The organism is Amycolatopsis sp. NPDC089917 (assembly GCF_040684635.1).
Lineage (GTDB): Bacteria > Actinomycetota > Actinomycetes > Mycobacteriales > Pseudonocardiaceae > Amycolatopsis.
In genome coordinates this window covers 57541-113202 of sequence record NZ_JBFBGL010000024.1, presented here as the reverse complement: position 1 = coordinate 113202, position 55662 = coordinate 57541, and the positions used below count along the sequence as shown (strand labels likewise).

Annotated in this window: 55 protein-coding genes and 1 riboswitch (2 of these 56 cut by a window edge); of the genes, 30 read left to right on the top strand and 25 right to left on the bottom strand. The window is 69.3% G+C overall.

Annotation, left to right across the window (positions count from 1 at the left end; translation table 11 throughout):
- Both hrcA and AB0N89_RS19455 read right to left on the bottom strand, forming a co-directional pair.
- Positions 1-18, bottom strand: the 5' portion of a protein-coding gene (gene hrcA, locus AB0N89_RS19460; protein WP_364206230.1) for a heat-inducible transcriptional repressor HrcA. 1008 nt of this gene lie to the left of the window's left edge; the window shows 18 of its 1026 coding nt (coding positions 1-18); its start codon is at positions 16-18; the stop codon falls past the left edge of the window.
- A 137-nt stretch (positions 19-155) separates the two neighbouring features.
- A complete protein-coding gene (locus AB0N89_RS19455) occupies positions 156-1652 on the bottom strand; it encodes a CoA-acylating methylmalonate-semialdehyde dehydrogenase (protein WP_364206227.1) in 1497 nt (498 codons plus the stop codon).
- Between the two features lie 142 nt (positions 1653-1794).
- On the opposite strand from AB0N89_RS19455, the gene AB0N89_RS19450 reads away from it, so the two are divergent.
- Together AB0N89_RS19450 and AB0N89_RS19445 are read left to right on the top strand one after the other, a co-directional pair.
- Entirely contained in the window at positions 1795-3417 is a 1623-nt protein-coding gene (locus AB0N89_RS19450) for a PucR family transcriptional regulator (RefSeq protein ID WP_364206224.1), read from the top strand.
- Positions 3418-3476: 59 nt separating this feature from the next.
- Positions 3477-3842 (top strand): SSI family serine proteinase inhibitor, encoded by a 366-nt coding sequence (locus tag AB0N89_RS19445; RefSeq protein WP_364206221.1) that lies wholly within the window; start codon positions 3477-3479, stop codon positions 3840-3842.
- 129 nt (positions 3843-3971) lie between these two features.
- Here the strand turns inward: AB0N89_RS19445 and AB0N89_RS19440 are convergent, their stop codons facing one another.
- From AB0N89_RS19440 to AB0N89_RS19430, 3 genes are all read right to left on the bottom strand, one after another.
- The gene (locus tag AB0N89_RS19440; protein WP_364206218.1) at positions 3972-5525 is read right to left on the bottom strand and encodes a DUF4173 domain-containing protein; all 1554 of its coding nucleotides are present in this window, start codon (positions 5523-5525) and stop codon (positions 3972-3974) included.
- Between the two features lie 70 nt (positions 5526-5595).
- Entirely contained in the window at positions 5596-6633 is a 1038-nt protein-coding gene (locus tag AB0N89_RS19435) for an ATP-binding protein (protein ID WP_364206216.1), read from the bottom strand.
- Complete coding sequence (locus AB0N89_RS19430) at positions 6630-7313, bottom strand: response regulator transcription factor (protein WP_364206245.1); 684 nt, start codon at positions 7311-7313, stop codon at positions 6630-6632. Before AB0N89_RS19430 ends, AB0N89_RS19435 begins: the two co-directional genes overlap by 4 nt.
- Before the next feature lie 241 nt (positions 7314-7554).
- On the opposite strand from AB0N89_RS19430, the gene AB0N89_RS19425 reads away from it, so the two are divergent.
- The 4 genes from AB0N89_RS19425 to AB0N89_RS19410 are packed head-to-tail and all read left to right on the top strand — an operon-like array spanning position 7555 to position 12301.
- Positions 7555-9123 (top strand): NCS1 family nucleobase:cation symporter-1, encoded by a 1569-nt coding sequence (locus AB0N89_RS19425; RefSeq protein ID WP_364206213.1) that lies wholly within the window; start codon positions 7555-7557, stop codon positions 9121-9123.
- Complete coding sequence (locus AB0N89_RS19420; protein ID WP_034316377.1) at positions 9074-9916, top strand: nitrilase-related carbon-nitrogen hydrolase; 843 nt, start codon at positions 9074-9076, stop codon at positions 9914-9916. Before AB0N89_RS19425 ends, AB0N89_RS19420 begins: the two co-directional genes overlap by 50 nt.
- Positions 9916-11301 (top strand): dihydropyrimidinase, encoded by a 1386-nt coding sequence (hydA, locus tag AB0N89_RS19415; protein WP_364206210.1) that lies wholly within the window; start codon positions 9916-9918, stop codon positions 11299-11301. The genes AB0N89_RS19420 and hydA overlap by 1 nt, the downstream gene beginning before the upstream one ends.
- Before the next feature lie 10 nt (positions 11302-11311).
- Positions 11312-12301: a TIGR03842 family LLM class F420-dependent oxidoreductase gene (locus AB0N89_RS19410; protein ID WP_364206207.1), complete on the top strand. Its 990-nt coding sequence runs from the start codon at positions 11312-11314 to the stop codon at positions 12299-12301.
- Between the two features lie 75 nt (positions 12302-12376).
- Here AB0N89_RS19410 and AB0N89_RS19405 read toward each other — a convergent pair whose 3' ends face one another.
- Positions 12377-13870 carry an FAD-dependent monooxygenase gene (locus AB0N89_RS19405; RefSeq protein WP_364206204.1) on the bottom strand — a complete coding sequence of 498 codons (1494 nt, stop codon included), beginning with the start codon at positions 13868-13870 and terminating at the stop codon, positions 12377-12379.
- Between the two features lie 174 nt (positions 13871-14044).
- Between AB0N89_RS19405 and AB0N89_RS19400 the strand changes: the two genes are divergently transcribed.
- A complete protein-coding gene (locus AB0N89_RS19400; protein ID WP_364206201.1) occupies positions 14045-15514 on the top strand; it encodes an alpha/beta hydrolase in 1470 nt (489 codons plus the stop codon).
- Positions 15515-15990: 476 nt separating this feature from the next.
- On the opposite strand, the gene AB0N89_RS19395 is transcribed toward AB0N89_RS19400, so the two are convergent.
- Genes AB0N89_RS19395 through AB0N89_RS19385 form a run of 3 tightly spaced genes read right to left on the bottom strand, consistent with a single transcriptional unit; the run spans position 15991 to position 18513 of the window.
- Positions 15991-17229, bottom strand: a complete 1239-nt coding sequence (locus AB0N89_RS19395) for a serine hydrolase domain-containing protein (protein ID WP_364206198.1) — start codon at positions 17227-17229, stop codon at positions 15991-15993.
- A gap of 10 nt (positions 17230-17239) precedes the next feature.
- Positions 17240-18040 carry a siderophore-interacting protein gene (locus AB0N89_RS19390; protein ID WP_364206195.1) on the bottom strand — a complete coding sequence of 267 codons (801 nt, stop codon included), beginning with the start codon at positions 18038-18040 and terminating at the stop codon, positions 17240-17242.
- A gap of 29 nt (positions 18041-18069) precedes the next feature.
- Positions 18070-18513, bottom strand: a complete 444-nt coding sequence (locus AB0N89_RS19385; RefSeq protein ID WP_364206192.1) for an SgcJ/EcaC family oxidoreductase — start codon at positions 18511-18513, stop codon at positions 18070-18072.
- 113 nt (positions 18514-18626) lie between these two features.
- Between AB0N89_RS19385 and AB0N89_RS19380 the strand changes: the two genes are divergently transcribed.
- Entirely contained in the window at positions 18627-19307 is a 681-nt protein-coding gene (locus AB0N89_RS19380) for a TetR/AcrR family transcriptional regulator (protein ID WP_364206189.1), read from the top strand.
- Between the two features lie 96 nt (positions 19308-19403).
- On the opposite strand, the gene AB0N89_RS19375 is transcribed toward AB0N89_RS19380, so the two are convergent.
- From AB0N89_RS19375 to AB0N89_RS19355, 5 genes are read right to left on the bottom strand one after another with little or no spacing between them, the layout of a single operon-like run.
- A complete protein-coding gene (locus AB0N89_RS19375; RefSeq protein WP_364206187.1) occupies positions 19404-20426 on the bottom strand; it encodes a GNAT family N-acetyltransferase in 1023 nt (340 codons plus the stop codon).
- Positions 20420-21463, bottom strand: a complete 1044-nt coding sequence (locus AB0N89_RS19370; RefSeq protein WP_364206184.1) for a GNAT family N-acetyltransferase — start codon at positions 21461-21463, stop codon at positions 20420-20422. The genes AB0N89_RS19375 and AB0N89_RS19370 overlap by 7 nt, the downstream gene beginning before the upstream one ends.
- A complete protein-coding gene (locus AB0N89_RS19365; protein ID WP_364206181.1) occupies positions 21460-22563 on the bottom strand; it encodes a hypothetical protein in 1104 nt (367 codons plus the stop codon). Before AB0N89_RS19365 ends, AB0N89_RS19370 begins: the two co-directional genes overlap by 4 nt.
- Positions 22557-23594: a GNAT family N-acetyltransferase gene (locus AB0N89_RS19360; RefSeq protein ID WP_364206178.1), complete on the bottom strand. Its 1038-nt coding sequence runs from the start codon at positions 23592-23594 to the stop codon at positions 22557-22559. Before AB0N89_RS19360 ends, AB0N89_RS19365 begins: the two co-directional genes overlap by 7 nt.
- Positions 23591-24367 (bottom strand): hypothetical protein, encoded by a 777-nt coding sequence (locus AB0N89_RS19355; RefSeq protein WP_364206175.1) that lies wholly within the window; start codon positions 24365-24367, stop codon positions 23591-23593. Before AB0N89_RS19355 ends, AB0N89_RS19360 begins: the two co-directional genes overlap by 4 nt.
- 272 nt (positions 24368-24639) lie before the next feature.
- Between AB0N89_RS19355 and AB0N89_RS19350 the strand changes: the two genes are divergently transcribed.
- The 4 genes from AB0N89_RS19350 to AB0N89_RS19335 are packed head-to-tail and all read left to right on the top strand — an operon-like array spanning position 24640 to position 30709.
- Positions 24640-26874: a glycosyltransferase gene (locus AB0N89_RS19350; RefSeq protein WP_364206172.1), complete on the top strand. Its 2235-nt coding sequence runs from the start codon at positions 24640-24642 to the stop codon at positions 26872-26874.
- Positions 26871-28151, top strand: a complete 1281-nt coding sequence (locus tag AB0N89_RS19345) for a hypothetical protein (protein ID WP_364206169.1) — start codon at positions 26871-26873, stop codon at positions 28149-28151. Before AB0N89_RS19350 ends, AB0N89_RS19345 begins: the two co-directional genes overlap by 4 nt.
- A gap of 21 nt (positions 28152-28172) precedes the next feature.
- Positions 28173-29975 carry a carbamoyltransferase C-terminal domain-containing protein gene (locus tag AB0N89_RS19340; protein ID WP_364206166.1) on the top strand — a complete coding sequence of 601 codons (1803 nt, stop codon included), beginning with the start codon at positions 28173-28175 and terminating at the stop codon, positions 29973-29975.
- Positions 29972-30709, top strand: coding sequence for a hypothetical protein (locus AB0N89_RS19335; RefSeq protein WP_364206163.1), 738 nt, complete (start codon positions 29972-29974; stop codon positions 30707-30709). Before AB0N89_RS19340 ends, AB0N89_RS19335 begins: the two co-directional genes overlap by 4 nt.
- Here the strand turns inward: AB0N89_RS19335 and hemW are convergent.
- From hemW to AB0N89_RS19320, 3 genes are all read right to left on the bottom strand, one after another.
- Positions 30657-31871 carry a radical SAM family heme chaperone HemW gene (gene hemW / locus AB0N89_RS19330; protein WP_364206161.1) on the bottom strand — a complete coding sequence of 405 codons (1215 nt, stop codon included), beginning with the start codon at positions 31869-31871 and terminating at the stop codon, positions 30657-30659. The two genes, AB0N89_RS19335 and hemW, sit on opposite strands and share 53 nt — an antisense overlap.
- A gap of 64 nt (positions 31872-31935) precedes the next feature.
- Complete coding sequence (locus AB0N89_RS19325) at positions 31936-32292, bottom strand: hypothetical protein (protein WP_364206158.1); 357 nt, start codon at positions 32290-32292, stop codon at positions 31936-31938.
- 85 nt (positions 32293-32377) lie between these two features.
- Positions 32378-32791 carry a VOC family protein gene (locus AB0N89_RS19320; RefSeq protein ID WP_364206155.1) on the bottom strand — a complete coding sequence of 138 codons (414 nt, stop codon included), beginning with the start codon at positions 32789-32791 and terminating at the stop codon, positions 32378-32380.
- A gap of 82 nt (positions 32792-32873) precedes the next feature.
- Between AB0N89_RS19320 and AB0N89_RS19315 the strand changes: the two genes are divergently transcribed.
- From AB0N89_RS19315 to AB0N89_RS19270, 10 genes are all read left to right on the top strand, one after another.
- Complete coding sequence (locus AB0N89_RS19315) at positions 32874-33446, top strand: TetR family transcriptional regulator (RefSeq protein ID WP_364206152.1); 573 nt, start codon at positions 32874-32876, stop codon at positions 33444-33446.
- A 152-nt stretch (positions 33447-33598) separates the two neighbouring features.
- Complete coding sequence (locus tag AB0N89_RS19310; RefSeq protein WP_360907593.1) at positions 33599-33685, top strand: putative leader peptide; 87 nt, start codon at positions 33599-33601, stop codon at positions 33683-33685.
- A 36-nt stretch (positions 33686-33721) separates the two neighbouring features.
- A complete protein-coding gene (locus AB0N89_RS19305; RefSeq protein ID WP_364206149.1) occupies positions 33722-35416 on the top strand; it encodes a nitrite/sulfite reductase in 1695 nt (564 codons plus the stop codon).
- Positions 35413-35565: a hypothetical protein gene (locus tag AB0N89_RS19300; protein ID WP_034316341.1), complete on the top strand. Its 153-nt coding sequence runs from the start codon at positions 35413-35415 to the stop codon at positions 35563-35565. The genes AB0N89_RS19305 and AB0N89_RS19300 overlap by 4 nt, the downstream gene beginning before the upstream one ends.
- Positions 35562-36257, top strand: a complete 696-nt coding sequence (locus AB0N89_RS19295) for a phosphoadenylyl-sulfate reductase (RefSeq protein ID WP_364206146.1) — start codon at positions 35562-35564, stop codon at positions 36255-36257. The genes AB0N89_RS19300 and AB0N89_RS19295 overlap by 4 nt, the downstream gene beginning before the upstream one ends.
- An 11-nt stretch (positions 36258-36268) precedes the next feature.
- Positions 36269-37189, top strand: coding sequence for a sulfate adenylyltransferase subunit CysD (gene cysD, locus AB0N89_RS19290; RefSeq protein WP_364206143.1), 921 nt, complete (start codon positions 36269-36271; stop codon positions 37187-37189).
- On the top strand, positions 37189-38451 hold the full coding sequence (locus AB0N89_RS19285; protein WP_364206140.1) for a GTP-binding protein: 1263 nt from the start codon (positions 37189-37191) through the stop codon (positions 38449-38451). The genes cysD and AB0N89_RS19285 overlap by 1 nt, the downstream gene beginning before the upstream one ends.
- Positions 38448-39188 (top strand): sirohydrochlorin chelatase, encoded by a 741-nt coding sequence (locus tag AB0N89_RS19280; RefSeq protein WP_364206137.1) that lies wholly within the window; start codon positions 38448-38450, stop codon positions 39186-39188. Before AB0N89_RS19285 ends, AB0N89_RS19280 begins: the two co-directional genes overlap by 4 nt.
- 208 nt (positions 39189-39396) lie before the next feature.
- Complete coding sequence (locus AB0N89_RS19275) at positions 39397-40020, top strand: cyclase (protein WP_364206134.1); 624 nt, start codon at positions 39397-39399, stop codon at positions 40018-40020.
- 77 nt (positions 40021-40097) lie between these two features.
- Positions 40098-40871 carry an enoyl-CoA hydratase-related protein gene (locus AB0N89_RS19270; protein WP_364206131.1) on the top strand — a complete coding sequence of 258 codons (774 nt, stop codon included), beginning with the start codon at positions 40098-40100 and terminating at the stop codon, positions 40869-40871.
- On the opposite strand, the gene AB0N89_RS19265 is transcribed toward AB0N89_RS19270, so the two are convergent.
- From AB0N89_RS19265 to AB0N89_RS19255, 3 genes are read right to left on the bottom strand one after another with little or no spacing between them, the layout of a single operon-like run.
- Entirely contained in the window at positions 40868-41224 is a 357-nt protein-coding gene (locus AB0N89_RS19265) for a barstar family protein (RefSeq protein WP_364206128.1), read from the bottom strand. The two genes, AB0N89_RS19270 and AB0N89_RS19265, sit on opposite strands and share 4 nt — an antisense overlap.
- Positions 41221-41700, bottom strand: a complete 480-nt coding sequence (locus AB0N89_RS19260) for a ribonuclease domain-containing protein (protein WP_364206126.1) — start codon at positions 41698-41700, stop codon at positions 41221-41223. Before AB0N89_RS19260 ends, AB0N89_RS19265 begins: the two co-directional genes overlap by 4 nt.
- Before the next feature lie 11 nt (positions 41701-41711).
- A complete protein-coding gene (locus AB0N89_RS19255) occupies positions 41712-41915 on the bottom strand; it encodes a hypothetical protein (RefSeq protein ID WP_364206123.1) in 204 nt (67 codons plus the stop codon).
- 59 nt (positions 41916-41974) lie between these two features.
- Here AB0N89_RS19255 and AB0N89_RS19250 point away from each other — a divergent pair, with 59 nt between their 5' ends.
- The 3 genes from AB0N89_RS19250 to AB0N89_RS19240 all read left to right on the top strand — a co-directional run bounded on the left by AB0N89_RS19250 (position 41975) and on the right by AB0N89_RS19240 (position 45723).
- A complete protein-coding gene (locus AB0N89_RS19250; RefSeq protein ID WP_364206121.1) occupies positions 41975-42940 on the top strand; it encodes a zinc-binding dehydrogenase in 966 nt (321 codons plus the stop codon).
- 184 nt (positions 42941-43124) lie between these two features.
- Entirely contained in the window at positions 43125-44168 is a 1044-nt protein-coding gene (locus AB0N89_RS19245; RefSeq protein WP_364206118.1) for an alpha/beta hydrolase, read from the top strand.
- Between the two features lie 79 nt (positions 44169-44247).
- Positions 44248-45723: an amino acid permease gene (locus AB0N89_RS19240; protein ID WP_364206115.1), complete on the top strand. Its 1476-nt coding sequence runs from the start codon at positions 44248-44250 to the stop codon at positions 45721-45723.
- Here AB0N89_RS19240 and AB0N89_RS19235 read toward each other — a convergent pair.
- Positions 45698-46747 carry a nitronate monooxygenase gene (locus AB0N89_RS19235; RefSeq protein ID WP_364206112.1) on the bottom strand — a complete coding sequence of 350 codons (1050 nt, stop codon included), beginning with the start codon at positions 46745-46747 and terminating at the stop codon, positions 45698-45700. The genes AB0N89_RS19240 and AB0N89_RS19235 overlap by 26 nt on opposite strands.
- A gap of 151 nt (positions 46748-46898) precedes the next feature.
- Between AB0N89_RS19235 and AB0N89_RS19230 the strand changes: the two genes are divergently transcribed.
- Positions 46899-48662 (top strand): family 20 glycosylhydrolase, encoded by a 1764-nt coding sequence (locus AB0N89_RS19230; RefSeq protein WP_364206110.1) that lies wholly within the window; start codon positions 46899-46901, stop codon positions 48660-48662.
- A gap of 55 nt (positions 48663-48717) precedes the next feature.
- Complete coding sequence (locus AB0N89_RS19225; protein ID WP_364206107.1) at positions 48718-49164, top strand: pyridoxamine 5'-phosphate oxidase; 447 nt, start codon at positions 48718-48720, stop codon at positions 49162-49164.
- A gap of 52 nt (positions 49165-49216) precedes the next feature.
- Here the strand turns inward: AB0N89_RS19225 and lepA are convergent, their stop codons facing one another.
- Positions 49217-51058, bottom strand: coding sequence for a translation elongation factor 4 (lepA, locus tag AB0N89_RS19220; protein ID WP_364206104.1), 1842 nt, complete (start codon positions 51056-51058; stop codon positions 49217-49219).
- A gap of 113 nt (positions 51059-51171) precedes the next feature.
- Here lepA and AB0N89_RS19215 point away from each other — a divergent pair, with 113 nt between their 5' ends.
- Positions 51172-51759, top strand: coding sequence for a class I SAM-dependent methyltransferase (locus AB0N89_RS19215; protein WP_364206101.1), 588 nt, complete (start codon positions 51172-51174; stop codon positions 51757-51759).
- Here AB0N89_RS19215 and AB0N89_RS19210 read toward each other — a convergent pair.
- A complete protein-coding gene (locus tag AB0N89_RS19210; protein ID WP_101606023.1) occupies positions 51756-52130 on the bottom strand; it encodes a VOC family protein in 375 nt (124 codons plus the stop codon). The genes AB0N89_RS19215 and AB0N89_RS19210 overlap by 4 nt on opposite strands.
- Before the next feature lie 22 nt (positions 52131-52152).
- Positions 52153-53031 carry an EamA family transporter gene (locus tag AB0N89_RS19205; protein ID WP_364206097.1) on the bottom strand — a complete coding sequence of 293 codons (879 nt, stop codon included), beginning with the start codon at positions 53029-53031 and terminating at the stop codon, positions 52153-52155.
- Positions 53032-53388: 357 nt separating this feature from the next.
- On the opposite strand from AB0N89_RS19205, the gene rpsT reads away from it, so the two are divergent.
- Complete coding sequence (gene rpsT / locus AB0N89_RS19200) at positions 53389-53649, top strand: 30S ribosomal protein S20 (RefSeq protein ID WP_364206094.1); 261 nt, start codon at positions 53389-53391, stop codon at positions 53647-53649.
- Between the two features lie 204 nt (positions 53650-53853).
- Here rpsT and holA read toward each other — a convergent pair whose 3' ends face one another.
- On the bottom strand, positions 53854-54837 hold the full coding sequence (gene holA / locus AB0N89_RS19195; RefSeq protein WP_364206092.1) for a DNA polymerase III subunit delta: 984 nt from the start codon (positions 54835-54837) through the stop codon (positions 53854-53856).
- A gap of 135 nt (positions 54838-54972) precedes the next feature.
- Positions 54973-55105: riboswitch (SAM riboswitch) on the top strand.
- A gap of 13 nt (positions 55106-55118) precedes the next feature.
- Between holA and thrC the strand changes: the two genes are divergently transcribed.
- Positions 55119-55662, top strand: partial view of a threonine synthase gene (thrC, locus tag AB0N89_RS19190; RefSeq protein WP_364206089.1) — the 5' end (the start) only. It continues 722 nt past the right edge of the window; 544 of the gene's 1266 nt are visible here — the first part of the coding sequence; it begins with the start codon at positions 55119-55121; its stop codon lies off the right edge, out of view.

The window sequence follows — 55662 nt, the reverse complement described above, 5'->3', positions numbered from 1 at the left end:
CTCTTCCGCGTTGGCCACCTGCACCTCCTTCGGCTCGTCCTCACAACGAGTTTACGGAAGGCATAGTGCCCGGGGAGCCGAAGGACGCTTTCACCGCATGAGATGAGGTGAAAGCGCCCTTCGCCGCGTCCTGTGCGGGGATGGTCCCCTTCGGCTCAGCTGTTGCGGGGGAACCCGAGGTTGACTCCGCCCTGCGACGGGTCCGGCCACCGCGACGTGACGACCTTCGTCCGCGTGAAGAAGTGGAACCCCTCCGGCCCGTAGGCGTGGCTGTCGCCGAACAGCGAGTCCTTCCAGCCGCCGAACGAGTAGTAGCCGACCGGCACCGGGATCGGCACGTTCACGCCGACCATCCCGACCTCGACCTCGTTCTGGAACCGGCGCGCGGCCCGCCCGTCGTTGGTGAAGATCGCGGTGCCGTTGCCGTAGGCGTTGGCGTTGATCAGCTCCAGCGCCGCGTCGTAACCCTCGGCCCGCGCGACCGCCAGCACCGGGCCGAAGATCTCGTCGGTGTAGATCGACATGTCCGGCGTGACCTGGTCGAACAGCGTCGGGCCGAGCCAGAAGCCGCCGTCCTCGCCGTCGACCTCGATGCCGCGGCCGTCGACGACGAGCCGGGCGCCCGCTTGGACTCCCGCCTCCACATAGGACTCGACGCGTTCGTGGTGCGCCGCGGTCACCAGCGGGCCCATCTCCGACTCCGGCCGCATGCCGTCACCGACGCGCAGCCGCGAGATGCGCTCGGCGATCTTCGCGACCAGTTCGTCGCCGACCGGGTCGACCGCGACGACGACCGACACCGCCATGCACCGCTCCCCCGCCGAGCCGAAGCCCGCGGAGACGGCCGCGTCGGCGGCGAGGTCGAGGTCGGCGTCCGGGAGGACGACCATGTGGTTCTTCGCGCCGCCGAGCGCCTGCACGCGTTTCCCGTGCCTGGTCCCGGTTTCGTAGACGTACTTCGCGATCGGCGTCGACCCGACGAACGAGATCGCCTTGACGTCGCGGTGTTCCAGCAGCCCGTCGACGGCGACCTTGTCCCCGTGCAGGACGTTGAGGACGCCGTCGGGCAGGCCCGCCTCGGCGAACAGTTCCGCGATGAACACCGCCGCGGACGGGTCCTTCTCGCTCGGTTTGAGCACGACGGTGTTGCCGCAGGCGAGCGCGTTCGGCACGAACCACAGCGGGACCATCGCGGGGAAGTTGAACGGCGAGATCACGCCGACGACGCCCAGGGGCTGCGAGATCGAGTAGACGTCGACGCCGGTCGAGGCGTTCTCGCTGAACCCGCCCTTGAGCATCTGCGCGGCGCCGCAGGCGTACTCGACGTTCTCGATGGCGCGCGCGACCTCGCCCGCCGCGTCGGATTCGACCTTGCCGTGTTCGCCGGTGACGATCTTCGCCAGCTCGTGACGCCGCGCCGAAAGCAGCTCGCGGAAGGCGAACAGCACCCGCGTCCGCCCGGCCAGGGACGTCCCGCGCCAGCCCGGCAACGCCCGGGACGCGGCCGCTACGGCGGCGTCGACGTCTTCCTGCGCCGCGAAGGCGACCTTCGCCCGCACCTGCCCGGTGGCCGGGTCGAACACGTCACCGGATCGTTCGCTCACGCCTTCGTACGGTTTGCCGTCCATCCAGTGGTTGATCCGGTCGGTCACGGGGTCCGCCTTCCTGGTCCGGGTGCCTGCTCCCGGTCGAGTCTGGGTGCGCGCGCCACACCGACGCCATCGGCAACGTGTACGGACTCCCGGTCCCGGCCGTACAGTCTGTCTCTCTGCGTTCCGACCAGGTGGGAGGCCGATGTACCCGACCGTCGCCGAGGTGCTCGCGCTGCCGGTGCTGCGTCAGGGCAGGCCGCATGTGGTGGCGGGGGCGGCGGGGCTGGACGCGCCGGTCCGCTGGGCGCACGTCGCCGAGGTCGCGGACATCGCCCCGCTGCTGCGCGGCGGGGAGCTCGTGCTCACCACCGGGGTCGCGCTGCCCGACGACGGTCCCGCGCTCGCCCGGTACGTCGCCGACCTGGCGGGGGTCGGAGTGGCCGGGGTCGTCGTCGAACTGGTCCGGCATTGGAGCGAGAAGCTGCCGCCCGCGCTGGTCGAGGCCGCGGACCGGCACGGCGTCCCGCTGATCACCCTTTCGCGGGAGACGCGGTTCGTGTCGGTCACCGAGGCGGTGAACGGGCTGATCGTCGACGCCCAGGTCGACGAACTGCGCGCGGCGGAACGGGTCCACGAGACCTTCACCGCGCTGACGATCGCCGGCGCCGAACCGGGCGACATCCTGCGCGAGGTCGCGAGGCTCACCGAACATCCCGTCGTCCTGGAGACGCTGTCGCACGAGGTCCTCGCCTACGACACGGCGGGCGCCGACCCCGGCGAGCTGCTGCCCGGCTGGCCGTCGCGGTCGCGGCCGGTGCAGGTCGGCGAGCGGACCGGCTTCCACGCGGGCGCGGGCTGGCTGATCACCGTGGTCGGCGCGCGCGGGCACGACTGGGGACGGCTGGTCCTCGTCTGCGGGGATCCGCCGCCGCACCGGCACGTCGTGGTCGCCGAACGCGCCGCGTCCGCGCTCGCGGTGCACCGGCTGGTCGCCAAGGACACCGACAGCCTCGAACGCCAGGCGCACCGCGCGATCCTGACCGAACTGCTGGCGAACCCGGTGCCGCCCGCCGAACTGACCGCGCGGGCGTCCGCGCTGGGCGTCCCGCTGACGGGACGGCTGCTGGTCGGGGTCGCCGTGCGCCCCAGGATCACCGCGACCGCCAAGTCCGCCCAGTCGACCCCGGTGCTGCTGAGGGAACTCGCCGAGGCGACCGCGCTCGCCGCCCGCCGCGCCAAGGTGTCCGCGCTGGTGGCCACCGACGACACGCAGGTGCGCGCGCTGATCGCGCTCTCGCCGGAGGCCGGGGTCGACGCGGTCCTGCGGCGGCTGGCCACCGACGTCCACGAGGCCCGCTCCGGCGCGCCCGCCGTGGTCGCGGTCGGGACGACGGGCAGCGGACCGGCCGAGGCGCGACGGACGCTCGTCGAGGCCGCCCAGGTCGCGGCCGCGGCGCTCGCCGAGAACGCGGAGCGGGTGGTCCACCGCCTCGACGACGTCCGGTTGCGCGGGCTGCTGCACCTGCTGGCGGGCGACGAGCGGATCACCGCGTTCGCGGCGCGGGAGCTCGGCCCCTTGCTGAGCAGGGACGCCGCGCAGGGCAGCAGACTCGTTCAGGCGTTGAGGCATTACTGCGAGCACGGGGGCAACAAGTCGGCCGCCGCGGCGGCCGCGCACACCTCACGGACCGCGTACTACCAGCAGCTGGCCCGGATCGAGCAGGTCCTCGGGGTGCGGCTGGAAGATCCGGAGTCGATGCTCTCCCTTTATGTCGCCCTGCTCGCGCACGACATCCGAGAAGCCGGCGACCACACGTCCGGGTGAGTGAATCTCACCCGAGCGTGGAACACAGTGATCGGGTCACGTCAGCCGATAGGGTAAATATGGCTTTCTTCGAACCGATCGGCGCCTGTGTGCTCGCGCTGGCCTGCATGGCCCCGGCGCAACCCGCCGAATCCACGTTCCAGCTGACCAGCCACGACGCACGAGGCCGGGTCGGCACCGTCTCGCTCACCTGCGAGCCCACCGGGGGTTCACACCCGGGACGCGGCGGCGCCTGCGCCAAACTGTCCGAAGTGGACGGGAAGTTCGACAGGCTGCGCTCGGAACCGCGGGCCTGCACCCTGGAGTACAACCCGGTGGACGTCTCCGCGGTCGGCAAATGGCGCGGCGAACCGGTCACCTACCGCACCTCGTACGCCAACCGCTGCGTCGCCGACACCGAGTCGGCCGGCGTCTTCACTTTCTGACAAGACCGGAAATCGTTGCCGCGCAAGGCTTCCGCCGGGCCTCCCCCTCGGTGGCCCGGCGGGCGCGGTTCACCACCGCCTTGATCGCCCTCACCCCCAGGAGGGCGATCAAGGCCGTGGTGTCACGGCTCAAGAACGGATCGGGTACCGGCACCCGATCCCGTCCTTCGCGGCAACGGGGGTCTGACGCGCGAGGGACCGGCTCAGGTTCCATCCGCGCCAATCATCTTGCGAGATTCCGGTCACGACCGGTCCGAGCACGCAGGACCGCAGCGGTTCGGGGAGCCGATCGGCCGACGGCACGACGTCGGCCGAAAACCGTGACAGATAACCGGTGTCGAGCGACTTGCCGTCGGCCAGCCGGTCGATGTTGCGGTCGGCGATGAACCGTTCCGGGTCGAGGAGCGCCAGCCCCAGCAGCGCCACCACGGCGGCGCCGATGGCCGCGCGCGGCAGCCAGGACGACCGCAGCGGGACCAGGGATGCCAGTACCAGCAAAAAGATCAGGCCGATCCACAGTTCGCAGACCTCCACCAGCAGCCTCAGCACGGTGAACCCGTACGCCTGCTGGTATGTCCACATGCGACTCAACGCGGACGCGACCAGCACCAGGCTGAGCACGCTCAACGCGCCGAGCAGCCCCCGCTGCCAGGCACGATCGGCCACCGAGGACTTCGGCGCCCACCGCAGCGCGGCGGCGACCAGCAGGAGGGTCAGCACGGTGATCGCGGACAGCTGCCAGAACCCGCTCCTGGCGTACTCGGCCGCCGTCAGACCGCTCGTGACCAGGACGTATTCGCTGCCGCCGAACAGCACGACGAGCCGGACCACGACGAAACTCGTGAACAGCAGCACCAGCACCCCCAGCGGCAACGTCCATTCGAGCCGGTGCGCGAGTCGTTTGCGCGGCGCGTCGTCGTCGGCGGGCAGCGGCGGCGCCGCCAGCAGGTAGCACGCCCCGGTGACGGCGAACGCGGCCACCACGAAGAGGAAACCCCAGCGCACGAAGACGTCCGGGTTCAGCTCGGGGATCACCGCGTCGACGACGTTCGCGAACGCGGCGTCCGCGCCCCGCAGCAGCGGCACGAACACCAGCAGAAGCAAGGCGCTCACCAGCACGGGCACCAGGAACTTCGGCCTGCCGCGGCCTTCCGTCCTCTTCCCGAGCTTCACCAGCCCGCGCCCGATCCACGGAACCGAAAGCAGCGCCTCGATCGGGACCGCGAAGACGTCGTAGACGATCGTGTTGACGGTGCGTTTCCCGACCACCGCCAGCGATCCCGCGACACAGGCGGTCAGCACGCACAACACGTTCAGCCACACCGAAGCTCGGAACATGCCGACCGCGAGCAGCCCGAGCGCGGCCACCGTCCACAACGCGCCAGCCAGGCCGAAGTGTGGTCCGGCGGCGCCGCGGGCCCGTTTGTCGGCGAAGTAGACGGCCACCGCGAAGGCGAGGCCTGCCACGAACCAGCCGACCCCGGGGTCGTCCGGCATGACCACGGCGGCGATCAGCCCGGTCGCGACCGCCGCGGGCAGGACCGAACCGGGCAGCGGGACGATCGACGACTTCGGCGGCGGAGTGGGCCGATGCAGGATCGGCACCGGCGGCGCGGGCGGCAAGGTGGCCGCCGCCGAGGGCGGGGAGGCGTGCGCCTGCTTGTCCTTCTCTTCTTCGCTCATCGAGCCCTCCAGTTTGCGAAAGCACATATCGTGGGACGTGAGGGGCCGCCGAGGGAAGCGCGGCCGGGACCTAGGGAACGGGGATCACGACGCGGATGACGCAGCCGGTCCGGTGTTCGGGCGTCACCACGGCGATGCTGCCGTCGTGGAGGTCGACCACCCACCGGGCGATCGCGAGACCGAGGCCGGTGCCCCCGCCGCCCGCCCGCTCGCCGCGGGTGAACCGTTCGAACACGCTGTCCCGCTCGCCCGGCGGGATCCCGGGGCCTTCGTCTTCGACCTCGATGACGACGTCGGCCCCGCGTGCCTCCGCCCGCACGCGGACCTCTCCCCCGGACGGCCCGTGCCGGACGGCGTTGTCGAGCAGGTTGACCACGACCTGGTAGAGCCGGCCGCGGTCGGCGACGGCGGTCGCGCCGGGCGGCTGGACGTCGACGGCGAACCCCACGCCACGACCGGTCGCGGCGGCGGTCACCCCCGCTTCGGCGGCGACCTCCTCCAGCAGCAGTTCGAGGTCGAACTCCTCCAGCTGCAGCGGAAAAGCCCCGGCGTCGATCCGCGAGAGGTCGAGCAGCTCCGAGACCAGCCTGCCGAGGCGTTCGGTCTGCTGCAGCGCGGTCTTCAGCGTCGCCGGATCGGCTTGGGCGACCCCGTCGACCAGGTTCTCCAGCACCCCGTTCAGCGCGGTGATCGGCGTGCGGAGTTCGTGGGAGACGTTGGCGATCAGCTCGCGACGGCGCTGATCCGAGGCGTCGAGGTCGGCGGCCATCTGGTTGAAGGCGTGCGCCAGCTCCCCGACCTCGTCGCGGGCGGTCGCCCGGACGCGGCGGGTGTAGTCGCCCTTGGCCATCGCGCGGGCGGCGGCGGTCATCTCGCGCAGCGGCCTGGTCATCCCGTGCGCCAGGATCTGCGAGGTGACCACGGCCAGCACCATGGCCGCGATCGTGGTCCGCGGCGGCAGCCAGCCGATCTGCCAGTTGAAGAAGGCGAACGCGATCCCGCCCGAGGACACCAGCAGGATCGCGAGCTTGAGCTTGATGGAGCGGACCGGGTCGAGCGGTCTCGGGAGCATGTCGACGATCCGGCCGAACAGCGGGCGCAGCTTCACGATCCCACCTCCAGGGCGTAGCCGACGCCGTGCACGGTGCGGATGAGGTCCGCGCCCAGTTTGCGGCGCAGCGCCTTGATGTGGCTGTCGACCGCGCGGGTGCCCGAACCGGTGCCCGCGACGTCCCAGTCCCAGACCTCGCTCAGCAGGCGCTCTCTCGGCTGGACCGCCCGCGGCCGCTTCGCGAAGTGGACGAGGAGGTCGAACTCGATCGGCGTCAGCTGGGCGGGCGCGCCCGCGCGCGTGACCCGCCGCTGGTCGACGTCGATCTCGAGGTCGCCGAGCACGATCTTCGTGCCCGCTTCGCTCACGTCGGTGCGGGCCGACCGTTCGACGCGGCGCAGCAGCGCGTGCACCCTGGCCGAGAGCACCCGCATGGAGAACGGTTTGGTGAGGTAGTCGTCCGCGCCGACGCCGAGACCGATCAGCATGTCCGTCTCGTCCGACCGGGCGGTCAGCATCAGCACCGGGACCGGGCGGCGGGCCTGGATCCGGCGGCAGACCTCCAGCCCGTCGAAGCCGGGCAGCATCACGTCGAGCACCACCAGGTCCGGCTCCCGCTCGGCGTCCGTCTCGACACCGGACGGGCCGTCGTGCGCCAGATCCACCGAGAATCCCTCGGCCCGCAACCGCGCGGCGATGCTTTCGGCGATGGTCACGTCGTCCTCGACGACCAGCACCCGGCGTCCTCCCAGTTCCATGGGGATGACTGTAAGCACCGGCCGTGGAGACCATCCGGGTGAGCTGTGGAGATCCTGTGGAGATGTTTCAGCCGGTTTGCCGGATTACTACGTGCGTGTGTGTGACGCAGGTCATGCACCGTGATCCTTCGAAAGCAATCGACAGTCTGCGCTCCGACGCCATCAACAGTGAACAGTCTGCCAGTCCCACCCGCGCGGGGCGGGCGAGCACGATTCCGCAATGGAGCCGACGGCACGCGGAACGCAGCACGTGCACCCTGATGGCCGGGTAGAACTCGGCGAGGTCGAGTCCTTGAAGGACAGCCGCTTCTACAACGAAGAACTCGCCCCGGTACCGGTCGAAAAGCGGACCTGGACCACCTACACCTACTTCGCGCTGTGGATGGGCATGGCGCACAACATCCCGTCCTACGCGCTCGCGGCGTCGCTGATCGCGCTCGGGATGAACTGGGTCCAAGCACTGCTCACGATCACCATCGGCAACCTGATCGTGCTGGCCCCGATGCTGCTCAACAGCCACGCCGGGACGAAGTACGGCATCCCGTTCCCGGTGTTCGCCCGCGCCTTCTTCGGCATGCGCGGCGCGAATCTGGCGGCGTTGCTGCGGGCGTTCATCGCGTGCGGCTGGTTCGGCATCCAGACCTGGGTCGGCGGCGAGGCGATCTACATCATCGTCGGGAGGCTGGCGGGTCCCGCCTGGAAGGACTCCGCGGTCGTCCTCGGCCAGCACTGGACGCTCTGGCTCTCCTTCGGACTGTTCTGGCTGTTCCAGATGCTCATCATCTGGCGCGGGATGGAGGCGGTCCGCCGGTTCGAGAACTGGACGGCGCCGCTGGTGTCGGTCGGTTTCCTGATCCTGCTGGGCTATGTGCTGGTCAAGGCGGGCGGGCTCGGCCCCATCCTGGCCGAACCCGGGAAACTCGGCTGGGGGCCGGACTTCTGGAAGGTGTTCGCGCCGTCGCTGATGGCGATGATCGCGTTCTGGTCGACGCTTTCGCTCAACATGCCGGACTTCACCCGCTTCGGCGGCAGCCAGGGCAAGCAGGTCCGCGGCCAGATCCTCGGCCTGCCGACCACGATGACGTTCATCGCGATCGTCGCGATCCTGACCACCTCGGGCGGCAGCGTCCTCTACGGCGAGCAGATCTGGGATCCGGCGAAACTGGCCGACCGGTTCGACTCCCCGGTCGTCGTGGTGGTCGCGCTGATCGCGCTGGTGCTGGCGACCGTTTCGGCGAACCTCGCGGCCAACGTGGTCAGCCCGTCCTACGACTTCTCCAACGCGTTCCCGAAGAAGATCACCTTCGCCGTCGGCGGGCTGATCACCGGGATCATCGGCATCCTCATCCAGCCGTGGCGGCTCTACTCCGACCCGAACATCTACATCTTCGCGTGGCTCGGGTTCTACGGCGGCCTGCTCGGCGCCGTCGCCGGGGTGCTCGTCGCCGGCTACTGGGTCGTCAACCGCACCGAACTGAAACTGCGGGACCTTTACTCCGAACGCGGCGTCTACTGGTTCAACGGCGGCTGGAACTGGCGCGCGCTGGTCGCGACACTGGTCGGTGCCGTGCTCTCGGTCGGCGGCGCGTACGGCGGGCCGTTCCCCGCCGACGGGCTGATCCCGGTCCTCAAACCGCTTTACGACTACAACTGGGTCGTCGGCCTGGCGGGCGCTTTCGTCGTCTACCTGCTGCTGTCCCTGCCCGAACGCAACCGCACCAGCAATAAGGAGGACGCAAGTGAGCGACGTGGTCCGAGCCGGATTGATCCAGCAGCGGTGGACCGGTGACAAGGAGTCCATGATCGCGAACGCGGTCGAAGCCATCGGCAAGGCCGCTTCGCAGGGCGCCCAGGTCGTCTGCCTGCAGGAGTTGTTCTACGGCCCGTATTTCTGCCAGGTGCAGGACACCGATTACTACTCCTACACCGAAGGCATCCCCGACGGGCCGACGACGAAGCTCATGCAGGAGGTAGCCGAACGCCACGGTGTCGTGCTGGTCGTGCCGATGTACGAGGTCGAGCAGCCCGGCGTGTACTACAACACCGCCGCGGTGATCGACGCCGACGGCACGTACCTCGGCAAGCACCGCAAGAACCACATCCCGCAGGTGAAGGGCTTCTGGGAGAAGTTCTACTTCCGGCCCGGGAACATGGGTTACCCGGTGTTCGACACCGCCGTCGGCCGCATCGGCGTCTACATCTGTTACGAGCGGCACTTCCCGGAGGGCTGGCGCGCGCTGGGCCTGGCGGGCGCGAAGATCGTGTTCAACCCGTCGGCGACGAGCCGGGGTCTCTCGGAGTACCTGTGGCGGCTGGAGCAGCCCGCGGCCGCCGTCGCGAACGAGTACTACGTCGGCACGATCAACCGTGTCGGCGTGGAACCCTTGGGCGACAACGACTTCTATGGTCAATCGTACTTCGCCGACCCGCGCGGCCAGCTCGTCGGCGAAGCGGCGTCCGACACCGAGGAGGAGATCGTCGTCCGCGACCTCGACATGGCGAAACTCGCCGAGGTACGGGATCTGTGGGCCTTCTACCGAGACCGGCGTCCCGACAGCTACGGACCCCTCGCGGAGGCGTGATGACCACCCTCATCAGCGGCGGGCAGGTGCTGTCCACGGCGGGCGCTTCGGCGGCGGACGTCCTCGTCGACGGCGAGATCATCGTGGCCGTCGGCGCCCCGGGCACGCTCGGGCCGGCCGACGAGACCATCGACGCCACCGGGAAGTACGTGCTGCCCGGCGGGATCGACGCGCACACCCATATGGAGATGCCGTTCGGCGGGACGCATTCCGTCGACACCTTCGGCACCGGGACGACGGCGGCGGCGTGGGGCGGGACCACCACGATCATCGACTTCGCCGTCCAGGCCAAAGGCACTTCCTTGCTGTCCACTATGGACAAGTGGCACAAGAAGGCCGACGGCAACTGCGCCATCGACTACGGCTTCCACATGATCGTCTCCGACGTCAACGATTCGTCGTTGAAGGAGATGCAAGCCTGTGTCGACGGCGGGGTCGGCAGCTTCAAGATGTTCATGGCGTACCCGGGGGTCTTCTACTCCACGGACGGCGAAATCCTGCTGGCCATGCAGAAGGCGCGCGAGATCGGCGCGACGATCATGATGCACGCGGAGAACGGCATCGCGATCGACCAGCTGGCCGCGCAGGCTTTCGCCGCCGGGAAGATCGACCCGGTGCAGCACGGCCTCACCCGGCCGCCGGAACTGGAGGGCGAGGCGACGTCGCGCGCGATCCAGCTGGCCAAGGTGACCGGGGCGCCGCTGTACATCGTGCACCTCTCGGCGTCGCAGGCGCTGGCGGCGGTCGCGGAAGCGCGCAACGACGGGCAGAACGTCTTCGCGGAGACGTGTCCTCAGTATCTCTATCTGTCCATCGAGGACTTGGCGAAGCCGGATTTCGAGGGCTCCAAGTACGTCGCTTCTCCGCCGCTGCGCGAGAAGTCGCATCAGACGGACCTGTGGCGAGGGCTGCGGACCAACGACCTCTCGGTGGTGTCGACGGATCACTGTCCCTTCTGTTTCAAGGACCAGAAGGAACTCGGCCGCGGCGACTTCCGCGCGATCCCCAACGGGATCCCCGGCGTCGAGCACCGGATGGACCTGCTGCACCAAGGGGTCGTGGCGGGCGAGCTCACCCTCGGCCGCTGGGTCGAGACCTGCTCGACCACCCCGGCGCGGATGTTCGGCCTGTACCCGCGCAAGGGTGTCATCGCGGCGGGTTCGGACGCGGACATCGTCATCTACGACCCGGCGGCGAAGCAGACCCTGTCGGTCGAGACGCACCACATGAACGTGGATTACTCGGCCTACGAAGGGATGGAGATCACCGGGAAGGTCGAGACGGTGCTCTCGCGTGGCCGCGTGGTGGTGTCGCCGTCCGGGTTCTCGGGCAGTACGACGCACGGGAAATTCCTCTCGCGCGACCTGAACCAGTACCTGAGCTGAGGCGGTGACCGTGGATTTCGGGATTGTCCTCCAGACCGATCCGCCCGCGCGCGACCTCGTGCGGCTGATGAAGGCCGCCGAGGATCAGGGTTTCCGCTACGGCTGGACGTTCGACTCGTGCGTGCTGTGGCAGGAACCGTTCGTCATCTACTCGCAGATCCTCGCGGCGACGTCGTCGATGATCGTGGGCCCGATGGTGACCAGCCCGGCCACCCGGGACTGGTCGGTGATGGCGTCGACCTTCGCCACGCTCAACGACATGTACGGCAACCGGACGGTGTGCGGGATCGGCCGCGGCGACTCGGCGCACCGGGTGGTCGGCATGCCACCGTCCACTTTGGCCACCGTGCGCGACTGCATGCACGTGGTCAAGGAGCTGGCCGAGGGGCGCGAGGTCCTGTTGCGGGACAAACCGGTCCAGATCCCCTGGATCCGCAACGGCAGGCTCGAAATGTGGATGGCGGGCTACGGGCCGAAGGCGTTGAAGACGGTCGGTGAGCACGCGGACGGTTTCATCCTCCAGTGCGCCGATCCCGCGATCGCCCGGTGGACCATCGGTTCGGTCCGCGAGGCGGCCCGGGCGGCGGGACGGGATCCGGGCGGGATCACGATCTGCCTCGCGGCCCCGGCGTACGTCGGGGACGACGTGGCGCACCAGCGGGAGCAGCTGCGCTGGTTCGGCGGGATGGTCGGCAACCACGTCGCGGATCTCGTGGAGCGGTACGGCGATTCCGGGCCGGTGCCGCGCGAGCTGACCGACTACATCCGTGAGCGGCAGGGCTACGACTACTCGCACCACGGGCGGGCGGGGAACCCCTCGACCGACTTCGTGCCGGACGAGATCGTCGACCGGTTCTGTTTGGTGGGACCGCCTTCGGCGCATGTGGAGCGGCTGGAGGAGCTGGCTTCGCTGGGCGTGGACCAGTTCGCGCTGTACCTCATGCACGATCAGCGGGAAGAAACGCTGAAGCGGTACGGGTCGGACGTCATCGGCCGCTGACTCCCCGCGTTTCGTCCTCTGAACGCGCTCCTTGCACACGCAAGCACCGCATCCAGAGGACGAAATGCGTGGGGGTCAGGCGCCGAACCAGGCCGCCAGCGATTCGCGAAGGCCCTCGGCGTCGTCCCCCGCCCAGGCGACGTACCCGTCCGGGCGGATCAGCAGGGCGTCGGCGGGCCGGTCCTCGGCCTTCGCGGTGCGGACGTCGACACCCGCCGCCTCCGCGAGTTCACGGAGCTCCGGCCGCCCGGCCAGGTCGAGCAGGACCGGCCGAGCCGAACGCAGCAGTGCGGCGACGCTGGTCGCGCCCTCGTCGGTCTCCAGCGCGAGATCCGGGACGAACGTGCCGGCGAGCGGGTGCGCGGAACCGGGCGCCGGGTAGCGCAGGTCGGTCCCGGCGACGTGGGACGACAGCCGTCGCGCGGCCTGCTCGTCCTCCAGCAACTCCTGGAAGACCGCGCGGAGCGCTTCGGCGGCCTCGTCGTGCCCGCGCCGCAACGCGACCTGCGCCTGCGACTGCAGGAGCGCGCGGGCACCGGCGGCGTGCCGTTCCGTGTGATAGGTGTCCAGCAGCCCTTCCGGAGCCCGTCCCTGGATCTCGGCGGCCAGCTTCCAGGCAAGGTTGACCGAGTCGGACATCCCGACGTTGATCGCCGTTCCGGTGGACGGCAGCAGGTGGGCCGCGTCGCCCGCCAGCAGGACCCTGCCCTCGCGATAACGCTCCGCCTGGCGTGCGGAGAACTGGTAGCGCGAGAGCCGGACCGGTTCGCCCAGCGGGACCTCCTCGCCGAGGACGCGCCGGATGCTCTCCCCGAACTCGGCCAGGGTCATCGGCACGTCGTCGTCGACCTCGCCGGGGTCGTCCTCGGTGGTCTGGATGAACACGATCCCCGGCGTCAGCGAACCGAGCGCGAACACACCGGTCTCGGTGCGCGTGAAACCCGCCGCGATCCGGCCGAGTTCCGGCGTCTCGATGTCGCCGTTGTCGTGCACGGTCAGCCCGTCGGGGATCTTGACCTGCCCGATCCGGTTGACCTCGGGATAGGTGGTGCCGGGGAATCCGATGCCGGCCATCGCCCGGATCGGACTGCGCCCGCCGTCGCAGCCCACCAGGTACGGGGCGGTCACCTCGTACTCCCCCTCCGGCCCGCGGATCCTGGCCGTCACCGAAGCGTCGTCCTGGGACAGTCCGACGACCTCGTGCCCGCGACGGACCTCCGCGCCGAGTCCGACGGCGTGCTCCTCCAGCAACCGCTCCAACAGCGGCTGGCGCACCGAGAGCGCCTTCAGCGGCGGCTCCTCGAACCGGGTGAGGTCGACGTGCACCCCGCCGAACGGGAAACGGTGGGCCGGGACGGGATCGGTGACGAGTCCCCGGACCTTCTCCAGCAGGCCGCGATGGTGCAGCACGTCCAGGATCTGCCCGCTCAGGCCGTGGGCCTTCGGTGTCTTGCCCTGTTCCGGCCGCCGTTCCAGGATCAGCGGGCGCGCACCGGCCAGCCACAGTTCGGCGGCCAGCATCAGACCGGTCGGGCCGGCCCCCACGATGATCACGTCGACGTCGGTCAAATCTTCACTCCTGTTCGGCCTGTTCTTGCTACGGCCGAGGATTCTGCGGCATCACCGGGGTCTTGCCGCAAGCCCCCGGGTGCGCTATAAGTTGAACATGGAGGGGTTCACCCCACCATGTTTCCGGGTACGCGCCCCAGGGTTCGCGCGCTCGCGAGGCGGGACGCTGGGCCGGTGACCACCATCAGAGTCCGCACCGCAGCTTTGATCACCCTCACCGCGCTCACCGCCGGAACGTTCGCGCCCGCGGCCTCGGCCGCGTCGACGGGCATCGCCTGGGGGCCCTGCCCGGCCGGCTCGCCACCGGGCTACGACTGCGCCGAAGTCGAGGTCCCGCTGTCCTATCAGGATCCGGGCGGCCCTCGGATCACGCTCGCGCTCGGCCGTCTTCCGGCGACGGACCAGAAGCACAAACGCGGAACCGTCTTCACCAATCCCGGCGGCCCCGGGAACCCGGGCCGCTTCAGCGAGTTCCAGACCCCGTCGCTGCACCGGCAGTTCGACATCGTCGGCTTCGATCCGCGCGGGGTCGGCGCGAGCACACCGATCCGCTGTTTCGCGAGTGAAGCGGAAACCGAACCGCTCAAACGGGTCCTGGGCACCTTCCCGATCACCACCGAGCAGGAGACCCGGCATACCGCCGACGTCCGCGAGGTCGCCGCCTCGTGCGGCCGCAACGCCGGGCCGCTGCTGGGGCACCTGTCGACCACGAACGTCGCCCGCGATCTCGACAGGCTCCGCGAAGCCGTCGGCGAACCCCGGCTGCGCTACTACGGCCTTTCGTACGGCACCTATCTCGGCGAGGTGTACGCCAACCTGTTCCCGCATCGCGTCGGCGCCCTGGCGCTGGACGCCGTCGACGATCCGATCGCCTGGTCCACCGGGCACCGCCCCGAGGACGCGAACGTCCCCTTCAGCACCAGGCTCGGCGGCTTCCGGGACGCGGACCGCGCGTTGCAGGCGTTCCTCGACACCTGCGCGGCCGACACCCGGTGCGCCTTCCGCGAGCCCGGCACGGACCTGCGGGCCAAGTACAACGGCATCCTCGACCGGCTCGAAGCCACACCAGGCGCGATCACCTATCAGGACGTCGTCCGGCGCACCCACAACGCGCTGACCGACGAAGCCAACTCCCCGGCGCTGGCGGAATTCCTCCAGTCAGCGACGAAATCAGTGTCGGCGAAGGCGATCGTGACCCCGTTCGATTCCGCGCTGGGCGGTGGCGGGACGATCTGTGCGGACACCACGAACCCGCGTGACCCGGCGGCGTGGCCGAAGGCGGCCCGCGCCGCCGACCGCGAAAGCCGCGGTTTCGGTTCCTACGACACGTATCTCTCGATGCCGTGCGCCTTCTGGCCCATCACCGACCCGGCCCGCTACACCGGACCGTGGAACCGGCCGACCGCGCCGATCCTGTTGCTGGCCAACGGCAAGGGCGACCCGGAAACGCCGTACGCCGGGGCGAAGCGAACGGAACGCGTCCTCGGCGACGCCCGGCTCCTCACGCTGGACGCGTGGGGGCACGGCGCCGCGAATCGCAGTGAATGTGTCGACGCGGCCCTCGACGCCTACCTGACCTACGGCCGTCTTCCCGCGCGCGGCACCGTCTGCGCCCCGGATCACGCGCCGTTCGACGCCAGGTAAGCGCGAGCGGTCTCCTCGTCGGTGAGCCAGCCCGCGTAGTCGGCGGGGTCGGCGAAGATGTCGCGTGCTGCGCCTTTTCCCAGTATTCGGCGAAAGTCCCGCGCAGGAACGTTTCGCCGAACGGGCGGTCGCCGTGGTCGAGGACGCGGCGTTCGTAGACGGCGGCCGCGTGCGCCGCCGTGTTCGCGCCCTGTCCGGCGATCGGGTCGTTCGTCTCGGACACCTTGTCCCGCTGGTCGACCGACTGCGCGGATGGTCGAAGCGGGCCTGCCACGCCACGGCCCGGTTCCGCGGAGTCCTGGCGAGCCCGAACGACGCGCCGAGCATCTCCGGGACTTTCCCAGCCCAGAAAGTCGATGCCCAGCGCGCGTTCCCGGGCCGGGGCGGGGTGGAACACGCACTGGTTCAAGGGGAGCCCGCCCGCGCGGATCGTCCCGGCGTCGCGGTCGGTGACCCCGGTGACGACCGGGTCTCCCTCAGTCGACCAGCGCCTGGTACACGAGGTTGCGCAGTTCGGCGCGGATGGGATGGGTCGTGGACGGCAGCAGCTGGGTGAAGAACAGCACCGTGACGTCTTCGTCCGGGTCGACCCAGAACGTGGTGCTCGCCGCGCCGCCCCAGGCGAATTCCCCCGCGCTGGCGAGGGTTTTCGCCTTCACCGGGTCGTCGAGCACCGAGAAGCCCAGCCCGAAGCCGAAACCGTCGTACGGCGCCTCGGAGAACACGCTGCTGCCTCCGTAGGTCTCCAGGTCCACACCGCCCGGCAGATGGTTGGTGGCCATGTGCCGGATCGTGCGCGGGCCGAGCAGCCGGACACCGTCGAGTTCACCGCCGCGCAGCAGCATCTGCGTGAACCGGTGGTAGTCGCCCGCCGTCGCGACCAGACCGCCACCACCCGAGAAACACGACGGCTCGACGCGGCCGACGTTGCCCATCTCGTCGTGCCGGAACGGCGCCTTGGTCATCGGGTGGGGCACGTAAAGCGCGGCCAGCCTGCCCAAGGCGTCGGGATCGGTCCGGAACCCCGTCTCGGTCATGCCGAGCGGGGCGAAGATCCGCTCCGCGAAGAAGGCGTCGAGGGATTGCCCGGAGACGACCTCGACGAGCCTGCCGAGGACGTCCGTCGCGACCGAATAGTTCCATTCCGAACCGGGCTGGAACAGCAACGGCTGCCGCGCGATCGCCTCGGAGACCCCGGCCAGGTCGAGCCCGGCCGGGGTGCCCCAGTCGAAGCCGGCTTCACGGTAGGACGCGTCGACCGGATGCGTGCGATGGAACCCGTAGGTCAGCCCCGAGGTGTGCGTGAGCAGGTGCCAGAGGCGGATCGGTTCGGTCGCGGGCTCGGTCGTCATCTTGACGGACGACCCCGCTGTGAAGACCCTCGGCTCCGCGAATTCGGGCAACCAGCGGGAAATCGGGTCCTTGAGGTCGATTTGTCCCGCTTCGACGAGCATCATCGCGGCGACCGAGGTGACCGGCTTCGTCATCGAGAAGACACGCCAGATCGTGTCGGTCTCGACCGGCAGCCCGGCCTCGATGTCGCGCATCCCGTTCGACGCGAGATGCGCGACCTTCCCGTTCCTGGTCACCACGGCCAGATACCCGGGAAGCAGGTTCCGCTCCAGGTACCCGTCGAAATGCTTGTCGATCCGTCGCAGCCGCTCCGCGTCGAAACCCACCTCGGCCGGGTCGACGTCCACCTTCAGCTCGATCATGTGACCGAGGCTACGCGTTCCGCTCGGCCTGTTTCTCCAGTCGCCACGCCTCGTCGGTCTTCCCGATCCGCCAATATCCGGAGATCGACAGCAGATCGCGCCGCATCCCCCGGTCGTCCAGCAGGTGACGGCGCAGGTCGCGGACGAACCCGGCCTCGCCGTGGACGAACGCCTGCACGACACCCTCACGCCACTCGAGCGCGCGGACGGCGGCCGCGAGATCGTCTCCGCGGCTCCGGTGCAGCCAGGTGATCCGCGCGTCGCCCTTGGTCGTCAGCGACTGCTCCTCGGCCGCGTCCTCCACGAGGATGACCGCGTGCACGGGGACACCCGCCGGCATCGCCTCCAGTGACGCGGCGATCGCCGGCAGGGCGCTCTCGTCCCCGGTGAGCAGGTGCCAGTCGGCCTCCTCGCCCGGCGCGTACGCCCCGCCGGGTCCGGAGATCAGCAGCTCGTCGCCGGGTTTCGCGGCGGCGGCCCACGGCCCGGCGACGCCTTCGTCACCGTGGTGGACGAAGTCGAGCACCAGTTCGCCGAGATCCCGGTCGAAGGCCCGGACGGTGTAGGAGCGCATCCGCGGCCACTGCTCACGCGGCAGTTCCTCGCGGACACGCGCCAGGTCGAACGGTTCTGGATAGTCGACGCCGGGCACCCGGAAGTGCACCTTGATGTACGCGTCGGTGAATTCGTTGGGCTGGAACGAAGAGATCTCTTCGCCCCCGGCGACGATCCGGACCATGTGCGGGGTGATCCGCTCGGTGCGCAGCACCCGCAGCCGGGTCGCCGATACCGCTCTCCGCGCCTCGGCCATCCACGATTCCTTTCCTGGGTTAGGTGAACCTAACCGAGCGTACGCCTCTCGCCGCCCGGCCGGGCGCCCACGGCCGGATCACTCACCCGGGTGTTCTGGAAGGACGCGACGCGCCAGCCGTCGGATTCCTCCACGAGCACGTACGTCAGCGTCGATTCCCGGCCCGGCTCGGGCTTGGTCCCACCCGACAGCGACGACCCGCCGCCGGACACGACGATCGCGACGTCCGGCCGGACGAACCGGACCTTGGGCTCACCGCTTCCCGGCACCAGCTTCGACCCCTTCATCAGCCCCTCGAACAGGGACCGGTGCGCGCTTTCGATGGTCGCGCGGCCCGGCATGTTCATCCCGAAAAAGGTCACGTAGTCGGCGTCTTCGGTGAAGTGGGACGCGTAGGCGGCCGCGTCGCCGTCGTTCCACGCGTCGGTGAGCTTGCCCAGCACGGCCAGGACTTCGTTCTGTCGTTCGGTCATGATGTCCTCCAGTTAGACGAACAGCGTTCGTGTTACGAACACTGTTCTACAGACGAACGGCGTTCGCGTCAAGTAGAGTTCCCGGCGAAACCCCGGACCAGGAGGCGAACGAAGTGAGCAGGCCCCGGCGTCGCGCCGAGAAACCCGTGCTGTCCCAGGAGCTCGTGGTGAAGACGGCACTGGACCTCCTCGCCGCGGAGGGGCTGGACGCGGTGAGCATGCGGCGGGTGGCCCAGGCGCTGGAGACCGGCCCCGCGTCGCTCTACGCCCACGTCGCGAACAAGGAGGAGCTCCACGAGCTGATGGTCGACCACGTCCTCGCGTTCGGGCCGTTCCCCGAGCCCGACCCGGCGCGCTGGGTGGAGCAGGCGAAGGACCTCCTGCGCGAGAACGTGCGCGCGCTGACGTCGGTCCCGGGCATCGCCAAGATCGCGTGGGCCATCGCCGTACCGGTCGGCGCGAACGCCCTCCAGCAGGCCGAAGCCATGCTCGCGGTGCTGCGCGCGGGCGGCCTCGACCTCAAGCGGGCGCTGTACGCCGCCGACGCGCTATGGCTCTACGCCAAGGCTTTCGCCTACGAGGGCGCCGGGTGGCAACACGGCGACATCGATCTGGCGGAGCAGGAGGAACGCGGCAAGCGGATGGTCGAGTACATGACGTCGTTCCCGCCGGGGACGTTCCCGAACCTGCTGGGCGCGGGCGAGCACTTCACCGAGGAGACCGCGCGGGAACGGTTCGAGTTCGCCATCGACCTGTTCCTGAGCGGCCTCATGCGTGTTCAGGACGGTTCTTGAGAGTCCGCGCGGGCCTCCCCTTGCCGTGCGCCGGTGCCGCGAAGGCCGATAGGCATGCGAGCGAGCCGGCACTCGAGAATCGGCATCGCACCGGGGTCAGAGGAGCGCGAGCGCGGCCGCGTACTGCGGCATCAGACTCGCTCCCAGCGACGCCTTCGTCTCGGCCATCTTCTTGCCGAACATCACCTGTGGCCGCCCGGTCTCCAGCGCCCAGCGCACCACTTCGCCGTAGAAGTGGAAATACAGGTTGGTCCGTCCGCCCAGCTCCGGCGGGAGCGCCGCGAAGTTGCGGACGACCGGCAGGGCCGGGTGGTCGAACAAGGTCGCGAGGGCGACCATCCGGCCCGTGGCGGTCTCGCGGTAGGAGAGAACGTGGACGTCGGGCTGCCGCAGAAGGGCGCTCCAGTAACCCACGAACGCCGGAAGCGGCACGATCGGCACGTCGTGGTGCTTGGATTCGTTGTGCCGCAACAACTCCGCGACCTCGACCGGGTCGAGGACGGCCCCGGGCACGACCCGCGCCTCGATCGACGGATCGGCCTCGAAGGTGCGGAAGATCTTGCGCAGGTTGTACTTGCGTTTCTTGGCCAGCGAATTCACCCAGTCGTCGCGGCTCGCGAACGGCGTGACGTCGAGGACGGCGACGTCCTCGGTCCGGCGCACCATCTTCAACCGGCCCCGCACGCTGTCCACTCCGGACTCGCCGACCTGGCGCACCAGCAGTCCGCGCAGGCCGAAGCCGAGTTCCGCGCGCATGGCGGGGACGAACGAGTCCAGCAGCCTGCCGACGCCGCCGTCACCGTCCTCGTCGTCGAACCACCAGCCCGGCATCGCGGACGAACCGGGTGAGCGGACGTCGAGCCCGCCGAACCGGCCACGCCCCGCCGGGCGGGCGAACCGGTGCCGCCGCGTCAAGCCGGTGACCCACGCGGAACTGACCACGCCGCGCGGTTCCCCGCCTTCGAGCAGCACGGTGACCGGCTGCTCGGTCCGCGCCGCCCACGCTTGGGTGGTGAGCACCTCCCAGCTCCAGTCCGCGCGCAGACCGGCCTTCGCCCGCAACGGTTTCCAGTACGCGGGCTCCGGATCGCGCCGGGGGTCCAGCACTTCGATCACCATCGGGTCACCGGCCTCGGCACGATGACCCCGAGCAGCGGGACCGGCTGGAACCCGAGCGTCGCCTTCAGTTCGGTCAGCCCCCGCCCCATCGACAGGGACTTCCGGTTGCCCTCGATCATGTAGCGCACGTTCCGGACGACGGCGTCGAAGTAGAGGTGCTTCGGCCGTCCCTCCTCCGGCGACACCGCGGCCCAGTGCTGGTGCAGGGGCGCGACAGGGTGATCGAGCACGTTGCCGAACGCGAGCAGCCTGCCGTCGGCGTCGTGGTAGGTCGAGGTGATCACGTCCGGGCGGCGCACGAGTTCGGCGAAGTACTCGGCGGTGACCGCGCCACGCCGGTCGAACTTCACCGGCCCCATCCGCTCGCGGTGCTGCCGCAGCAGCGTGGCCAGCTCCAGTGCGTCGAGGTCGGTGCGAGCGGCTTCGGAGCGGACGACCAGCCCCGCGTCCGCGGCGACCTTCTTCACCTGCCCGCGCAGGCTCAGCCGCCTGCTGCGGCGCAGCGACGCCAGCCAGCCTTCGACGTCGACGAACCTGTTCTCCAGCACCGATGTCGGCTTCGTGTCACGAACGGGCCTGCCCCGTCCGGACAGCATGCCGAGCGATTCCGGCTCGACAGTGCGGTAGACGACGCCGACGCAGCCGGGACCGGTGAAGCGGCAGACGGCCCGCTCGAACCGGCGCATGATCTCCCGACGGCCGGCGGCGTCGACCTCGTCCGCGAACAACCACGGCGGATAGCCGGAGAGCCACGCGTGCTGCACCTCGACCCAGCGCGGTCCGAGCCGCGCCGCGCCGCGTACCGCGCCCGGCCGGTCCGGGGACACCGGGGCGCACAGTGTCGCCAGCACCGCGGCGACGATCTCGCCGCCGTCGCTGATCACGGTGAGGACGTTGGGGCTGCGGGAAAAGCGTGACTCGACCCGGAGCAGGTGGTAGTCCCAGGCCACCGGCGCCTGCTGGGCGGCGAGGAACGCGGCCCAGCCGCCGGGTTCGGCATCGGTGCGCGGGTCGAGCGCCCGCACTTCCCAGGTCATCGGCCCAGCACCGGTCTCGGCACGGCGACCGAGACCAGGGACCTGGTGCCGAAGCCGAGCGCGGTCTTGTTCTCCAGCATCGCCCGGCCGGCGGTCAGTTCGCGACGTCCGTTGGTGACCATGTGCTCCACTCCCCTGGCGTAGAAGTCAGCATAGAGCCCTGTGCGTCCACCTTCCGCGCCCGGCAACGCGGCCCATTGGTGCAGCGCGCATTCGCCGAACGCGTCGAACAGCGTGCCGAAGCCCAGCAGCCGTCCGGATCCGTCACGGTAGGTGCGGGTGACGACGTCCGGGCGGCGCACGAGCGCGTCCAGATAGGACGGTGCGATCGGGCTCCGGGTGTCCATGTGCAGCCCGCCGAACCGCGACCGCTGTCCCCCGGCCCAGGCGCGTTCGTCCTGCCTGGCGCGATGGGCGTTGAGCATGACCGAGAGTTCGTGGCAGTCCAGGTCCTGCCGTCCGGAGGCAGCCTCGGTGCGCAGGTCGCCGTCCTCGCGCAGGTCGCGCAAAGTCTTCCTGGTCCCGTCGCCGAGCGTCCGCTCCCAGTCGTCCACAGTGGGATAGTCGTTGGCCAGCACGGCGATCGGGTCGATCTCCCGGGTCATCCGGCCCCGGCCGTCCAGCACCGGGAGGAGTTCCGGGTTCATCGCGCGGTAGATCACGCCCAGCAGGCCGGGGCCCGCGTGAGCGCACAGTGCCCGTTCGAACCGGCGGACGGCCTCCCGCCGGTCGGCGTCGTCCAGCCGCTCGTCGAACACCCCGGCGGGATAGCCGCTGAGCTGCCAGAGGTAGGCCTCGGCCCAGCGGGGGCGGAACCGTCCACCGGGGACGGACAGCGGCGCGAAGTCGTCCGCCCGCCAGCTCCGGCACAGCATCACGGTGAACGCGCCGACGACCTGCTCGCCTCGGCGGAGCACCGCGAGCACCGCCGGATTCTTCGCCAGCCAGGCTTCCCGGCGCAGCACCTCGTACTCCCAGACCGGGAACAACTTCGCCCGGTGCAGGAACTCCCGCCAGCCCGCGGGTTCGGCCGCGCTCCTCGGATCGAGCACCTCGACCTCGAACGCGGTGCTCCGCGCCGCCACCTTCATCGTCACCATCCCAGTACCGGTCTCGGCACGGCGGCGGAATACACCGGGCGTGCCCGGAATCCCAGCGTGGCCTTGAGTTCGGGCAGTCCGCGCCCGGCGGTGAGTTCCTTGACCCCGCGCCTTGTGGCGTAGCGCATGGCGTGGATGTAGGAGTCGAACAGCAGTCCCTGCCGCCCGCCCTCGCCTACCGGCAAGGTGCCCCAATGCTGTTTCGCCGGGCTGTCCGGATGGTCGAGCAGGGTGTTCACCGCCAGCAGCCTGCCGTCGGGGCCGGTGTAGGTCAGCGTGTGCACGTCCGGGCGCCGGAGGAACCGGTGCAGGAACGCGGCGGACGGCATCGTCCTGGTGTCGAGCGCGAGCTTGCCGTGCCGCGCGCGATGGGCCTGGATGAGCGCCGCGACCTCGGCGCTGTCCAGATCCTCGCGGCCGGGGCCGCCCTTGACCACCAGGCCGGGATCGGCCGCGACCCTGCGCCGCTCCCGCCTGAGCCCGCCACGGCGGGACTTGGTCAGCGACGCGATCCACTCGTCTTCCGAGCCGAAGCGATTGTCCAGCACCGCGACCGAATCCACGTGCTTCACCAGCCTGCCGCGCCCTTGGAGGTCCTTGGCGAACTCCTCCCCGAGCGCCCGGTACACCACTCCGAGCAGCCCCGGGCCGAGCCGGGTACGCAAGGCGCGTTCGAAGTTCCGGATCAGCGGACGTCGTTCGGCGGGCGGAACCCTCGGGTCGAACACCACTCCGGGGTAGCCGCTGAGCCAGGGTTGGCACACCTCGGCCCAGAACGGGCGCAGCAACCGATGTCCCGGTGTGGGCGCGAAACGGTAGCGCAACCGGGGACGGCACACCAGCACCGAAAACGCCGCGACGATCCCGGCGTCGTCCGCGACGGTGACCAGCACCGGCGGATTCCGCGCGGTCCAGGCGTCGAGTCCCATCACCTCGTAGTCCCACACCGGATGCAGGCGCGCCAGGTCGAAGAACTCCGGCCAGCCAGGCGGAACGGGATCGGTGCGCGGGTCGTGGAAACCGATCTTCACGTGAGCACGACCGGGGTGCCGTGGCGCGGGCACGGCGCGATCTCGCCGCGCACGCCGCCCGCCGGGAGCACGTCCACGAACCGCGGGGAATCCTGGCGCAGCAAGGTGAACGCGAGCCCGCCCGACGTGGGGCGCGCGTAGACGCGGGGCCAATCGAGGTGCCAGCGGCCGCACGCTTCGATCGCGCCCAGGTAGCCGAGGGCCGGATCGTGGAGCACGCCGTACGGTCCGGTGTCCAAAGTGTCCAGTTCTCGTCGCGGTACGGATTCGACCCGGTACGCACGGTCTTCCGGCAGCGTGGCGGCGAAGACGGCCAGCTGCTTGTCGTCACCGACCGCGATCACGCGGCGACCGGCGCGGAGCGCCGAGGCCAGTTCCGCGAGGACACCCGGCGCCGGGACGTCGGGATCCACCACACAGCAACGGACTCCGCGCGGCAGGTCGGACGGCGGCCGTGCCCGCTCGTCGCCGAGCACGACGACCAGCGCGTCGCCGGCCACCGAACGGGCCTTGCGCAGCACGGGACCGAGCCCGCGGTTCGATTCGATCCGTTGCGCGCCACCGGCGAGCGGCACGAGGTCGACGATCTTGTGCACCGCCTCGGCCAGCGGCGCCGCGCCGGAGTCCGCCCCGGTGCGACCGGGCACCAGCACGGGATCCGTTCTGCCGTCGAGTGCCCAGCGCTCACGGTAGAACGGCACCGTCGCGAAGGCCGACCGGACCGATCGCCGGTAGGCGGCCCGCCAGGCAGCACTCACCCCCACTTTCCACATGGCGCGCAAGCCTGCGTCATCGACGCCGGTTTGGAAACACCCCATGTCTGGTTCATCCGGTTTTCTGCGAACTTCCCACCTTTTCGACTGAGCTGAAAGGACCAACTTTCGGTATGTGCTGGCAGGAACAAAGCGAACCTGCCTATAACACCGGGACCTTTCGAGCCGGCACGATCTGCCGGCGGGTCCGCGCCGAGGGGACACATGAACCGTGAAATCACCGGAAGTGACGCTACGAACACAATAGCGCACTCACCGCAGGGCTTCGACAGATGAGCTGGTCGATACCCGGACCCGTACAGAGTGGACTCACCGTGGTCGTCCCGTGCTTCAACGAGGTCGACAACGTCGAGCCGTCCTATCGGGAGATCGTCGCCGAGTTGGGGAATCTCCCACTCGAACTGCTCTATGTGGACGATGGGAGCACGGACGGGACACTCGACGTCATCCGCGCGCTCGCGCACACCGACCCCCGGGTGCGCTACCTGTCCTTCACCCGCAACTTCGGGTTCGAGGCCGCCTTTTCGGCGGGCTATCGGTACGCGGGGAAACCGTGGATCCTGCACATCGACGCCGACCAGCAGTTCCCCGCTTCCGAAGCGGGGAAATTGATCTCCGCGGCCGAGGAAGGCTACGACGCCGTTTTCGGTGTCCGGACCAATAGGCAAGATCCTTTACTGCGGCGCTGGGGTACCGCGGCCTTTCATTTCCTCGGCCGCCGCGTGCTGCGCATCGAGATCCCGCCCGGCGCGACGGCCTTCCGGCTGGTGCGCACGGAACTCGCGCGCGAGATCGTCGACCTCCGGCTGGGCACCCCGTATTTCCTCGCCACCGTGCCGAGGCTGACCAGCCGCTACACCACCGTCCCGGTGGCACACCGGGCCAGGGAACGCGGTGAGTCCAAAGTGGGCTTCGGTTTCCTGTCCTCGCACGCCATCGAACTGTTCGTCGGCTTCACGCGGCGGCTGACGACGGTCGCTTCGGCCACGGCGATGCTGACCGCCGGGGTCTCGGTGCTCGCCGGAATCGCGGCCGCCACCGGCCTTCTCGGCCTGAACGCCGCGTCGGCGCTGGAATTCGTCATGTTCGCCGTGCTGCTCACCGTGCTCGCGCTGACCGTCCGCTACCTGGTCGTGGTCGGCGCGGGGCAGGCGCGGCCACGGCAGTTCTACATCAGGGAAGCCAACTTCGAGGTCGACGAGGACGACCGGCTCTACGCCTCGGCCCTGGCCGAGGTCCATCCTGGGGAAAGGCAAGCGGGAGTGAAGAACACCGAAGACACGGCGGCACCTCGGAGCCTGGTGATCCTGGGCGGGGCCGACGGTTCGGTCAGCACGTATCACCGGGCGCGGGAACTCGGGTTCCGCACCATCTGTGTGGACGTCCGCGCGGGCGCGCCGGCGGTGGCGCTGGCCGACGAGTTCGTGCAGGTCAGCGTCCGCGCGCCGGAACAGATCGCGGCCGCGCTGGACGGCCGGGACGACATCGCCGGCGTGCTCTGCCCGGCCAGCGACGTCGGGCTGCCCACGCTCGCCTGGCTCACCCGGCACTGGAACCTGCCGGACCCACTGCCCGAAGCCGCCGTCGCCGCTTCGGTCGACAAGTCCGTCTTCCGCGAACTCTGCGACCGGCTGCGCCTGCCGACCTACCGCAGTGTCGGCGGGAAGCCCGGTCCGGACCTCGCCCTCGCCGCGCAGCAGCTGCGCTTCCCCACCCTGGTGAAACCGGTCGACTCCTCCGGGAGCCGCGGTGTCGTCTCGTGCGCGAGCCCCGGCGGCCTGGACACCGCGTTCACCGAGTCGCTCGCGTTCTCGCCGTCCGGACGGCTCGTCGTCGAGGAGCATCTCGACGGCTCGCACTACACGATCGAAGCGCTCGTGGTCGACGGCCGGATCGTGTTCCACGCGGTCACCCGGCGCACGCTGACCCCGCCGCCGTTCTTCGTGACGGCGTCCCATCTGCTGCCCGCCGGGCTGCCGCCGGTGGTCGACCGCGCGCTGCCGCTGATGCTGACCGCGTTGTGCGCCGAACTCGGCTATCGCACCGGTCCGCTCACGCTCGACGCCGTCCTCGGCCGTGACGGGAAGTTCTACCTGATCGAGATGGGCGCCCGGATGGGCGGGAACGGCCTGGCCGAGGCGATCGCGCTCAGCACCGGCGTCGACCTGATCGCGGCGGGGATCGCCGCCGCGACCGGTGGTGAGGTCGTGCTTTCGCCGCGCGACCCGCGACCGACGCTCGTGCACATCCTCGCGTCCGACCGCGGCGGCCGGATCATCCGGATCGAAGGCACCGACGAGGTCCGCGCGATGCCCGCGGTGAGCAGCCTGGAACTGTTCGCGGAGCAGGATTCCTTCGTCAAGCCGTACGAGCAGGCCGGCTACAAGATGGGCTACGCCGTGCTTTCCGCGCCCACCATCCCGGAAGTGCTGGCTTCGGAGGAAGAGCTGCAGGGCACCCTGAAGTTCCTGCTGGACGAACAGGGTTTGGCGGTACCTCTCCCTTGACCGGCACCTCGCTCACCGACGGCACCGGCACCGCGTCGATCGCGGCGCCGAAGACGTCGACGGTGCTCCGGCTGCTCGCGGGCCGGGGCGCCTTCCGGCTGGCGATCCAGGCCATGGGGCTGGTCCTGATCACGGCCTGGGGAGCGCACGACTACGGCCGGTTCGCCACCGCGCTCGGGCTGATGTCGTGGCTGAACTTCGTCCCGTCCGCGGCCGAGAAATCGGCGCTGAAATGCCTGCCCAGGCTCGACGCGACCCGGAACGCGGTCGCGGCGCTGGCGATCCGGATCGCCGTGGCGCCGGTGCTGGTGGTCCTGGCGGCGATGGCGATCACCCTCGTGGTCGCCCCGCGTTCGGACGCGGCGCTGTACCTGACGGCCGCGGGCTGGTCGATCTCCGGCGGGCTCCTGATGACCGTCTCCGGGCTGCACCGCCTGCGCGGGAAGTCCCTTTTGGACGCCTTGGCCTTCACCTCGGGCGCGCTGGTGGTCGGCGCGGTGACCGTGGGGACCTGGTTCGTGCGGTGGTCGCCGCTGACCCACCTCGCGTTGCTGCTCGGCGGGATCCTGCTCATCCTGGCCGCCTCCGCGGCGTTGCTGCCGAAAGAATGGCTGCGCGCGGAAAAGATCGACGGACACCGGCTCTGGCCCGCGTTCGGCCGCAGCACCGTGTTGCTCGGGATGACCGAGGTGCTGGACCTGCTGGCGACGTCGACCGTCTTCGGTGTCCTCGCACTGGCGGGCCGGACCGTCGACAGTGGACCGTTCTACCTCGCTTTGCTGGCCAGCAGCGCGTTCTGCTCTCTGCTGTTCTACCAGCTGAGGGTGCACCAGCCCGTGATCTCGGCACGGATGCGCGGCAGCGGGGCGGCGGCGGGCCGGGCCCGCGCGGTGGAACTGCTCAAGCTGGTCGAACGGGGCTCGCTGGTCTTCCTGGTCCTGGTGGGTGTCACGCTCGCGATCCCGGCGGGCCGGGCGATGCTGACCGCCGAGGACACCACCGGCGCGTACGTGGTGCTCGGTGTCTTCGTCCTGGCCGAAACGGTGCTGTTCGCCGTCCGGCTCTACGCGGGCTTCCTGATCGAGAACACCAACAGCAAGGTCCTGACCTTGACCGCGTCGGCCTCGATCGCCGGTCTGGTCGCCACTCCGCTGGCCGCCGCCGCGCTCGTCCCGGCGATGGGGCCGGTCGGCGGATTCGCCGCCCTCGTCTTCGCCATCGGCACGCGGGCGGCCGTACTCCGGCGGTTGCTGCGCCGCCACCATCCCGAACTCTGAACGTCGCACTGGAGAAGGAACATGTACGTACTGGGTATCAGCAGGGTCCACGATTCGGCGGCCGCGCTCGTGCGCGACGGCGAGATCATCGCGTTCGCCGAAGAAGAACGCTTCACCCGCGTGAAGCACGACGGGGGCTTCCCCGCGGAGGCGATCAAGTTCTGCCTGGAGCGCGGCGGGATCACGCTCGCCGATGTCGATCACGTCGCCTACTACTGGCAGCGCTGGCGCGAGGGCATCCACGCGGCGAAGGTGTTCGCGAAGTACTTCCCGGCGACGCTGGAGGTGTTCCGCAACCAGAACGGCGACGAGGGCGGCTCCTCGGCGGGCATGGTGGAGACGTTCAAGACCGGCGGCGGCAAAGGTGTCGACGACTACCACGTCGGCGGCGCGGTGCTCGCGCACATCAAGCGGTCCTTCACCCTCGAACGCGACGTGAAGGAGGCCGTGGGCTGGACCGGCCCGACGAAGTTCAAGACGCATCTGGTCGACCACCACAAGGCGCACGCCGCCAGCGGGTACTTCATCTCGCCGTGGGAAGAGTCCGCGGTGCTCACCTTCGACGGTATCGGCAGCGACGGGACCGCGACGTATCTGGGACACGGCAAGGGAAACCGGATCATCGACATCCGGCGGATCAAGTTCCCGCACTCGCTCGGCGCGATGTACGCCGGCGTCACCGGCTATCTCGGCTTCTACCCGACCCGGGACGAAGGCAAGATCATGGGGCTGGCACCGCTGGGCAAGGACACCTACGTCGACGCGTTCAAGCAGCTGATCCATCTCGACGCCGACGGCGGCTACGAACTCGAACTGGGCTTCTTCGGCCACCACCGCACCGGCAAGCACGTGATGTCGAAGAAGTTCACCGACCTGTTCGGCCCGGCGCGACCCAAGACCCGCGTCACCGCGGAGAACCCGGTGCCGCAGCACTACTGCGACATCGCGTACGCCCTGCAGGTCACCCTGGAGGAGGCCGGGCTGCATCTGGCGCGCTGGCTGCAGCGAGAGACCGGTTCGCGGCGGCTGTGCGTCGCGGGCGGTGTCGCGCTGAACAGCGTGATGAACGGGCGGATCCTGCTGGAGACCCCGTTCGAGGACTTCTTCGCCCAGCCCGCCGCGGCCGACGACGGCTGCGCGATCGGTTCGGCGCTGGAGGTCTCGGTCGGCAAGTACGGCAAGCCGCGTCCTCGCGACGGCTACACCTACACCGGCCCGGACTACACCGAGGCCGAGATGGAACTGGCCCTGCAGGACGCCGGGGTCCGCTACACCAAGGTCGACGACATCGCCGCGCACACGGCGAAGAAGATCTCCGAGGGCAAGATCATCGGCTGGGTGCAGGGCCGGATGGAATGCGGGCCGCGCGCGCTCGGCAACCGCTCGCTGGTGGCCGACCCGCGCGACCCCGATTCGAAGACGCGGATGAACGAGAAGGTCAAGCACCGCGAGGCGTTCCGGCCGTTCGCGCCGTCGTGCCTGGCGGAACGCGCGGGCGACTGGTTCGTCAGCGACTACCCGTCGCCGGTGATGCTGCTGGTGTTCGACGTCCTGCCGGACAAACGCGACGAGGTCCCGGCCATCACCCACGTCGACGGGACCGCCCGCGTGCAGACGGTGAGCGAGTCGGACAACCCGCTGTACTACCGGATGATCAGCGAGTTCGAGAAGCTCACCGGAGTGCCGATGGTGGTCAACACCTCGTTCAACGACAACAACGAGCCGATCGTCGCCAGCCCGGCCGACGCGGTGGCGTGCTACCTGAAGACCGACGTCGACGCGCTCGCCCTCGGGCCGTTCTGGGCAGAGAAGGACGACCTGTGACCGCCACGATCCCCGAAACCGCCGGGTGGGTGCCCGCGCTCTACCGGCGCCGCAAGTGGCTGTGGCTGGTGGCCGCCGTCCCGGCCGTGGTGACCGCGCTGCTGATCATGGTGGTGCTGCCGCCGGACCAGACGCTGGACAGCATCGTGGACTGGGCGTTCAAATTGTGCCCGTTCGTGTTCGCGGTCGCGACGGTGGCGCTCTTCCCGCGCACCAAGTGGGGTCCCGCGCTGATCGTGCTCGCGGTGTTCGTCTACATGTCCTATTTGGACACGGAACTGGTCATGCGGATCCAGGCGTTCGCCCGGAACGCCGCCACCGACGAGGACGCCTTCCAGCCGGTGTACCAGTTCGAACTGTTCGTCGTGACGTTCATCGTCCTGTTCGGGCTGATGGCGTACCGCCTCGGCGGCGGCCGGACGGCGAACGTGCTCAAGGCCGGGATCGCGTCGATCCTGGTGGTGATCTCGGGCGCGAACGACCTGACGTTCTGGGCGCTCAACGACGTCTGGTCGGCCGGGACGAAGCCGACCGAGCTGAAGTGGGCGTCGCATATGATCGTGTTCCTCGGCGGACCGCCGAGCGTCCCGGCCGCGGTGATGTTCATGCTGGTGCACCTGGCGCTGGCGGCGATCGTGGTGGCGCTGCCGGTCGGCCGCTGGGTCGACCGGGCGCTGGGCCTCACGTCAGCCGGCGCACCAGACCATCGGCCAGCAACCGCCCGCGATCGGTGAGCACAGCCCGCTCTTGACCGTCCAAAGCGGACTGATCGAGCAGTCCCTCGGCGGCGGCGGCCCGGGCTTCGGCTCGGCCGTCGTCGGCGAGGGCGTCGAGCGGAAGCCCTTCGGACAGCCGGAGTTCCAGCATCACGCGTTCCAGATGGCGGTCTTCCCCGGTCAGCAGTTCGCGACCCGCGGCTGGAGACTCACCGGCGGCGAGCGAGGCGGCGTACCGGGCGGGGTGCTTGACGTTCCACCATCGGACGCCGCCGACGTGGCTGTGCGCGCCGGGTCCGGCGCCCCACCAGTCGCCGCCGCGCCAGTAACCGATGTTGTGCCGGCAGCGGGCATCTTCCGACGTCGCCCAGTTCGACACCTCGTACCAGCGCAGACCCGCCGAAGCGAGGACGCGGTCGATCATCTCGTAGTCGGCGGCCAGCACGTCGTCGTCCGGCGCGGGCAGTTCGCCGCGGCGGATGCGGCGGGCGAGCGCGGTGCCCTCCTCGACGATCAGCGCGTACGCCGAGACGTGGTCGACACCGGCGGCGAGCACCGCGTCCAGCGAGGCCTGGAGGTCTTCGATCCGCTCCCCCGGCGTGCCGTAGATGACGTCGAGGTTGACGTGCTCGAACCCGGCGGCGCGCGCTTCTTCGGCGGCCGCGACCGGACGGCCCGCGGTGTGCACACGGTCGAGGATCCGCAGCACGTGCTGCGCGGCCGACTGCATCCCGAGCGAGATCCGGGTGTATCCGGCGTCGCGGATGCCCGCGAAGAACTCGGGCGAGGTGGACTCCGGATTGGACTCGGTCGTCACCTCGGCACTCGGCGCGAGCCCGAAGGTGTCGCGTACGGCGTCGAGGACGCTTCGCAGTCCTTCGGCGCCGAGCAGGGACGGCGTGCCTCCGCCGACGAAGACGGTGTCGACCGCGGGCGGCTTACGCAGCACCCGCGCGGCGAGGTCGAACTCACGCTTGAGGCCTTCGAGCCAGGACTGTGGCGACGAAGCGCTGTCCAGCTCTCCGGCGGTGTAGGTGTTGAAGTCGCAGTAGCCGCAGCGGGTCGCGCAGAAGGGGACGTGCACGTAGACGCCGAACGGCCGGGTGCCGAGTCCTTCCAGCGCGCTCTCGGGGAGCGCCGACTCGACGGGTGTGGTGGTTTCGGGCAACAGAGCGGGCACACCCCAGTGTCCCCCACGCCGTGAAGGCCTCCTTCCCCGGGGAAAGAGGCCTTCACGGATCGCGCTATCTGTCGGCGATGGACACCTTGACCGAGGTGGAGCGGGTGCCGTCCTCGAACCGCACCCAGACGAGGGTCTCCATGTTCAGCGAGTAGTCGTTGACCACGTGGTCGACCGACCAGTCGCCGTCGTCGTCCGCGGCGGCGTCCCTGCTCATGGCCACCTCGACCAGCACGGTCTGGGCCAGATGCCCCCGGACGTTCGGCGAGCAGCCGACCGCCTCGAACCGGTACGAGCTGCCCTTGTGCAGCACCGCCCCCTCGTCGGGCGAAACCAGGCGACACCCCTGCCGAGCCCCGGAAGCCGTACCCGGGATCAGCAGGGACGCCAGCACCATCGCGGCGACCACCCATCGGCGCATGCGCAACTCCTCCGTCCTCTGTGGATCGGAGACCGAAGCTAGCGGCGACGGAGGCCTCGCGCGGCCTCTCTCACCCGAAGCGGTACTAGGCCAACCCGTTAGCGGCCAACCACTCCGCGGACGGCGGGATCGGCTCGATGATGTCGATCAGGAAGCCGTTCAGGTCCTCGATGTAGAAGTGCCGCTGCCCGAAGTCCTCGTCCACGAGTTCCGTCACGAACTTGACCCCTTCCCCGCGCAGCCGCTCGTACTCGGCCGCCGCGTCGGCGACCATCAGCCCGACCATCGACCCGGCGGGCTCCTGCGCCCGCCAGGGCTCCGGCGTGGCCTTGTGGCCGCGCTTCACGAAGCTCATTTCATAGCCCTCCGCGCCGACGTTGAGGCTGGAGAACCAGTCCAGCTCGATCGTCACCGTCAACTGCAGGTGCCGCTTCCACCAGGCGGTGGTCTCGGCGATGTCGTCGACGACCACGCAGGCACCGAAACCGTTGAGTTGCATCTGGTGTTTCCTCCCAGTTCAAACCACTTGATGCGTAGTACTATAACCACAGTGGTTTGACCGAGGCAAGGAGAATGTTCCGATGCGACAGAACCCGGAGCGCCGGACCGCGCTCACAGACGCCGCCATCACCGTCCTCGCCCGTGAGGGCGCCCGCGGGCTGACCTACCGCGCCGTGGACGTCGAGGCGGATGTCCCGCCGGGAACGACGTCCAACTACTTCCGCAACCGGGACCAGCTGCTCGGCGAGGTCGGCGTCCGCGTGCAGGAACGGCTGTCGGCGCCGGCCGAGGTGATGGAGAACCCGCAGGCGGAGTCGCCGTCCCACGACCGGGTCGGCGTCCTGCTCGGAGAGCTCATGGGACGGCTGACCGGCCATCGCGAGCCTTATCTCGCCTTGCTCGAACTCCGGCTCGAAGCCACCCGGCGCCCGGATCTCTCGGCCGAGCTGACGAAGACCATCCGCGAGGGCATCGACCTCAGCGTCGACTGGCACGTCGCGGCGGGAATGCCGGGCGGCCGCGCGGAAGTCCTGCTGATGTACCTCGCGCTGACCGGGCTCACCGTCGAACGGCTCACCCTGCCGGAGGTGCTCGCGGACGTCGCCGACGAAGACGTCATCCGCCTTCTCGTGGACCGCGTCCTGCCGTCTTGAGTCGTGCGCGTTCTGCGTCACAGTGCCGTCGGCGAAGTCGGGCTTGACCGCCGAAACAGGCACCTGACCAGCGAAAACAGTCGGCTTCGGACGGTGTTCCCAGCATTCGGACCGGCCTAGACCACATAGTGGGCGCGTGGCACGCTGAGGAAATGACCCGCGCCGGAATCACCCTCGTGGCCCGCCGCCACGTGGATCTCCGTCGCGTGGCGAGCGCGCTCTGTGCGACGAACCGCTGACTCCCCGCCACCACCACGATCAGCCGGAGGATTCCCATGTCGTCGCCCACGCGCGAGACCCCTGCCCGCACGCCCCGGGTCAAACAGAAACGGGGCGAAGGACAGTGGGCTCTGGGCTACCGCGAGCCGCTCAACCCCAACGAGCGGTCCAAGAAGGATGACAACCCGCTCAACGTCCGGGCGCGGATCGAGAACATCTACGCCCGCGGCGGGTTCGACTCGATCGACCCCGGCGACCTCCGGGGCCGGTTCCGCTGGTTCGGCCTCTACACCCAGCGCAAGCCCGGGATCGACGGCGGCCGCACCGCGACGCTGGAGCCCGAGGAGCTCGACGACCGCTACTTCATGCTGCGGGTCCGGCTCGACGGCGGCGCGCTGACCACCGAGCAGCTCGCCGTGCTCGCCGAGATCTCGCAGACCCACGCGCGCGACACCGCCGACATCACCGACCGGCAGAACATCCAGTACCACTGGATCCAGATCGAGGACGTCCCGACGATCTGGGCGAAGCTGGAGAAGGCCGGGATGACCACGATGGAGGCCTGCGGCGACAGCCCGCGCGTCATCCTCGGCTCCCCCGTCGCCGGCATCGCCGCCGACGAGATCATCGACGGCACGCCCGCGATCGACGAGATCAAGCGCCGCTACATCGGCGACCCGCGCTACTCGAACCTGCCGCGCAAGTTCAAGACCGCGGTCTCCGGGCAGCAGGACGTCGCGCACGAGATCAACGACGTCGCCTTCGTCGGCGTGAACCACCCCGAACACGGCCCCGGCTTCGATGTCTGGGTCGGCGGCGGGCTGTCCACCAACCCGATGATCGGCCAGCGGCTGGGCGCCTGGGTCTCGCTCGACGAGGTCCCGGACGTCTGGGAAGGCGTCATCAGCGTCTTCCGCGACTACGGCTACCGGCGGCTCCGTGCCCGCGCCCGGATCAAGTTCCTGGTGAAGGACTGGGGCGCGGCGAAGTTCCGCCAGGTGCTGGAAGACGAGTACCTCAAGCGCGAGCTGACCGACGGCCCCGCGCCCGAGGTGCCCGCGACCCAGATCGACCACGTCGGCGTGCACCCGCAGATCGACGGCAAGTTCTACGTCGGCGCCGCGCCGGTCGCCGGACGCGTCTCCGGTGCCACCCTGCTGGCCGTCGCCAAGGCCGCCGAGCGGGCCGGGTCGAACCGCGTCCGCCTGACCCCGCACCAGAAACTCGTGGTCCTCGACGTCCCCGAGGCCGAGGTGGGCGGGCTGAAGACAGAACTGGCCGACCTCGGCCTGCAGACCGAGCCGTCGCCGTGGCGGCGCGGGATCATGGCCTGCACCGGCCTGGAGTTCTGCAAACTCGCGATCGTCGAGACGAAGGCCCGCGCGGCCGAGCTGGTCACCGAACTGGAGAAGCGGCTCGCCGACATCCAGTCCGAGATCGAGAACCCGGTCACCGTGCACCTCAACGGCTGCCCGAACTCCTGCGCCCGGGTCCAGACCGCCGACATCGGGCTCAAGGGCCAGATCGTCACCGACGACGACGGCAACCAGGTCGAAGGCTTCCAGGTTCACCTCGGCGGCGGCCTCGGCCTCGACGCCGGGTTCGGCCGGAAACTGCGCGGCCACAAGGTGACCGCGTCGGAGCTGACCGCGTACGTCGAACGGATCGTGCGGGCGTACGTCGTCGGCCGCGAACCCGGCGAGCGGTTCGCCCAGTGGGTCCTGCGGGCCGACGAAGGCCTCTTGCAATGACCGAGCGGGCGACTCCGTACTACTGCCCCTTCTGTGGCGATGAAGACCTTCGCCCCGAGGAGGGCGGCTCCTGGCTGTGCTCGGGCTGCCGCCGGGTCTTCACCGTGAAGTTCCTCGGACTGTCCTTTCCGGAGGTGTCGCAAGGATGACCGCCACTGCCGACTACAAGACCCTCGCCGAACGAGCCTCGAAGGAGCTCGCGGAGGCGACCGCGACCGAGGCCCTGCGCTGGACCGCGGAGACGTTCGGCGACGACTTCATCGTCGCGTCGAACATGCAGGACGCCGTGCTCATCGATCTGGCCACCCAGGTCAAACCCGACGTCGACGTGCTGTTCCTGCAGACCGGCTACCACTTCCCGGAGACCATCGGCACCCGTGACGCGGTGCAGGCGGTCTACCCCGGCGTGCGGATCGTCAACGCCGAAGCCGAGCAGAGCGTCGCCGAACAGGACGCCGAGTACGGCCCGAAGCTGCACGAGCGCGACCCGAACCAGTGCTGCAACCTCCGCAAGGTCGTGCCGCTGCGCAAGACGCTCGCCCAGTACTCGGCGTGGGTGACCGGCGTCCGCCGCGTCGACGCGCCGACCCGCGCGAACACCCCGATCGTCACCTGGGACGACCGCAACGGGCTGGTGAAGATCAACCCGATCGCGCCCTGGTCCGACGACGAGTTCAACGGCTACATCAGCGAACACGGGATCCTCGAGAACCCGTTGGTGTCCATCGGTTACCTGTCGATCGGCTGCGCGCCGTGCACCGCCAAGGTCGCTCCGGGTCAGGACCCGCGCAGCGGCCGCTGGGCCGGGCAGGGCAAGACCGAATGCGGCCTGCACGGTTGAGAAGGGACGAAATGACCACGCTCGAACCGGCCACCGACGCCTCCCAGGACAACCTGGCGGCGCTGGAATCCGAGGCCATCCACATCTTCCGCGAGGTGGCGGGTGAGTTCGACCGGCCGGTGATCCTGTTCTCCGGCGGCAAGGACTCGACGCTCCTGCTGCACCTGGCGATCAAGGCGTTCTGGCCCGCCCCGGTGCCGTTCCCGTTGCTGCACGTCGACACCGGGCACAACTTCGACGAGGTCATCGACTTCCGTGACCGCGTGGTCGAGCAGCACGGGCTCCGGCTGGTCGTGGCGAAGGTCCAGGACTGGATCGACGACGGCAGGCTCGAAGAGCGCGCCGACGGGATGCGCAACCCGCTCCAGACCACGCCGCTGCTCGACACGATCGCCGAGAACAAGTTCGACGCGGTCTTCGGCGGCGGGCGCCGCGACGAGGAACGCGCCCGCGCCAAGGAACGGATCTTCAGCCTGCGCAACGCTTTCGGCCAGTGGGAGCCGCGACGGCAGCGCCCCGAGCTGTGGAACCTCTACAACGGGCGGCACCGCCCCGGCGAGCAGGTCCGCGTCTTCCCGCTGTCCAACTGGACCGAGGCGGACGTCTGGAACTACATCGCGCGGGAGAAGGTCGAACTGCCGTCGATCTACTACGCGCACCGGCGCGAGGTCTACCAGCGCGACGGCATGTGGCTGGCCGAAGGCCCGTGGGGCGGGCCACGGCCGGACGAGGTCGTCCGGGAACTGACCGTGCGGTACCGGACCGTCGGCGACGGTTCGTGCACGGGCGCCATCGAATCGGCCGCCGCCACGGTGGACGAGGTCATCGCCGAGGTCTCGGCCTCCCGGCTCACGGAACGCGGCGCCACCCGTGCCGACGACCGGATGTCGGAGGCGGCGATGGAAGACCGCAAGCGGGAAGGGTACTTCTGATGTCCAGCCTCCTCAGGCTCGCGACGGCGGGCAGCGTGGACGACGGGAAGTCGACCCTGGTCGGGCGCCTTCTCTACGACACCAAGTCCGTCCTCGCCGACCAGCTGGACGCGGTCACCCGCGCCAGTGTCGACAAAGGACTGTCCACTCCGGACCTTTCACTGCTCGTGGACGGCCTGCGCTCAGAGCGGGAGCAGGGCATCACGATCGACGTGGCGTACCGGTACTTCGCGACGCCGAAGCGCAGCTTCGTGCTCGCGGACACCCCCGGCCACGTGCAGTACACGCGGAACACGGTGACCGGGGCGTCCACCGCGCAGCTGGCCGTGCTGCTGGTCGACGCGCGCAAGGGCGTCATCGAGCAGACCCGCCGTCACGCCGCGGTGCTCGCCCTGCTGGGCGTGCCGAACCTGGTGCTGGCGGTGAACAAGATCGACCTCGTCGACTACGACGAGGCGACGTTCACCGTGATCGCCGAGGAGTTCGCCGAGCACGCCGCGTCCCTGGGCTACGAACGGGGTTCCGTGCTCGCGGTGCCGGTTTCGGCGCTAGTGGGCGACAACGTGGCGGAGAAGTCGGACAAGACGCCGTGGTACTCCGGCCCCACCCTGCTGGAGCATCTGGAAACCGTGCCGGTGGCGCCGGATCCGCACGATTCGGCGTTCCGGTTCCCGGTGCAGTACGTGATCCGGCCGCGTACGGCGGACCACCCCGACTACCGCGGGTACGCGGGACAGATCGCGGCGGGCACCGTCCGGCCGGGCGACGAGATCGTCGTGCTCCCGCAAGGCCTCCGCAGCAGGGTCGAAGGCATCGACACCGCCGACGGACCGCTCGCCGAAGCCGGCGCGGGCACCTCGGTGACACTGTTGCTCGCCGACGACCTCGACATCTCACGGGGCGACCTGATCGCCGCCGCCGACCGGCGGCCGACAGTGACCGACGAGATCACCGCGACCCTGTGCTGGCTCTCGGCCAAGGCGCTCAAACCGGGCGCGCGGGTGCTGGTGAAGCACGGCACGCGGACGGTGCAGGCCCTGGTCGGCGACCTCCACGCCCGGTTCGACGAGCAGGCGTTGTCCAGTGTGGACGATCCGGCTACTTTGGAGCTCAACGACATCGGCAGGGTGACGTTGAGGCTGGCCGAGGAGATCGGCGTGGACGACTACGGTGTCAGCCCGAGGACGGGCGCGTTCCTGGTCATCGACCCGAAGGACGGCGACACCCTCGCCGCCGGACTCGTCGGCGAAAGGTTCGCATGACCCCACCGCCACTGGTAGCCGTCGCCCACGGCAGCCGCGACCCGCGGTCGGCCGCGACCATCCGCGCGCTGCTCGGCGTCTCCCGTGGGCTGGCTCCGGGTCTCGACATCCGCGAGTCCTTTTTGGACCTTTCGGAGCCGTCGCTGACCGACGTCTTGCGCGGCCTGCACGCCGAAGGACACCGCGAGGTCGTCGTGGTGCCCCTGCTGCTCGGTGTGGCTTATCACGCCCGGGTCGACCTGCCCGCGCTCGTCGCCGAGGTCACCGCGGACTGCCCGGGCCTCGCCGTGCGGGTTTCCGCTGTGCTGGGCATCGACCCGCTCATCGAGACGGTCGCGCTGGACCGGCTCACCGAGGCGGGCGCCGACCTCGACGACCCCGGTCTGGGCGTCCTGCTCGCCGGGGTCGGCTCATCGAATGTGGCGGCGAACGACGCGGTCGCCGGGATCACCACCCGCTGGCATCTTCGCCGCGGGCTCCTCGCGACTCCGGCGTTCGCCAGTGCCGCGCAGCCGGACGTGCCCGCCGCCATCGCGCGGTTGCGGCTCAACGGCGCCCGGCGGCTCGCGGTCGCGGGCTGGTTCCTCGCGCCGGGACTGCTGCCGGACCGGATCGCGCGCCTGGCCCGCGAAGCCGATCCGTCGGTGATCGTCGCGGGACCGCTGGGGCCGGATCCGCGGATCGCCGGGCTCGTCCTGGAACGCTACGACGTCGCCGCCGCCCGGCTCGCCGCCTGAGCTTTCATCGGCGCGGGTTGACAGGCACAGTAGCGCGGGCCGTCCCGTTCGGACACTTGATGCCGATCTTCGGTGGATCCTGTTCCCAGTTCCGTGACACCCCGCGTATGGGAACGGAGATTTCTTGACGAGTTACTTAACTTGCCGGTAACTCTCTAAACGCTGCGCAGCTCCCTCTCTCCCCATCGAACCCCCTGGTAGGTGGAACATGAAGGCTGCCCTCCGTGCCCTCGTCTGCGCTTCGGCCGTGCTCGTCCCACTGGTCGGTCTGGCCGCCCCGGCTTCGGCCGCGACGACCGTCGTCTTCGACTGCGAGGCGAAGCCGCCGCTCGTCGGCAACAAGTACCTCAAGCTGAACCAGGACGCCGACGTCACCGCTCCGGCCACGGTCGCGCCCGGTGCCGCGCTCGACATCGTCATCGACCCGGCGGCCAACACCGTCCCGGCCGAGGTCAGCGGGTACAAGGTCAAGAACATCAAGGACTTCTCCCTGAAGATCCCGATCCCGGCGAACTCGACCTGGGTCGGCGCCGACCTCGCCGGTGGCTCCGGCATCGGCTCGACCCCGCCGAAGATCACCGTCTCGGGCAGCGTCGCGACGCTGAGTTTCCCCGGCCCGATCGCGGGCGGCTCGACGTTCGAACTGCCGACCGTGACCGCGCACCTCACCGCGGGCTCGTCCGGCACCATCGAAACGAAACTGGGCGGCGCGAGCTACGCCGACCCGGGCCTGACGTTCACCGCCGTGGTCAGCGCGGGCTTCGACGTCTCGGCGCCGACGTCCTGCTTCCCGAACCCGAGCCCGACCTTCACCACGACGAAGATCGGCTGAGCCGTGCCTGCGCCACCGTCGCCCGATGGTGGCGCAGGCCACTGCCCGGCCCGACTTCGCCCGTGCGAAGGTGGGGCATGGCTGACGAACTGGTGCACTACGACGTGGTGGGCGGCACCGCCACGATCACCTTGGACTCCCCGCACAACCGCAACGCGCTCTCCGCCCAGCTGCGGCGTGAACTGAGCGAGTCGCTGGACAAGGCGCAAGCCGACGACGCGGTCCGGGTCATCGTGCTCACCCACACCGGCCCCGTGTTCTGCGCGGGCATGGACCTCAAGGAGGCCCGTGGCGCCGGCGCGGGCGACCAGGGCGTCAACGAGTTCCCGAAGATCCTCGAGCAGCTGTGGACCAGCCCCAAGCCCGTCGTGGCGAAGCTGGCGGGACCCGCGCGGGCGGGCGGCATCGGCATGGTGGCCGCGACCGACATCGCCGTCGCCGTGCATGAAGCGACCTTCGCCTTCTCCGAGGTGCGGATCGGCGTCGTACCCGCCGTCATCTCGCTCACCGTGCTGCCGCGGCTCAACGCCCGCGCCGCGCACGAACTGTTCCTGACCGGCGACACCTTCGACGCGAAGCGCGCCGTCGAGATCGGCCTGCTGAACTCGTCCGTCTCCGCCGACGAACTGGACGGTGAGGTCGCCCGCTACGTCAAGGCGCTCGCCCTCGGCGGACCGAAGGCGCTCGCGGCGACGAAGGACCTGCTCAGCAAGCCTCGCCCGGCCACCCCCGGGGAAGGTTTCGAGGCCATGAACAAGCTGTCCGCCGGGTTCTTCGCGAGCGAAGAGGGCCAGGAGGGCATCACGGCTTTCGCGCAGAAGCGCAAGCCGAACTGGGTCCCCGAGAGCTAGTCCGGCAGGACGACGGTGAGGCGCCGGGAGTCCGTCCGGTCACCGGACGGGCCCAGCGCCCGCTGCGCGTCCGAAAGCACGCTCCGGACGGCCAGGTAGGCCTTCGGGTCGTGTTCCTTGAGCGCCGAGGAACCGGCCCAGATCAGCACGTGCTCCCCCGGCGGGAGCCACGACAGGTCGGTGAGGCAGTCGTAGAGCGCGTCGAGGTTCTTCCCGAAGTACTCGGGGAAGGACAGGGCCTCCGCGATCGCTTCGAGCGTCGAGACCTTGTCGACCGTCCGCGCCCCGTCGATGAGGTGCGGATGCGCGCCGCGCGCGAACGCCTTGTCCGCCGCGTCCTTGCCCGCGCTCATCGGCTGGGGTCCACTACGACGAAGGACTTGTAGTGGTCCTCGGTGTAGTACAGCTCCTTGCCGGTGCCGGTCACCAGCCGCCTGGCCCCGCGATCAGGGCTGCCCGGCGTCTTGACCGTGTACTCCCGGTAGTAGCCGGAATTCTTGGCGGGCAGGACCTTCTCCCGGTTCTGGAAGGTGACGTCGTCATTGCGCGGATACGGGTACGGCCCGCCCGCTTCGATGAGTTTCCAGGTGTCGGACGCCTGCGAGGGCAATCCCGTGAGCGGTTTGACCGGGAGACCGGACTCCTCGCCCGCGACCTTGCCGCCCTTGGCCGCCGCACCCGACGGCTTGGCCTGAGCTGCTGACGAACTCGCCGGAGCCGAAGAGCTCTTCGTGTCGTCACCGCTGATGCCGTCCTTGACGAACCAGCCTGCGAGCACCAGCACGATCAGGCCGATCAGGGCGGCGGTGATCCGCCTACGGTTGAACATGGTTCGCCAGCTTAGGAGGAGCGGTCGGCGTCGTTCGCATCGCGGGCCGCGCCGAAGAGCCGGGCGACCTTTCCGAAGAGCGTGTCGAGCAACCAGGCCGCGACCAGGCACAGCGGCACGACGACCACCATGACCAGCACGAACTGCACGGGAAACGGGGCCTGCGCGAGCCACAGCTCGACGCCGTCCCACCAGTCAGCAAGCCCGTTGAACACCCTGTGAGCCTACGCTCGCGCCCACTGCCACCGCCGGTCAGGCCATGTAGGTTGCTGACATGTTCGCCGTTTACGCTTCCGAACCCAACGCCGAAAAGCCGCTGGACTCGCTCGTGATCGGCGAGCAACCCGAGCCCGAGGTGCCCGAAGGCTGGGTGCGGGTCAACGTCAAGGCCGCCAGCCTCAACATGCACGACCTGTGGACGCTGCGCGGCGTCGGCATCAAACCCGAGCAGTTCCCGATGATCCTGGGCTGCGACGGCGCGGGCACCCTCGACGACGGCACCGAGGTCGTCGTCCACTCGGTGATCAACGCCCCGGGCTGGCAGGGCGACGACACGCTCGACCCGAAGCGCACCCTCCTCACCGAGAAGCACCAGGGCACCTTCGCGGAGCAGGTCGTGGTCCCGGCGCGCAATGTCGTGCCGAAACCCGCGAGCCTGAGCTTCGCCGAAGCCGCGACCATGGGCACGGCCTGGCTGACCGCGTACCGGATGCTGTTCGTGAAGTCGGGGCTGCGGCCGGGGCAGACGATGCTCGTCCAGGGTGCCTCCGGCGGGGTCTCGACCGCCCTCGTGCAGCTCGGGCGTGCGGCCGGATTCCGGGTTTGGGTCACTGGGCGTAGCGAAGAAAAGCGTGCGCTGGCAGAGAATCTGGGCGCACATCAGACCTTTGAGTCCGGCGCGCGACTGCCGGAGCGGGTCGACGCGGTCTTCGAAACCGTCGGGAAGGCGACCTGGTCCCACTCGGTGAAGTCGCTCAAACCGGGCGGGATCATCGTGGTCTCGGGCTCGACCAGCGGCCCGGACGCTCACGCGGAGTTGCAGCGCGTGTTCTTTCTGCAACTGCGCATCGCGGGTTCGACGATGGGGACCAGGGACGAACTGACCGATCTCCTCGCTTATCTGGAGCTCACCGGGGTCCGTCCGCAGATCGGCGCCGAATTGCCGTTCTCGGAAGCCGAAACCGGGTTTAAGAACATGCTCGACGGGGAAACCTCTGGAAAGGTCGTATTCGCGCATTGATCGGATGAGTACGGATCTTGCCGTTGCCGTGATCAAGCGCGCACATTTGCGCACGTCCGCGCGTTCCATGCAGGTCAACCAGTCATTTCGCAGTCTTGTCAAGTGTCAAGAACGTTATGACTCAGCAAGATTCTCACGACCAAAGTTCGACCAAAATCCGACCTCTCGTGGTTAACCTGGAACCATGACCGCATCGCAGCGGCCCGAACCGGCGGACCCGGGGGGCCGGACCACCACCGACGCCGACCCGATCCGCGTCTCTTTCCGGCGCTATGCCGGTGTCCGCACCAGAGTGCTCGAAGTCGGGCCTCAGCCGCCCGCTCCCGCCGACCGCCCGCCCCGGCGGGTGCTCGGCAAGCGGGCCACCGCGCGCGGACAGGCCAAACCGACGGCGCCGAGGCTGGTGCTGCTGCACGGCTATTGCGACAGCGCCGACACCTGGCGCCCGGTTCTGGAGCTGCTCGCGGCCGCCGGTGTCCCGGCGGTCGCGGTCGACCTGCCCGGGTTCGGTGACGCTCAGCCACTCCGCCCGGGCCCGATGCTCCCGCAGCTGGACGCCTTCACCGCGGCCGTGATCAAGGAACAGGCCGTGCTCGGCACGGTCGTGCTCGCCGGCAACTCGCTCGGCGGCACGATGAGCCTGCGTGCCGCCGAGAACCACCGGCTGCCGGTCGCGGGCGTCGTGTCGATCGCCGCCCCCGGTTTCGTGGACAGCTGGCTCATCCGCACCGTGGCCCGCTACCCGCTGCCGCTGCGGATGTACTCGGCCCTGCCGCTGCCGATCCCCGGTTTCCTCGTGCGCGCCGTCGCCGAGCAGGTCGTCCCCCGGCTGCTGTACGCCGACGCCGCGGCCGCGGACGCCGACCAGGTACGCCGGTTCACCGCGCTGTTCCCCGACTATCGCTCGACCACCACCCGGCTCGAACAGGCGCGGCAGCTCGTCGAAGAGCTGGCGAACGCGTACCGGCTCGAACAGGTCAGCATCCCGCTCCTGGTGGTCGTCTGCGGCAAGGACAAGCTGGTCAGCGCCGCTTCCGGACGGCAGCTGCACGCGCTGGTCCCGCACAGCAGGCTGATGGTCCGCGAGGACTGGGGCCACTGCCCGCAGCTGGACGACCCCATCGAGATCTCGGAGCTGCTGACCTACTTCTCCGCCGGCGCGTCCAGGCCGTCGAAGATCGCGGCCCGCGTGGCCGCCGAAGTGAGCGAGGACACCGTCGCCGGATAGGTGCGGACTGCCGTCTCCCGCTACGGTGCCTTCGGACTGCTGACCCAGTCCGAAAAGCACGAACCGTTGGGAGACGACGATGTCCGCACCGCGCAGCCTGGGCTCGGGATCCGGCATATTCCGCCGCAAACCGATCGACCAGATCGAAGAACTCAGCGGAGGCGGCGGGCTTCAACGCACGCTGGGCCTGCGACAACTGACCGCGATCGGCGTCGGCGGCATCATCGGCGCGGGGATCTTCTCCCTGGCCGGCGCGGTCGCGAACAAGACGGCAGGCCCCGCCGTGCTGATCTCGTTCCTCATCGCGGGCATCGCCAGCGCGGCCGCCGCGTTCTCCTACGCCGAGTTCGCCGGGCTGATCCCCCGCGCCGGATCCGCCTACACCTACGGCTACACCGTGCTGGGCGAGATCGTCGGCTGGTTCATCGGCTGGGACCTGCTGCTGGAGTACACCGCGATCGTGGCGGTGGTCGCCATCGGCATCTCCGGCTACTTCAACGAGCTGCTGGGCTACCTCAACATCGATCTCCCGACGTGGATGCTGGGTGCTCCGGGCACCGAAAAGGCAGGCGTCGACCCGGGGTCCTACAAGATCAACCTGTTCGCCGTGCTGCTCTGCCTGCTGATCGCCTTCATCCTGAACCAGGGCATGAAGAACGCGGCGCGGTTCGAGACGCTGCTGGTCTACCTGAAGGTCGGCCTGGTCCTGCTGGTGATCGTCGTCGGTGTCTTCCACATCAACACCGACAACTACTCGAACTTCTTCCCGTTCGGCCTCAGCGGCGCGTTCACCGGCGCGGCGACGGTCTTCTTCGCCGTGTTCGGTTACGACGCCATGTCGACCGCGGCCGAGGAATCGACCGACTCCCAGAAGCACATGCCGAAGGCGATCATCTACTCGCTCGCCATCTCGATGGTGCTCTACGTGCTGGCCTGCCTGGTCCTGACCGGGATGGTCAACTACAAGGACATCGACAGCGAAGCCGCGTTCTCCAGCGCCTTCGCCGGTCTCGGGATGAAGTGGCTCGGCCTGATCATCGCGGTCGGCGCGATCATCGGCATCACCACGGTGCTGTTCACCTTCCTCATGGGCGCGAGCCGCGTCGGCTACTCGATGAGCCGCGACGGGCTGCTGCCCAAGTGGTTCGGCAAGACCCACCCGGTGCGCAAGGTGCCGAACCGGATGACCTGGGTGCTCGGCGGCGCGTCGGCGATCATCGCCGGGCTGCTGCCCATCGGCGAGGCCGCCGAGCTGACGAACATCGGCATCCTGCTCGCGTTCGTCGTCGTCTGCGTCGCGGTGATCGTGCTGCGCTACAAGCAGCCGGATCTGCCCCGGTCCTTCAAGACGCCGGGGATGCCGATCGTGCCGATCATCGGGATCGTCTTCTCGATCTGGCTGATCACGTTCCTGAACCCGGAAACCTGGCTGCGGTTCGCGGCCTGGTTCCTCATCGGCCTGATCATCTACTTCGCCTACAGCCGTCGTCACTCCGCGATGAACGCGAACAACGGTGACGCGAAGCAGGTCAGCGGAGACGACTCAAACGCGTAGCGGCTTCGCGGGCTTCGGCCTGGAGGCGTTCGACGATCGACGCCGCCGGGCCGGAGTCCGCGAGTTCGTAGGTCTGCCCTGCGTAGAGGGACATCACCTCCGGGTCCCCCGCTTTGCCCGCCGCCGCACGGATCGGTTTGGTCAGGTTGTTGACCTGCGGATACGCCGACGGCGCGGTAGCCGAGAAGTCCGCGACCGCGCGGTTGACCAGCGATCGGGCGGGGCGTCCGCTGAACGCCCTGGTGAACGCCGTCGTCCTTCCCCCGTCCGCGAGCGCCTGCCGGTGCGCGGGCTGCGTCCCGGCTTCGTCCGCGCGAAGGAACGCGGTCCCCAGCTGGGCCGCGACGGCCCCCGCGGCGAGTACCGCCGCGATGTCGGCGCCGTGCACGAGCCCACCGGTCGCGACCAGCGGCAGATCCGTCCGCGCCGAGACCAGCCGAAGCAGACTGAGCGCGCCGTACTGCGCTCCCCCGCCTTCGGCTCCAGGCTCATCGGCGAAGAGCCCCCGATGCGCCCCTGCTTCGAATCCCTGGACCACGAGAGCGTCCGCGCCGACCGCGACGGCCTGATCTGCCTCCGCCGGGCTGGTGACGGTAACGGCCACCTTGCTTCCGTTGGCATGCAAGCGTTCGACGTCTTCGCTGGAAGGCGTGCCGAAGGTGAAGGAAACGACCGGGACCTTCCGCTCCAGGACGACTTCGAGCTTCTCGGCATAGGCGTCGTCGTCCCAGTTCGGTTCGCCCGGCTCGACGCCATAACGCTCGGCCTCCGCACGCCAGCGCTCGACGTGGCCACCGAGATCCGCCTCGCCCGCGCCACCCGGGACGAAAAGGTTCACGCCGAAGGGCTCGGCGGCGAGGTCGGCGGTCTTCGCGATCCGGTCTTGAAGAGCGTCGGCACTCAGATAGCCGCCCGCCAGGAAGCCGAATCCGCCCGCCGCGGTCACCGCGGCGACCAGCTCGGGAGTGGTCGGCCCGCCCGCCATCGGAGCCGCTATCACCGGGAAACGCAGGTCTTCGAACACATTCCCGACGATAGTCCCCTCCCGGGGACACGGAATGTGACGTTCGAGTCACCACAAGGTTCCCCCTTAATGGTCTAGACCTTTACCGCCGGAAGTGCGACGATCTGAACAGTCGTGACGTGGGTCACGTCCCTGTCCCTTGGAGGCCCCGGTGAAGACCTTGAAAGCGCGGCTGGGCCGCGCCTTCGTCGGGGTGGCGCTGCTCGCCGGCGTCACCACCGCAGCCGCCCCCGTCGCCGACGCGGCCACACCGCCACTGCAGGCGATCGTCCCGGTACCGGTCTCGGTCCAAGCGGTCACCGGCTCCGACTACGCCCTGACCGAGAACACCAAGATCTACACCCAGGCCGGTTCGGCGCAGGCCAAAGCCGTCGGCGACTACCTCGCCGGGGTCTTCCGCACGTCCACCGGCTTCGCCCTGCCGGTCTCCGACGCGCCCGCGGGCACGCCCGCCGACGGCATCTCGCTCCTGCTGTCCGGGGCCGACACACGTGTCGGCGACCAGGGCTATCAGTTGAACTCGACGTCCGCTTCGGTCGTCCTGCGCGCGACGACGGCGCAAGGCCTCTTCGGCGGCGTACAGACCCTGCGCCAGTTGCTGCCTGGCAAGATCGAAAGCCCCACGATGCAGCAAGGCCCCTGGACGATCCCGGGCGCCACCATCCTGGACTACCCGCGCTTCGGCTATCGCGGCGCGATGCTCGACGTGGCACGGCACTTCCACCCCGTCGCCACGGTGAAGCGATACATCGACCAGCTGGCGCAGTACAAGATCAACAACCTGCATCTGCACCTGGCCGACGACCAGGGCTGGCGCATCCAGATCGACAGCTGGCCGCGGCTGGCCACCTACGGCGGCAGCACCCAGGTCGGCGGCGGCGCCGGCGGCTACTACACCAAGGCGCAGTACTCGGAGATCGTGAACTACGCGACTTCGCGGTTCATCACGGTCATCCCGGAGATCGACATGCCCGGGCACACCAACGCCGCCCAGGCGTCGTACGCGGAGCTGAACTGCAACAACACCGCTCCCCCGCTGCGCACGGACACCGCTGTCGGCTACAGCTCGCTCTGCATCTCGAAGGACATCACCTACACCTTCGTCAACGACGTCATCAAGGAGATCGCCGCGCTGACCCCCGGGCCGTACTTCCACCTCGGCGGCGACGAGGCCCAGGCCACCAGCGACGCGGACTACCGCACCTTCATGAACCGGGTGCTGCCGATGGTGGCGGCCACCGGCAAGCAGGTCGTCGGCTGGCACGAAATCGGCAAGGCGACCCTGCCCGCCACGGCGACACCGCAGTTCTGGGGCACGACGACGTCCAGCACGGAGGTCTCGAACGCCGTCGCCCGCGGCAGCAAGGTGATCATGTCTCCGGCGAACAAGGCGTACCTGGACATGAAGTACAACTCCAGCACGCCGATCGGGCTCTCGTGGGCGGGCTACATCGAGGTCCAGGACGCCTACAACTGGAACCCGGGCGCCTACCTCTCCGGCGTTCCCGAATCCGCCGTCCGCGGCGTCGAATCCCCGCTGTGGACCGAGACCGTGGTGACGCCCGCGAACATCGACCTCCTCGCTTTCCCCCGCCTGCCGGCGCACGCCGAACTCGGCTGGTCGCCGTGGTCGACGCACGACTGGAACACCTTCCGGGTGCGTCTCGGCGCCCAGGCCCCACGCTGGCAGGCACAAGGCCTCGGCTACTACAAGTCGAGCCAAGTTCCCTGGGAAACCGGATCCGGCAACCCGGGCACCTGCTCGCTCCCGGCCTGGGACCGCGCCGCCGCCTACACCGGAGGCACGAGCGTGTCCCACAACGGGCACAAGTGGTACGCGAAGTGGTGGACGCGGGGCGAAGAACCCGGCTCCACCGGTGAATGGGGTGTCTGGCGCGACGACGGCACCTGCTGATCCCCGCGTAGCCCGCTCGGCCCCCTTGCCCCGCCGAGCGGGCTACGGTGGATCCATGGCCGCAGACCTCGAACTCGTCCGCACTCTTTCCTTGCGCGAAAACGGACTCGCGACCGTCTCGACGGTTCGCGCGGACGGCACCGTCCATTCCTCGGTGGTCAACGCCGGGGTCATCGAAGACCCGGTCACCAAGGCACCGGGAGTCGCCTTCGTCGCGATGGGCGGGGTGAAGAAACTCGACCTGTTCCGCCGGGCGGGCCACGCCACGATCACCTTCCGGCGCGGCTGGGAATGGGCGGCGGTCCAGGGAAACACCCACCTGATCGGCCCGGACGACCCGGATCCGGGCTTCGACCCCGCCGGGCTCCCGCAGCTACTGCGCGGCGTCTTCATCGCGGCGACGGGAACCCACGACGACTGGGACGAATACGACCGCGTGATGGCCGCCGAACGGCGCGTCGCCGTCTTCGTCACCGCGAACCGCGTCAGCGGGAATCGCTGACACGAAAAGGCCGCCCGGATCCTGATCCGGGCGGCCTTTTCGTGAGTACCGGCTACTTCTTCTTGCTACCGGGGTCCTCAGTGGACAGTGCGGCGACGAAGGCCTCTTGCGGCACCTCGACCCGGCCGACGGTCTTCATCCGCTTCTTGCCTTCCTTCTGCTTTTCCAGCAGCTTGCGCTTACGCGAGATGTCACCGCCGTAGCACTTCGCGAGCACGTCCTTGCGGATCGCGCGGATGGTCTCGCGGGCGATGATCCGCGACCCGACGGCCGCCTGGATCGGCACCTCGAACTGCTGCCGCGGGATCAGCTCACGCAGCCGCGTCGCCATCCGGTTGCCGTAGCCGTACGCGGCGTCCTTGTGCACGATCGCCGAGAACGCGTCGACGGTTTCGCCCTGCAGCAGGATGTCCACCTTGACCAGGTCGGCGATCTGGTCGCCGCCCTCTTCGTAGTCGAGGGACGCGTAGCCGCGCGTGCGCGACTTCAGCGTGTCGAAGAAATCGAAGATGATCTCCGCGAGCGGGATGTCATAACGCAGTTCGACGCGGTCCTCGGAGAGGTAGTCCATCCCCAGCAGCGTGCCGCGCTTGGCCTGGCACAGTTCCATGATCGTGCCGACGAACTCCGAGGGCGCGAGGATGCTCACCTTGGAAACCGGCTCGTGGACCTCGGAGATCTTCATCCCGGTCGGCCAGTCCGACGGGTTCGTCACCACGATCTCGCTCTTGTCCTCGAGCACGACGTTGTAGATGACGTTCGGCGCGGTGGAGATCAGGTCGAGGCCGAATTCGCGCTCGAGCCTGTCCCGCGTGATCTCCAGGTGCAGCAGGCCGAGGAAGCCGCAGCGGAACCCGAACCCGAGCGCCACGGAGGTCTCCGGTTCGTAGGCGAGCGCGGCGTCGTTGAGCTGGAGCTTGTCCAGCGCCTCACGCAGCTCGGGGTAGTCCGAACCGTCGACGGGGTACAGCCCCGAGTAGACCATCGGCTTCGGCTCGCGGTAGCCGGCGAGCGGCTCCTCGGCGCCCTTGCGCTCGGAGGTGACGGTGTCACCGACCTTCGACTGCCGGACGTCCTTCACCCCGGTGATGAGGTACCCCACCTCGCCGACCCCGAGCCCCTTGCTGGCCTTGGGCTCCGGCGAGATGATCCCGACCTCGAGGAGTTCGTGGGTGGCGCCGGTGGACATCATCTTGATCCGCTCGCGCGGCGTGATCTTGCCGTCGACGACCCTGATGTAGGTCACGACGCCCCGGTAGGTGTCGTAGACCGAGTCGAAGATCATCGCGCGGGCGGGCGCGTCCGGGTTGCCGACCGGCGGCGGGACCTGCCGGACGCATTCGTCCAGCAGGTCGGTCACGCCCATGCCGGTCTTCGCCGACACCCGGAGCACGTCCGAAGGCTCGCAGCCGATGATGTGCGCCAGCTCGGCCGCGTACTTGTCCGGGTCGGCCGACGGCAGGTCGATCTTGTTCAGCACCGGGATGATGTGCAGGTTCTTCTCGAGCGCCAGGTAGAGGTTCGCCAGCGTCTGCGCCTCGATCCCCTGCGCGGCGTCGACCAGCAGGATCGCCCCTTCGCAGGCCTCCAAGGCCCGGGAGACCTCGTAGGTGAAGTCCACGTGGCCCGGGGTGTCGATCAGGTGCAGGACGTGGTCCTGACCCTCGACCTTCCAGGGCAGGCGCACGTTCTGCGCCTTGATGGTGATCCCGCGTTCCCGTTCGATGTCCATGCGGTCGAGGTACTGAGCGCGCATGGCCCGCTCCTCGACCACGCCGGTGAGCTGCAGCATCCGATCGGCCAGGGTCGACTTGCCGTGGTCGATGTGCGCGATGATGCAGAAGTTCCGGATGAGCTCCGGGGGCGTGAAGGTCGTGTCGGCGAACGTCGTCAACGGGTTTCCTCGCGAAGGTCGGGGTGTGCCAGCTCTATGGTCCCATGCCGCTCCGGGTGCGAGTGGGGGTCATCCCCGATGCGGCCCGTGGTGAGCTGTGGTGCCCTCGAAGTATGAGTACTTCACTGTCCCAAATGCTCGATCGCACGTTCGGCCATCCCAGGGGACTGCTCGGCCGGTTCGGTGGCCTGGCGATGGCGCACGGCAACGCTGCCACCGAACTTCGCGTCGTCGAACTGGCGTCGATCGAGTCCGGCGAAACCGTCCTGGTCGTGGGTCCCGGCCCGGGCGTCGGCCTGCGGGCCGCCGCCGAAACAGCGGGCCGCGCGATCGGCGTCGACCCGTCCCCGGAGATGCTCTCCCGTACCCGCCGCCGGTGCGGCGACGCGGTGGAGCTCAGACGCGGCACCGCGGACTCCACCGGCGAGCCGGACGAGAGCGTCGACGTGGTCCTGACCGTCAACAACGTGCAGCTGTGGGAGGACCGGGCCGCCGGGTTCGCCGAGCTGCTCCGCGTGCTGCGCCCCGGCGGGAGACTGCTGCTGTCGTCGCACGAGAAGTGGCTGCCGGTGTCCCGGCACGAGCTGGCCGACGAAGCGGCGGCCGCCGGCTTCACCGACCTGCAGACCTGGACCTGGGAACCGCCGGGCTTCGGCGCCTCCCTCGCCGCTCAGCTGCGCGCGATCAAACCCCGGGCCTAGCGCGGATCGGTGCGCAACGGATGCTCACGCGGCACCTCGACCAGCACGATCCTGGTGCCGTCCGGATCGGCGATCCAAGCTTCGTCCAGGCCCCAGGGTTCACGGCGCGCTCCGCGGACCGGGTCCAGGCCTTTCGCGGCGAGCTCCTCCAACGCAGCGGGCAGGTCCCGGACCTGGAGCCACAAGGCGACGTCGGGAGTCGGGCCGGTCTTCCCGGTACCGACGATCTCGATCGACCCGTTCCCGGCGAAGAACACCGTTCCGCCGGGGAACTCCTTGTCGATCGCGAGGCCCAGGGTGTCCCGATAGAACGCCGTCGACACGTCGAGGTCCTTCGGGTGGATCAGCACCCTGCTGCTCAGCACGTCCATGGCTCATCCCTACCGGATGGGCTCAGGCCATCGCAATCGCGGTGATGCCCGCCAGCACGACCGCCGAACCGACCAGCCGTCGGGCGGCGTTCGCTTCGCGCAGGACCAGCCAGGCGGCCAGGCCGCCCAGGACGATGCTCAGCTCCCGCGCGGGTGCGACGAGACTCACCGGGGCGATCCGGAGGGCGTAGAGGACCAGCAAGTAGGCGAACGGGGAGAACAAGCCGACGATGAGGATTTCGCGCTTGTGCTCACGCCAGAGCCACGAAACCTCTTCGCGGTCCCTCAACGCATACGGCGCCATCAACAGGCTCTGCACGATCGCGCCCGTTCCGAAGTAGACGATCGGCGGGACACCGAGACCGGTGACCGAATGCGCGTCCCACAGGGTGTAGGCGGCGATCGTGAGCCCGGTCAGCACCCCGTACAGGACACCTTTGCGGCGAGCGGCGCGATCGGCCGCGTCGGCATGGGCCGGTGCTCGCCCGGTGCCGATGACCAGCACCCCGGCGACCACGAGGAACGCGCCCACCAGGCCGAGCACCCCCGGCCGCTCGCCGAGCAGCACGACGGCCGCGAGCACCGAGATCAGCGGCCCCGTCCCGCGGGCGACGGGATACACGATGGACAGGTCGCCGACGGCGTACCCCCGCTGGAGAACGACCCCGTAGGTGACGTGGAACACCGCGGTGACGACGGCGGCGAGCAGCCAGGTCCACTGTGGACGTTGCGGCTCCACCGCCAGCGAGACCGCCATGACGGGGATGAGCAGGATCGCGGAGAGGCTGTAGTAGGCCCAGACGAAGCGAGCTCCGCCACGGCGGATGCGCTTGGCGGCCAGATTCCAGCCGGCGTGGACGACGGCGGCGATGATGACGAAGGACAAGGCGGTGACGTTCACAACGGACCTTTCACGTTTCCGCGCATGCGGAAAACACCGGTCCTCCAGGCTTTTGTCCCGTCAGATGAACGACGACGCTTCCGGCCCCGCCGATGGTGCCGCTCGGACCTGTCCCACCTGCCCTGATTGTGTGGTTCGCGGAACAGGCAGGCGGCGGAACCCTAGGCACTACGATCTTCACCGTACCTCAATCGCCCACCGGAGGCGGCCGCGATCGGCCCCGGGACGGCTGTTAAGCTTGCTCTTCACCGCCGTGTGGCATTCCGTCATGGAGGAAACCCGCGTCGCTTTCACGAGCGCGCAGGGCCGGTCACAACGCGGCGATGAAACCACCGAGAGATCAAGAGGAGCGCCCCCGTGGCCAACATCAAGTCGCAGATCAAGCGCATCACCACCAACGAGAAGGCGCGTCAGCGTAACCAGGCGATCCGGTCCTCGGTGAAGACCGCGATCCGCAAGTTCCGCGAGGCCGCCGACGCCGGCGACAAGGCCAAGGCCCTCGAACTGCAGAAGGACGCGGCCAAGAAGCTGGACAAGGCCGTGACCAAGGGCGTCCTGCACGCCAACCAGGCCGCCAACAAGAAGTCCGCGATCGCGAAGCGCGCGAACACTCTCTGATCGCGCACTGACGTAAACGCGCCGAAGGGGCGTCGATCCGCTTCCCACTCACGTGGGGCGGGGAGGCGCCCCTTCATCGCGTTTACGTTGACCTTCGGCCCGAAAGAGGGCGCGCTTCCGGCGAGACAAGTCCGCCGATCCGGTTCATGGGCGCGTTGATCGTCGGGCTCGGCCCAGTGAGCGGTGGGCGTGGTCCAGTAGGTGTCAGCGGCTGCTGCCGTGAGCGTCGACGACCTCCAGAACGGCACGTTCGAGCGCGTACTCCGGGTTGGCCGCGACCCCCTTGACCTCCGCATTGAGCCTGGCGACGATCCGCATCGCGGTGGCGAGGCCGTCCTGTCCCCAGCCACGAGCCTGCCCCTGCGCCTTGCGGACCTTCCACGGCGGCATCCCCAGCTCGCCCGCCATCTGATTCGGGTTCCCGCGGCCCGCGCCCGACACCCGCGCGATCGTCCGGACGGCGTCGGCGAGGGCGTCCGCGACCAGCACGTGGGGAACACCCAGCTGCATCGCCCAGCGCAGCGACTCCAGCGCCGCCGTCTTGTCGCCGGCGACGGCCTTCTCGGCGACGGCGAACCCGTTCACGTCCGCGCGCCCCCGGTGATAGCGCCGGACAGCCTGCTCGTCGACCGTGCCACCGGCGTCCGCGACGAGCTGGGTCGCGGCCGACGACAGCTCGCGCAGATCCGAGCCGACGGCGTCGATCAGCGCGAGCACGGCCGCACCGTCGATCTTCCCGCCTACCCGGCGGACCTCGTTGCGGACAAAGGATTCCCGTTCGGCGGGCTTGGTCAGCTTCGGGCACTCGACGATCTCCGCCCCGGCCTTTTTCAGGGCCGCCGGAAGCGCCTTCGCGGCCTTGCTCCGGCCGCCTCCGCTGTGCACGACGACGAGCACGATGCCGTCGGCGGGCGCCTTGACGTAGGCCATCACCCCGTCGGAGAGCTCCTGCGAGATGTCGTGCGCGGATTCGAGGACGATCACCCTGCCCTCGGCGAACAGCGAGGGGCTGACCATCTCCGCGAGGGCGGGGACTGTGAGGTCCGACACCCGGATCCGGGTCAGATCCGCCGTCGGATCGGCCGCTTTGGCCGCGTCCGAGGCGCTGCGGACCGCGCGTTCGATCAGCAGCTCTTCCTCACCGAGAACCAGGACCAGCGGCGATGGGGCGGAAGCTTGCGTCGTCACGGTGACGATCCTGCCACTCCTCCTCTCGTGTGCTTTGTCCGGTGATGTGTTCCGGGCACGGTGGCCCCATCTGAGCCTCATGTCGTACGGTGTTGGCGAGGCGACGCGATCACGCGCGTGCCGACAATCGAATACCGCTCATCCAGAGGGGCAGAGGGAACGGCCCGATGAAGCCCCGGCAACCGGCGTCAGCCTGTCATCCCGCGATCGCGGGGTAGCTGACGAACACGGTGCCAATTCCGGCCCGCCACGGCGGGGCAGATGAGGAAAGGAACCTCGCGATGACCGCAACCCTCGGCACGACTTCCACCACCAAGACCCCGGATCTCGGACCGGCCGTCGAACTGGTGTCGAAGGAAGAGGGCCACCGGCAGCCGCTCGCTCCCGAATTCGTTTCCGCCGAGGACTTCTCGCCGCTCGAGGTCGCCTACGACTTCGGCCGCGTGCGCCGCGAGGACATCGAAGCCGGGCCGAAGAACATCTGGCGCTACAAGAAGCTCCTTCCCGTTCCCTCGAACGTCGAAGAGATCCCCAACACCGAACCCGGCGCCACCCGGCTGATCCAGGCCGACAGGCTCGCGAAAGCCTTGGGCGTCAAGAAGGTCTGGGTCAAGGACGACACCGGCAATCCCACTCACTCGTTCAAGGACCGCGTGGTCGCCGTCGCACTGGCCGCCGCCCGCGAGTTCGGGTTCGACGTGCTCGCCTGTCCGTCGACCGGCAACCTGGCCAACGCGGTCGCCGCCGCCGCGGCCCGCGCGGGCTGGCGGTCGGTCGTGCTGATCCCGAAGACCCTTGAGCGCGCCAAGATCCTCACCACCGCCG

Excerpts from the sequence above, each read along its gene's own strand:
- AB0N89_RS19225 (WP_364206107.1), top strand. The coding sequence starts at position 48,718 with ATGGCCGCAGACCTCGAACTCGTCCGCACTCTTTCCTTGCGCGAAAAC.
- AB0N89_RS19390 (WP_364206195.1), bottom strand. The coding sequence starts at position 18,040 with ATGGCCGAGGCGCGGAGAGCGGTATCGGCGACCCGGCTGCGGGTGCTG.
- AB0N89_RS19375 (WP_364206187.1), bottom strand. The coding sequence starts at position 20,426 with ATGGTGATCGAAGTGCTGGACCCCCGGCGCGATCCGGAGCCCGCGTAC.
- AB0N89_RS19355 (WP_364206175.1), bottom strand. The coding sequence starts at position 24,367 with ATGTGGAAAGTGGGGGTGAGTGCTGCCTGGCGGGCCGCCTACCGGCGA.
- AB0N89_RS19385 (WP_364206192.1), bottom strand. The coding sequence starts at position 18,513 with ATGACCGAACGACAGAACGAAGTCCTGGCCGTGCTGGGCAAGCTCACC.
- AB0N89_RS19325 (WP_364206158.1), bottom strand. The coding sequence starts at position 32,292 with ATGCGCCGATGGGTGGTCGCCGCGATGGTGCTGGCGTCCCTGCTGATC.
- AB0N89_RS19340 (WP_364206166.1), top strand. The coding sequence starts at position 28,173 with ATGTACGTACTGGGTATCAGCAGGGTCCACGATTCGGCGGCCGCGCTC.
- AB0N89_RS19270 (WP_364206131.1), top strand. The coding sequence starts at position 40,098 with ATGGCTGACGAACTGGTGCACTACGACGTGGTGGGCGGCACCGCCACG.
- AB0N89_RS19245 (WP_364206118.1), top strand. The coding sequence starts at position 43,125 with ATGACCGCATCGCAGCGGCCCGAACCGGCGGACCCGGGGGGCCGGACC.
- AB0N89_RS19310 (WP_360907593.1), top strand. The coding sequence starts at position 33,599 with ATGACCCGCGCCGGAATCACCCTCGTGGCCCGCCGCCACGTGGATCTC.
- AB0N89_RS19350 (WP_364206172.1), top strand. The coding sequence starts at position 24,640 with ATGAGCTGGTCGATACCCGGACCCGTACAGAGTGGACTCACCGTGGTC.
- AB0N89_RS19300 (WP_034316341.1), top strand. The coding sequence starts at position 35,413 with ATGACCGAGCGGGCGACTCCGTACTACTGCCCCTTCTGTGGCGATGAA.
- AB0N89_RS19370 (WP_364206184.1), bottom strand. The coding sequence starts at position 21,463 with ATGACCTGGGAAGTGCGGGCGCTCGACCCGCGCACCGATGCCGAACCC.
- AB0N89_RS19305 (WP_364206149.1), top strand. The coding sequence starts at position 33,722 with ATGTCGTCGCCCACGCGCGAGACCCCTGCCCGCACGCCCCGGGTCAAA.
- AB0N89_RS19295 (WP_364206146.1), top strand. The coding sequence starts at position 35,562 with ATGACCGCCACTGCCGACTACAAGACCCTCGCCGAACGAGCCTCGAAG.
- AB0N89_RS19315 (WP_364206152.1), top strand. The coding sequence starts at position 32,874 with ATGCGACAGAACCCGGAGCGCCGGACCGCGCTCACAGACGCCGCCATC.
- AB0N89_RS19265 (WP_364206128.1), bottom strand. The coding sequence starts at position 41,224 with ATGAGCGCGGGCAAGGACGCGGCGGACAAGGCGTTCGCGCGCGGCGCG.
- AB0N89_RS19240 (WP_364206115.1), top strand. The coding sequence starts at position 44,248 with ATGTCCGCACCGCGCAGCCTGGGCTCGGGATCCGGCATATTCCGCCGC.
- AB0N89_RS19440 (WP_364206218.1), bottom strand. The coding sequence starts at position 5,525 with ATGAGCGAAGAAGAGAAGGACAAGCAGGCGCACGCCTCCCCGCCCTCG.
- AB0N89_RS19365 (WP_364206181.1), bottom strand. The coding sequence starts at position 22,563 with ATGGTGACGATGAAGGTGGCGGCGCGGAGCACCGCGTTCGAGGTCGAG.
- AB0N89_RS19275 (WP_364206134.1), top strand. The coding sequence starts at position 39,397 with ATGAAGGCTGCCCTCCGTGCCCTCGTCTGCGCTTCGGCCGTGCTCGTC.
- AB0N89_RS19425 (WP_364206213.1), top strand. The coding sequence starts at position 7,555 with ATGGAGCCGACGGCACGCGGAACGCAGCACGTGCACCCTGATGGCCGG.
- AB0N89_RS19445 (WP_364206221.1), top strand. The coding sequence starts at position 3,477 with ATGGCTTTCTTCGAACCGATCGGCGCCTGTGTGCTCGCGCTGGCCTGC.
- hydA (WP_364206210.1), top strand. The coding sequence starts at position 9,916 with ATGACCACCCTCATCAGCGGCGGGCAGGTGCTGTCCACGGCGGGCGCT.
- AB0N89_RS19250 (WP_364206121.1), top strand. The coding sequence starts at position 41,975 with ATGTTCGCCGTTTACGCTTCCGAACCCAACGCCGAAAAGCCGCTGGAC.
- AB0N89_RS19215 (WP_364206101.1), top strand. The coding sequence starts at position 51,172 with ATGAGTACTTCACTGTCCCAAATGCTCGATCGCACGTTCGGCCATCCC.
- cysD (WP_364206143.1), top strand. The coding sequence starts at position 36,269 with ATGACCACGCTCGAACCGGCCACCGACGCCTCCCAGGACAACCTGGCG.
- AB0N89_RS19285 (WP_364206140.1), top strand. The coding sequence starts at position 37,189 with ATGTCCAGCCTCCTCAGGCTCGCGACGGCGGGCAGCGTGGACGACGGG.
- AB0N89_RS19280 (WP_364206137.1), top strand. The coding sequence starts at position 38,448 with ATGACCCCACCGCCACTGGTAGCCGTCGCCCACGGCAGCCGCGACCCG.
- AB0N89_RS19395 (WP_364206198.1), bottom strand. The coding sequence starts at position 17,229 with ATGATCGAGCTGAAGGTGGACGTCGACCCGGCCGAGGTGGGTTTCGAC.
- AB0N89_RS19210 (WP_101606023.1), bottom strand. The coding sequence starts at position 52,130 with ATGGACGTGCTGAGCAGCAGGGTGCTGATCCACCCGAAGGACCTCGAC.
- AB0N89_RS19260 (WP_364206126.1), bottom strand. The coding sequence starts at position 41,700 with ATGTTCAACCGTAGGCGGATCACCGCCGCCCTGATCGGCCTGATCGTG.
- AB0N89_RS19450 (WP_364206224.1), top strand. The coding sequence starts at position 1,795 with ATGTACCCGACCGTCGCCGAGGTGCTCGCGCTGCCGGTGCTGCGTCAG.
- AB0N89_RS19320 (WP_364206155.1), bottom strand. The coding sequence starts at position 32,791 with ATGCAACTCAACGGTTTCGGTGCCTGCGTGGTCGTCGACGACATCGCC.